The sequence below is a fragment of the Paenarthrobacter sp. DKR-5 genome (assembly GCF_018531425.1).
In the GTDB taxonomy this organism is placed as follows: Bacteria; Actinomycetota; Actinomycetes; order Actinomycetales; family Micrococcaceae; genus DKR-5.
Genome location: NZ_JAHBOI010000001.1, coordinates 223,901 through 281,170 on the forward strand (window position 1 = coordinate 223,901; position 57,270 = coordinate 281,170).

51 protein-coding genes (1 of these 51 running past the window's edge) are annotated in these 57,270 nt (G+C 69.1%); 21 read left to right on the plus strand and 30 right to left on the minus strand.

The window, feature by feature from the left end:
- From htpX to KIH31_RS01155, 5 genes are all read right to left on the minus strand, one after another.
- A protein-coding gene (gene htpX, locus KIH31_RS01135) for a zinc metalloprotease HtpX (RefSeq protein WP_214425227.1) crosses the window boundary here: on the minus strand, positions 1-452 show its 5' portion. 427 nt of this gene lie to the left of the window's left edge; only the first 452 of its 879 coding nucleotides appear in the window; the start codon lies at positions 450-452; its stop codon lies off the left edge, out of view.
- 99 nt (positions 453-551) lie between these two features.
- The gene (locus tag KIH31_RS01140) at positions 552-1,823 is read right to left on the minus strand and encodes an MFS transporter (protein ID WP_214425228.1); all 1,272 of its coding nucleotides are present in this window, start codon (positions 1,821-1,823) and stop codon (positions 552-554) included.
- Positions 1,820-2,416: a CDP-alcohol phosphatidyltransferase family protein gene (locus KIH31_RS01145; protein ID WP_214425229.1), complete on the minus strand. Its 597-nt coding sequence runs from the start codon at positions 2,414-2,416 to the stop codon at positions 1,820-1,822. The genes KIH31_RS01140 and KIH31_RS01145 overlap by 4 nt, the downstream gene beginning before the upstream one ends.
- Position 2,417: 1 nt before the next feature.
- Positions 2,418-3,164, minus strand: coding sequence for a triacylglycerol lipase (locus tag KIH31_RS18365; protein WP_214425230.1), 747 nt, complete (start codon positions 3,162-3,164; stop codon positions 2,418-2,420).
- Entirely contained in the window at positions 3,161-3,910 is a 750-nt protein-coding gene (locus KIH31_RS01155) for an alpha/beta fold hydrolase (protein WP_214425231.1), read from the minus strand. Before KIH31_RS01155 ends, KIH31_RS18365 begins: the two co-directional genes overlap by 4 nt.
- Before the next feature lie 92 nt (positions 3,911-4,002).
- On the opposite strand from KIH31_RS01155, the gene KIH31_RS01160 reads away from it, so the two are divergent.
- From KIH31_RS01160 to KIH31_RS01175, 4 genes are all read left to right on the plus strand, one after another.
- Positions 4,003-4,479: a Fur family transcriptional regulator gene (locus KIH31_RS01160; RefSeq protein WP_214425232.1), complete on the plus strand. Its 477-nt coding sequence runs from the start codon at positions 4,003-4,005 to the stop codon at positions 4,477-4,479.
- Between the two features lie 27 nt (positions 4,480-4,506).
- Positions 4,507-5,988, plus strand: a complete 1,482-nt coding sequence (locus KIH31_RS01165; protein WP_214425233.1) for a catalase — start codon at positions 4,507-4,509, stop codon at positions 5,986-5,988.
- Between the two features lie 181 nt (positions 5,989-6,169).
- Positions 6,170-7,630: an aldehyde dehydrogenase (NADP(+)) gene (locus KIH31_RS01170; protein ID WP_214425234.1), complete on the plus strand. Its 1,461-nt coding sequence runs from the start codon at positions 6,170-6,172 to the stop codon at positions 7,628-7,630.
- Positions 7,603-8,802: a fumarylacetoacetate hydrolase family protein gene (locus KIH31_RS01175; protein WP_214425235.1), complete on the plus strand. Its 1,200-nt coding sequence runs from the start codon at positions 7,603-7,605 to the stop codon at positions 8,800-8,802. The genes KIH31_RS01170 and KIH31_RS01175 overlap by 28 nt, the downstream gene beginning before the upstream one ends.
- A 110-nt stretch (positions 8,803-8,912) precedes the next feature.
- On the opposite strand, the gene KIH31_RS01180 is transcribed toward KIH31_RS01175, so the two are convergent.
- Both KIH31_RS01180 and KIH31_RS01185 read right to left on the minus strand, forming a co-directional pair.
- Entirely contained in the window at positions 8,913-10,439 is a 1,527-nt protein-coding gene (locus KIH31_RS01180; protein WP_214425236.1) for an APC family permease, read from the minus strand.
- Positions 10,440-10,549: 110 nt separating this feature from the next.
- Positions 10,550-12,382 (minus strand): sigma-70 family RNA polymerase sigma factor, encoded by a 1,833-nt coding sequence (locus KIH31_RS01185; RefSeq protein WP_214425237.1) that lies wholly within the window; start codon positions 12,380-12,382, stop codon positions 10,550-10,552.
- 140 nt (positions 12,383-12,522) lie between these two features.
- Between KIH31_RS01185 and KIH31_RS01190 the strand changes: the two genes are divergently transcribed.
- The gene (locus KIH31_RS01190) at positions 12,523-13,275 is read left to right on the plus strand and encodes a hypothetical protein (RefSeq protein ID WP_214425238.1); all 753 of its coding nucleotides are present in this window, start codon (positions 12,523-12,525) and stop codon (positions 13,273-13,275) included.
- Between the two features lie 6 nt (positions 13,276-13,281).
- Here the strand turns inward: KIH31_RS01190 and KIH31_RS01195 are convergent, their stop codons facing one another.
- Together KIH31_RS01195 and KIH31_RS01200 are read right to left on the minus strand one after the other, a co-directional pair.
- Positions 13,282-14,655, minus strand: coding sequence for an FAD-dependent oxidoreductase (locus KIH31_RS01195; RefSeq protein WP_214425239.1), 1,374 nt, complete (start codon positions 14,653-14,655; stop codon positions 13,282-13,284).
- A gap of 85 nt (positions 14,656-14,740) precedes the next feature.
- Complete coding sequence (locus KIH31_RS01200; protein ID WP_214425240.1) at positions 14,741-16,054, minus strand: acyltransferase; 1,314 nt, start codon at positions 16,052-16,054, stop codon at positions 14,741-14,743.
- Between the two features lie 120 nt (positions 16,055-16,174).
- Between KIH31_RS01200 and rarD the strand changes: the two genes are divergently transcribed.
- The 4 genes from rarD (at position 16,175) to KIH31_RS01220 (ending at position 21,021) form a co-directional block, all read left to right on the plus strand.
- Positions 16,175-17,170 carry an EamA family transporter RarD gene (gene rarD / locus KIH31_RS01205; protein ID WP_214425630.1) on the plus strand — a complete coding sequence of 332 codons (996 nt, stop codon included), beginning with the start codon at positions 16,175-16,177 and terminating at the stop codon, positions 17,168-17,170.
- 184 nt (positions 17,171-17,354) lie between these two features.
- On the plus strand, positions 17,355-18,368 hold the full coding sequence (locus KIH31_RS01210) for a nitrilase-related carbon-nitrogen hydrolase (RefSeq protein ID WP_214425241.1): 1,014 nt from the start codon (positions 17,355-17,357) through the stop codon (positions 18,366-18,368).
- Positions 18,368-19,411, plus strand: coding sequence for an agmatine/peptidylarginine deiminase (locus KIH31_RS01215; RefSeq protein WP_250545332.1), 1,044 nt, complete (start codon positions 18,368-18,370; stop codon positions 19,409-19,411). Before KIH31_RS01210 ends, KIH31_RS01215 begins: the two co-directional genes overlap by 1 nt.
- Before the next feature lie 116 nt (positions 19,412-19,527).
- The gene (locus KIH31_RS01220; protein WP_307857523.1) at positions 19,528-21,021 is read left to right on the plus strand and encodes an APC family permease; all 1,494 of its coding nucleotides are present in this window, start codon (positions 19,528-19,530) and stop codon (positions 21,019-21,021) included.
- Positions 21,022-21,132: 111 nt separating this feature from the next.
- Here KIH31_RS01220 and KIH31_RS01225 read toward each other — a convergent pair whose 3' ends face one another.
- On the minus strand, positions 21,133-21,504 hold the full coding sequence (locus KIH31_RS01225) for a hypothetical protein (protein ID WP_214425243.1): 372 nt from the start codon (positions 21,502-21,504) through the stop codon (positions 21,133-21,135).
- A gap of 254 nt (positions 21,505-21,758) precedes the next feature.
- Positions 21,759-23,141, minus strand: coding sequence for an NAD(P)/FAD-dependent oxidoreductase (locus tag KIH31_RS01230; protein ID WP_214425244.1), 1,383 nt, complete (start codon positions 23,139-23,141; stop codon positions 21,759-21,761).
- A gap of 152 nt (positions 23,142-23,293) precedes the next feature.
- Here KIH31_RS01230 and KIH31_RS01235 point away from each other — a divergent pair, with 152 nt between their 5' ends.
- Positions 23,294-23,959, plus strand: a complete 666-nt coding sequence (locus tag KIH31_RS01235) for a TetR/AcrR family transcriptional regulator (protein WP_214425245.1) — start codon at positions 23,294-23,296, stop codon at positions 23,957-23,959.
- Between the two features lie 104 nt (positions 23,960-24,063).
- On the opposite strand, the gene KIH31_RS01240 is transcribed toward KIH31_RS01235, so the two are convergent.
- Positions 24,064-24,285, minus strand: coding sequence for a hypothetical protein (locus KIH31_RS01240; protein ID WP_214425246.1), 222 nt, complete (start codon positions 24,283-24,285; stop codon positions 24,064-24,066).
- Between KIH31_RS01240 and KIH31_RS01245 the strand changes: the two genes are divergently transcribed.
- From KIH31_RS01245 to KIH31_RS01255, 3 genes are all read left to right on the plus strand, one after another.
- Positions 24,263-24,901 carry a hypothetical protein gene (locus KIH31_RS01245; RefSeq protein ID WP_214425247.1) on the plus strand — a complete coding sequence of 213 codons (639 nt, stop codon included), beginning with the start codon at positions 24,263-24,265 and terminating at the stop codon, positions 24,899-24,901. The genes KIH31_RS01240 and KIH31_RS01245 overlap by 23 nt on opposite strands.
- Before the next feature lie 110 nt (positions 24,902-25,011).
- The gene (locus tag KIH31_RS01250) at positions 25,012-26,343 is read left to right on the plus strand and encodes a phosphoribosyltransferase (protein WP_214425248.1); all 1,332 of its coding nucleotides are present in this window, start codon (positions 25,012-25,014) and stop codon (positions 26,341-26,343) included.
- Positions 26,344-26,345: 2 nt separating this feature from the next.
- A complete protein-coding gene (locus KIH31_RS01255) occupies positions 26,346-27,656 on the plus strand; it encodes an erythromycin esterase family protein (protein ID WP_214425632.1) in 1,311 nt (436 codons plus the stop codon).
- A gap of 5 nt (positions 27,657-27,661) precedes the next feature.
- Here the strand turns inward: KIH31_RS01255 and gabT are convergent, their stop codons facing one another.
- Positions 27,662-29,017 (minus strand): 4-aminobutyrate--2-oxoglutarate transaminase, encoded by a 1,356-nt coding sequence (gene gabT / locus KIH31_RS01260; RefSeq protein WP_214425249.1) that lies wholly within the window; start codon positions 29,015-29,017, stop codon positions 27,662-27,664.
- A 28-nt stretch (positions 29,018-29,045) separates the two neighbouring features.
- Positions 29,046-30,476 carry a gamma-aminobutyraldehyde dehydrogenase gene (locus tag KIH31_RS01265; protein WP_214425250.1) on the minus strand — a complete coding sequence of 477 codons (1,431 nt, stop codon included), beginning with the start codon at positions 30,474-30,476 and terminating at the stop codon, positions 29,046-29,048.
- A gap of 120 nt (positions 30,477-30,596) precedes the next feature.
- On the opposite strand from KIH31_RS01265, the gene KIH31_RS01270 reads away from it, so the two are divergent.
- Positions 30,597-32,024, plus strand: coding sequence for a PucR family transcriptional regulator (locus tag KIH31_RS01270; RefSeq protein WP_214425251.1), 1,428 nt, complete (start codon positions 30,597-30,599; stop codon positions 32,022-32,024).
- Positions 32,025-32,142: 118 nt separating this feature from the next.
- On the opposite strand, the gene KIH31_RS01275 is transcribed toward KIH31_RS01270, so the two are convergent.
- The 11 genes from KIH31_RS01275 to KIH31_RS01325 all read right to left on the minus strand — a co-directional run bounded on the left by KIH31_RS01275 (position 32,143) and on the right by KIH31_RS01325 (position 44,777).
- Positions 32,143-33,141 carry a DNA topoisomerase IB gene (locus KIH31_RS01275; protein ID WP_214425252.1) on the minus strand — a complete coding sequence of 333 codons (999 nt, stop codon included), beginning with the start codon at positions 33,139-33,141 and terminating at the stop codon, positions 32,143-32,145.
- Positions 33,142-33,221: 80 nt separating this feature from the next.
- The gene (locus KIH31_RS01280) at positions 33,222-34,637 is read right to left on the minus strand and encodes an FAD-dependent oxidoreductase (RefSeq protein ID WP_307857495.1); all 1,416 of its coding nucleotides are present in this window, start codon (positions 34,635-34,637) and stop codon (positions 33,222-33,224) included.
- Between the two features lie 53 nt (positions 34,638-34,690).
- The gene (gene cobA, locus KIH31_RS01285) at positions 34,691-35,881 is read right to left on the minus strand and encodes a uroporphyrinogen-III C-methyltransferase (RefSeq protein ID WP_214425253.1); all 1,191 of its coding nucleotides are present in this window, start codon (positions 35,879-35,881) and stop codon (positions 34,691-34,693) included.
- On the minus strand, positions 35,878-36,711 hold the full coding sequence (locus tag KIH31_RS01290; protein ID WP_374224832.1) for an ABC transporter permease: 834 nt from the start codon (positions 36,709-36,711) through the stop codon (positions 35,878-35,880). The genes cobA and KIH31_RS01290 overlap by 4 nt, the downstream gene beginning before the upstream one ends.
- 163 nt (positions 36,712-36,874) lie before the next feature.
- The gene (locus KIH31_RS01295) at positions 36,875-37,642 is read right to left on the minus strand and encodes an ABC transporter ATP-binding protein (RefSeq protein WP_214425255.1); all 768 of its coding nucleotides are present in this window, start codon (positions 37,640-37,642) and stop codon (positions 36,875-36,877) included.
- Positions 37,643-37,644: 2 nt separating this feature from the next.
- Positions 37,645-38,811: an ABC transporter substrate-binding protein gene (locus KIH31_RS01300; RefSeq protein WP_374224833.1), complete on the minus strand. Its 1,167-nt coding sequence runs from the start codon at positions 38,809-38,811 to the stop codon at positions 37,645-37,647.
- A gap of 115 nt (positions 38,812-38,926) precedes the next feature.
- Complete coding sequence (locus tag KIH31_RS01305; protein ID WP_214425256.1) at positions 38,927-40,276, minus strand: sulfate adenylyltransferase subunit 1; 1,350 nt, start codon at positions 40,274-40,276, stop codon at positions 38,927-38,929.
- Positions 40,277-41,308 (minus strand): sulfate adenylyltransferase subunit CysD, encoded by a 1,032-nt coding sequence (cysD, locus tag KIH31_RS01310; protein ID WP_214425257.1) that lies wholly within the window; start codon positions 41,306-41,308, stop codon positions 40,277-40,279.
- A complete protein-coding gene (locus tag KIH31_RS01315; protein ID WP_250545401.1) occupies positions 41,305-42,003 on the minus strand; it encodes a phosphoadenylyl-sulfate reductase in 699 nt (232 codons plus the stop codon). Before KIH31_RS01315 ends, cysD begins: the two co-directional genes overlap by 4 nt.
- 230 nt (positions 42,004-42,233) lie before the next feature.
- A complete protein-coding gene (locus tag KIH31_RS01320; RefSeq protein WP_214425258.1) occupies positions 42,234-43,970 on the minus strand; it encodes a nitrite/sulfite reductase in 1,737 nt (578 codons plus the stop codon).
- A gap of 105 nt (positions 43,971-44,075) precedes the next feature.
- Positions 44,076-44,777, minus strand: a complete 702-nt coding sequence (locus KIH31_RS01325; RefSeq protein WP_214425259.1) for a sirohydrochlorin chelatase — start codon at positions 44,775-44,777, stop codon at positions 44,076-44,078.
- 86 nt (positions 44,778-44,863) lie between these two features.
- Here KIH31_RS01325 and KIH31_RS01330 point away from each other — a divergent pair, with 86 nt between their 5' ends.
- The gene (locus KIH31_RS01330; RefSeq protein WP_214425260.1) at positions 44,864-45,514 is read left to right on the plus strand and encodes a trimeric intracellular cation channel family protein; all 651 of its coding nucleotides are present in this window, start codon (positions 44,864-44,866) and stop codon (positions 45,512-45,514) included.
- Positions 45,515-45,554: 40 nt separating this feature from the next.
- A complete protein-coding gene (locus KIH31_RS01335) occupies positions 45,555-45,980 on the plus strand; it encodes a hypothetical protein (RefSeq protein ID WP_214425261.1) in 426 nt (141 codons plus the stop codon).
- Between the two features lie 104 nt (positions 45,981-46,084).
- On the opposite strand, the gene KIH31_RS01340 is transcribed toward KIH31_RS01335, so the two are convergent.
- The 3 genes from KIH31_RS01340 to KIH31_RS01350 are packed head-to-tail and all read right to left on the minus strand — an operon-like array spanning position 46,085 to position 49,173.
- Positions 46,085-47,188 (minus strand): polyprenyl synthetase family protein, encoded by a 1,104-nt coding sequence (locus KIH31_RS01340; RefSeq protein WP_214425262.1) that lies wholly within the window; start codon positions 47,186-47,188, stop codon positions 46,085-46,087.
- A 10-nt stretch (positions 47,189-47,198) separates the two neighbouring features.
- Entirely contained in the window at positions 47,199-48,464 is a 1,266-nt protein-coding gene (locus KIH31_RS01345) for a geranylgeranyl reductase family protein (protein WP_214425263.1), read from the minus strand.
- A 7-nt stretch (positions 48,465-48,471) separates the two neighbouring features.
- Positions 48,472-49,173, minus strand: coding sequence for a demethylmenaquinone methyltransferase (locus tag KIH31_RS01350; RefSeq protein ID WP_214425264.1), 702 nt, complete (start codon positions 49,171-49,173; stop codon positions 48,472-48,474).
- A gap of 111 nt (positions 49,174-49,284) precedes the next feature.
- On the opposite strand from KIH31_RS01350, the gene KIH31_RS01355 reads away from it, so the two are divergent.
- The 4 genes from KIH31_RS01355 (at position 49,285) to KIH31_RS01370 (ending at position 53,412) form a co-directional block, all read left to right on the plus strand.
- On the plus strand, positions 49,285-50,607 hold the full coding sequence (locus tag KIH31_RS01355) for an isochorismate synthase MenF (protein ID WP_214425265.1): 1,323 nt from the start codon (positions 49,285-49,287) through the stop codon (positions 50,605-50,607).
- A gap of 143 nt (positions 50,608-50,750) precedes the next feature.
- The gene (locus KIH31_RS01360) at positions 50,751-51,689 is read left to right on the plus strand and encodes an ABC transporter substrate-binding protein (RefSeq protein WP_214425266.1); all 939 of its coding nucleotides are present in this window, start codon (positions 50,751-50,753) and stop codon (positions 51,687-51,689) included.
- Positions 51,686-52,639: an amino acid ABC transporter permease gene (locus KIH31_RS01365; RefSeq protein WP_214425267.1), complete on the plus strand. Its 954-nt coding sequence runs from the start codon at positions 51,686-51,688 to the stop codon at positions 52,637-52,639. The genes KIH31_RS01360 and KIH31_RS01365 overlap by 4 nt, the downstream gene beginning before the upstream one ends.
- Positions 52,636-53,412 carry an amino acid ABC transporter ATP-binding protein gene (locus KIH31_RS01370; RefSeq protein WP_250545335.1) on the plus strand — a complete coding sequence of 259 codons (777 nt, stop codon included), beginning with the start codon at positions 52,636-52,638 and terminating at the stop codon, positions 53,410-53,412. The genes KIH31_RS01365 and KIH31_RS01370 overlap by 4 nt, the downstream gene beginning before the upstream one ends.
- 97 nt (positions 53,413-53,509) lie before the next feature.
- Here KIH31_RS01370 and KIH31_RS01375 read toward each other — a convergent pair whose 3' ends face one another.
- Positions 53,510-54,466: a hypothetical protein gene (locus tag KIH31_RS01375; RefSeq protein ID WP_214425268.1), complete on the minus strand. Its 957-nt coding sequence runs from the start codon at positions 54,464-54,466 to the stop codon at positions 53,510-53,512.
- 183 nt (positions 54,467-54,649) lie between these two features.
- Positions 54,650-55,570 (minus strand): LysR substrate-binding domain-containing protein, encoded by a 921-nt coding sequence (locus KIH31_RS01380; protein ID WP_214425269.1) that lies wholly within the window; start codon positions 55,568-55,570, stop codon positions 54,650-54,652.
- A gap of 193 nt (positions 55,571-55,763) precedes the next feature.
- Here KIH31_RS01380 and KIH31_RS01385 point away from each other — a divergent pair, with 193 nt between their 5' ends.
- Complete coding sequence (locus KIH31_RS01385; RefSeq protein WP_214425270.1) at positions 55,764-57,215, plus strand: amino acid permease; 1,452 nt, start codon at positions 55,764-55,766, stop codon at positions 57,213-57,215.
- The last annotated feature ends 55 nt before the right edge of the window (positions 57,216-57,270 follow it).

Below are 57,270 nucleotides of genomic sequence, written 5' to 3' on the forward strand. Positions count from 1 at the left end.
GAGGTCAGGATGTCCCGGTTGTAGACGTGCATAAGTTCATGGCCGAGCACCCCGCGCAGTTCGCGTTCGTCGAGGATCCGCATGATGCCCTCGGTGCAGCAGACGGCCGCGTTCTGCGGGTTGCGGCCGGTCGCGAAGGCGTTCGGGGACTGCGTGGGCGAGACGAACAGCCGCGGCATGGGCTGGTTGGCGCGCATGGAGAGTTCGCGCACGATCCGGTAGAGGCCGGGAGCTTCCGCTTCGGACACGGGGTAGGCCTGCATGGAGCGGATGGCGATCTTGTCGCTGTTCCAGTAGCCGTACGCCGTCGTGGCCAGCCCGATCAGCATGAACACCCAGATGATGCTGGGGCTGCGCAGGCTGTTCGCGAGCAGCGCGCCGATGAGCAACAGCACCACCCACAGCACGCCGAACAGGGCCGCGGTCTTCAGGCCGTTGTGATGTTGGTGCACCGTTCTCATTCCCCTTCGTCGATCCCGCGATGCTTCCGGTGCGGGGTCATTGGATACAACGCCGCCGCCGGGAAATCCGTTCCCGGTTCCGGCCCCATGCTACGGCTGCGGGCGGCGCGCGTCGTAACGGGCAAAGCCAGGTTGCCAGCGGGAGAGCAGCCACACCCCCAGCACACAGAGCAGTCCTCCGGCGACGGCGGCCCAGCCCTCCCCCAACAGCTGGCCGTTGCCGCCGGCGACCAGGTCGCCCAGCCTCGGGCCGCCGGCGACGACGACGATGAAGACGCCCTGCAGCCGCCCCCGCATCGAGTCAGGGGTCGCTGCCTGCAGGATGGTGTTGCGGAACACCGAGCTGACGGAGTCAGCGGCGCCGGCGAGCACCAGGAACGTAGCCGCCGGCACGATCCACACCGACGGCACCGGCCCCTCGTGCCGGCCGGCGAGCAGCACGACCGCGCCGAACGCCGCGATCGACAGGCCCCACGCCGCGACACACCACAGCACCATCAGGCCTTGGCGGCGGACCGCCCCGAGCGGGCCGGAGAAGATGGCGGCGAGCGCGGAGCCGGCGGCGATGGCGGCCAGCAGGATGCCCACGGTGGCGGGGCCGCCGCCGAGCATCAGCGCCCCGATGGCCGGCAGCAGGCTCCGGGGCATCGCGAAGACCATGGCCGCAAGGTCCACCAGGAAGGTCATCCGGACGTTGGGCCTGGTGCCGAGGAAATGCAGCCCCTGGACCACCGAACGCAGCCCCGGCCGGTGCACCTCGCCCTCCGGCGGCATCGACGGCAGTTTCACGAGGGCCCAGAGCGCGGCAGTGAACGTCACGACGTCGACCGTGTACGTCCACGCGAACCCCGCCTGGCTGACCAGCACGCCGGCGAGCAGCGGCCCCACCGACATGCCGACGCTGAAGATGATCAGGCCCAGCGCGTTGGCCGCGGGCAGCAGCTCGGGCCGGACCAGGCGCGGAATGATGGCACTGCGGGCGGGCTGGTTGATCCCGGCCGCGGCGCTCTGCACGGCAACCAGCAGGTAGAGCAGCCAGACGTTCTCCAGCTGCAGCCACGCCTGCAGCGCGATGCCGGTGGTCACCAGCCACAGCACGAGGCCCGAGAGCAGGGCCACGGTGCGCCGGTCGTGCGCGTCGATCACCGAACCGCCGTAAAGGCCGGCGACGACCAGCGGCAGCAGCGAGAACACGCCGAGGAGCCCGACAGCGAAGGTGGAGCCCGTGAGCTGGTAGATCTGCAGGCTGACGGCCACCACCGTCAGCTGGGTGCCCACCGAGGACAGTGCCAGGCCGCCCCAGAGCCGGCGGTAGGCGGGGCTTTCCTTCAGCGGGGTGATGTCGGCGAGCAGGCTCCTCATCGCGGCCCCTCAGCCTGTCCCGTGGCGCGGCGGAGCCTGACCATCCGGGCGGTGTACTGCGCGGCGGCCAGCAGATGGCCGGCAATCCCTGCCAGCACCAGCAGCAGGCCCGCGCCGCTGACCGGGGTGTCCAGCAGGGGTGCCGTGTTCCCGAGCAGCACGGTGGGCAGGCCGGCCAGCAGGAAGGCGGTGCGCCATTTGCCCAGCCTGCTGACCTCCAGCGCGGGCGGCCCGCGAAAAAGCAGCGCCGCGGTCAGGGCCAGGACAACGTCCGGAACCAGGACCAGGAGCAGGACCCACCAGAAGAGGTATCCCGCGGCGCCGAGGCCGCCCAGCACGACGAGCACCGTCAGCCGGTCCGCCAGCGGGTCCACGGTGGCGCCGAACCGGGAAACGACGTGCCAGCGCCGGGCCAGGAAGCCGTCGGCCCAGTCGGACAGCCCGATGATTACCAGCGCGGCAAGCGCCCGCTCCGGGCTCCGCGCGCCAAGCAGCAGCCAGAGGAAGACCGGCAGCAGGATGATCCGCAGGACGGTCAGGGCATTGGGCAGCGCGCGCCGGAGCCGGGCGCCCGCCGGAACCGGGGCAGGCACGTCAGGACACCTTGGCGTGCGCGGTTCCACCCGGATCCTCGCCGGGTCCGCGGGCCTCGCCGCCCGCCGCGAGGAAGCCGTCCAGCTCGTCGCGCAGTGCGACGGTGCCGAGGATGCGGAAGTGGCCGACGACGTCGAGCTCCACGTTGCGCGCGCCCTCCAGCCTGCTGCCCCCGAGCACCTGGGGATCGAAGCGGCTGAAGACCGAGGTGATGTGCGCGTTGGCCTCGAGGTTCTCCTGCAGCGCGATGATCGTCGCGTGCCGGGGCGAGAAGGCGCGCAGCGTGGACACCGGAGCAAAGCGGGCGTAGCGGTTGCCGGCGAACGGCGTATTGATGGCCATCATGGCCGAGATCCGGCCGTCGTCGAAGGCCGTCATCAGGTACTTGCCGATCAGGCCGCCCTTGCTGTGGGCGACCACCAGCGCCTCGTGCACCTGCAGCCGCCGCAGCTCCTCCTGCACCAGGAGGGCGGAGTCCGCCACGGGCCGGTGGTTGCGGCCCAGCGCCGGGAAAACGAGCACGCGGAAGCCCCGGTGTTCCAGCCACGGAATGAGCGGCGCCATGAAGTGCCAGCGCTCGTAGACGCCGGGCAGCAGCACGACGGCGGGCCTGGCGGAGGCCTCCTGCTCCGCGAGCGGGAGGCGGCTGCGCAGCCCCAGCGCCTGGTACCGGGTCACGTAGGCCCAGTCGCGGGCCAGGTCCACCATCAGCGCGCGGCGGGCTGCCAGCGGGCCGGCAGCCTTCACGGCGCCACCGTCCGGAGCATGCCGGCCACCGCTTCCGGGTCGCGGTACATGAGCACGTGCGCTGCGCCGTCGACCTGCCGGACCTCCGCTTCCCGGGCAAGCGCGGCCAGCCGCTCCAGCCAGGGACGCGGCGCTATCGGATCGGCCGTGCCGGCGGCGATCAGTACCGGTGCCTCCACCAGGCCGATCCGCTCCTCCAGCCGGTGCTCCATCATCTTTCGCAGCGTCTTCACGTACCAGCGCGGGCCGCAGCGCAGGTAGTCGGAGAGCACCACCCGGTTCACGCCGGCAGGCTCTCGCAGCGTGTCCAGCAGCAGCCGACCGGCCTGGGCTCGGACGGTGCGCCGGGCATCGTCGACGGTGGGCCCGAGCAGCACGAGCCGTCGGGTGGCCGCAGGCCGCTGCAGTGCCATCTCGGTGACCACCTGGCTGCCCATCGAATGGCCCACCAGCACGGCTTGGTCCAGCCCCGCCGCGTCGAGGGCGGCCCAGAGCACCCGGGCGAAGTCCGCCATCGCCAGCGGCCGGTGGGGTTCGTCGGTCCGGCCGAAGCCAGGCATCTCGACCACATAGACGGTGTTTTTGAGGGCCAGTTCACGGGCCAGCGGCAGGAAATAGCGGGAGGAAACACCGATGCCGTGCACCAGCACGTAGACCTCGCCGCCGTCGCCCGCCTTCGTCACGAACACGTCGCGCTTGGCCAGGCCGGGCAGGTCGACGGGAAAATTTGAGAAACCCGATGCCATTGAACCTCCTGGCGATCACTGTAATACGCCGCCGCGCAAGCGCCGGCCAGGGCTTGTTTTGAATTACTCACAATAAGTGTTTGACTGGCGTCATGGAGACGGCACCCGCGGCGCACCAGCCACACTGGGACGCTGCCCTGCGCGCCGCCGGACGCCGCGTCACCCGGCAACGGCTGGCGGTCCTCGGCGTGCTCGAACGCACCCCGCACCTGGAAGCCGAGGCAGTGCTGCGCGAGGCCCGGCACGCGCTGCCGGACCTGACGCTGCAGTCGGTGTACGTGATCCTGACGGACCTGACCAACAGCGGCCTGCTGCGCCGGATTGAGCCCCCGCACTCGCCCGCCCGGTACGAGACGCGGGTGGGCGACAACCACCACCACGCGATCTGCACGTCCTGCGGCCGCGTCGAGGACGTCGACTGCGCGGTCGGCCACGCCCCCTGCCTGACACCGAGCTGGACCCCCGGTTCCCGGCCCATGACGATCCACGTGGCGGAGGTCCTCTACCAGGGCGTCTGCTCGGACTGCCTCGGCCTCGCCGAAGCGGCCGCCCCTGAACTTTCCTCCTGAAAAGTCAACAACCAACCAAGGAGCACGATGACTCAGCACATCTCCACCACCCAGTCCGGTGCGCCGGTCGCCTCGGACGCGCACTCGCAGAGCACCGGCGCCGACGGCGCGATCGCGCTGACCGACCACTACCTGGTCGAGAAGCTCGCCCAGTTCAACCGCGAGCGGGTTCCGGAGCGTGTGGTGCACGCCAAGGGCGGCGGCGCCTTCGGCACCTTCACGACCACCGGGGACGTCTCGGCCTACACCAAGGCGGCGCTCTTCCAGCCCGGCGTCGAGACCGAGATGCTGATCCGCTTCTCGTCCGTGGCCGGCGAGCAGGGCTCCCCGGACACCTGGCGCGACCCGCGCGGCTTCGCGGTGAAGTTCTACACCACCGAGGGCAACTACGATCTGGTCGGCAACAACACTCCGGTGTTCTTCATCCGCGACGGGATCAAGTTCCCCGACTTCATCCACTCGCAGAAGCGCCTGCCCGGATCGAACCTGCGCGACGCGGACATGCAGTGGGACTTCTGGACCCTCTCCCCCGAGTCCGCACACCAGGTCACCTGGCTGATGGGCGACCGCGGCCTGCCCGCGTCGTGGCGGGAAATGCAGGGCTACGGCTCGCACACTTACCAGTGGATCAACGCCGCCGGTGAGCGTTTCTGGGTCAAGTACCACTTCAAGTCCCACCAGGGTGTGAATGCCATGACTGCCGATGAGGCCGAGCAGCTCGCCGGCTCGGACGCGGACTACTACATCCGCGACCTCTACGAGAACATCGAGGCCGGCAACTTCCCGTCCTGGGACCTGCACGTGCAGGTCATGCCGTACGAGGACGCCAAGAACTACCGGTTCAACCCGTTCGACCTGACCAAGATCTGGCCCCACGCGGACTACCCGCTGGTGAAGGTCGGCACCATGACGCTGAACCGGAACCCGGAGAACTACTTCGCGCAGATCGAGCAGGCCGCTTTCTCGCCGTCGAACTTCGTGCCGGGCATCGCCGCCTCCCCGGACAAGATGCTGCAGGCACGCATCTTCTCCTACGCGGACGCGCACCGCTACCGGGTGGGCACCAACCACGCCCAGCTGCCGGTGAACGCGCCCAAGAACGAGGTGCACAACTACTCGCAGAACGGCGCCGCCCGCTACACCTTCAACTCCGCCTCCACCCCGGTCTACGCCCCGAATTCAAAGGGCGGCCCCGCCGCCGCGGAGCCGGCACAGGTCGGCGGCGGCTGGGAGAACGACGGCGAGCTGACGCTGTCCGCGCACTCGCTGCACGCGGCCGACGATGACTTCGGCCAGGCCGGCACACTGTACCGCGAGGTCTTCGACGACGCCGAGCGCGCCCGCTTCCTCGACACCATCACCGGAGGGGTCGCCGGTGTGCAGGACCCGGGCATCAAGGAACGCGCCATCGGCTACTGGACCAAGGTGGACGCCGACCTCGGCGCCAAGCTGCGCGCCAACCTTGGTACGGCCGCGGTGAGCGACGCCGAAGCCGCCAACAAGCTGTAGCCAACAAGCTCCAGCCACCCGGGCCAAGCCCGCGACTTTGCAGAAAAGGACCCCTCGCCATCGCGCGAGGGGTCCTTTTCTGCAAAGTCGCGATCCGCTGGGAGGGGGTAGTCGCGGCGGGAGCGTTTCCTATAGGATCTTTGAACCTGAGAATCCCCTTCACGGAAGAAGACCGATACCGATGAACACCACCGTCGAGGAACTCCGGGCAGCTGTCGAAGCAGCACACGCGGCGTTTGGGAAAGCCCGCGCAGCGGACCCCGAAACGCGCGCCGGCTGGCTTGAGGCGGTCGCCGCAGCACTGGAGCAGGACGCCGGGACACTGGTGCAGATCGCCGGCCGGGAAACACACTTGGGATCACCCCGGCTCGACGGTGAGCTGAAGCGGAGCGTTTTCCAGTTGCGGCTCTTCGCGGAGGAACTCCGCCGCGGCGAGCACCTCGATGCCACCATCGACCATGCGGACGCGGAGTGGGGCATGGGCCCGCGCCCCGACCTGCGCCGGTTCAACGTGCCGCTCGGCGTCGTCGGCGTCTTCGGCGCGTCAAACTTCCCCTTCGCCTTCAGCGTGATGGGCGGGGACAGCGCCTCGGCGCTGGCCGCGGGCTGCGCCGTCGTGCACAAGGCCCACGAAGGCCATCCCGACCTCGCGGAGCGCACCGCCGGGACCGTCATTGACGCCCTGGACGCTGCCGGGGCCCCGGCCGGCCTGTTCTCACTGGTCACTGGGCGCCCCGCCGCCGAAGCCCTCGTAGACCATCCGCTCGTCAAGGCCGTCGGCTTCACCGGGTCGACGGCGGTCGGCCGCGCACTGTTTGACCGCGCCGCCGCACGGCCGGAACCGATCCCGTTCTACGGCGAACTCGGCGGCATCAACGCCGTGTTCGTCACCGAGCACGCCTGGTCCGTGCGCCGGGACGAGATCCTCAGGGGGTACGCCGGCTCCTTCACGATGGGGATGGGGCAGTTCTGCACCAAGCCCGGCCTGCTGTTCGTGCCCGCCGGGCAGACCGAGGAGCTGCGCAAGGTGCTGTCCGAGGCACTGGCGGGCTTCGCGCCGTCGCGGCTGCTCACCGAGCGCCTGCACGAGGGGTTCCGAGACGCCGTCGGGCAGGTGGAAGAGCACACCGGAGTGGACGTGCTGCTCGAGGGCGACTTCGCGCCGATGCCCCGGCCGACCCTGCTGCGCACCACCGCCGACGCCGTCCGCAAGGATCCGGCGCTGCTCCGGCAGGAGATGTTCGGGCCGGCGAGCCTCGTCGTCGAATACGGCGACCAGTCGGAACTGGCCGGGCTGGCGGGCCTGCTCGAAGGGCAGCTGACGACGACGCTGCAGGCCGACCCGGAGGACGACGTCGCCGAACTCACTGCCCGGCTGGCCGACATCAGCGGCCGGGTGCTCTGGAACGGCTGGCCCACCGGTGTGACCGTCAGCTACGCGCAGCACCACGGCGGCCCCTACCCGGCGACGACGTCGAACACCACCTCGGTAGGCACCGCAGCCATCCGCCGGTTCCTCCGGCCGGTGGCGTACCAGTCCTTCCCGGCCGACCGGCTGCCCGAACCCGTCCAGGACGCCAACCCGTGGCGGATCCCGCAGCGGGTGGACGGCACATGGCGCCGCCCGGAGCAGGCATCGTGACAGCGGCCGACGCCCCCCGGCTGGAGGACATCCTGCCCGAGGACGCGGAGGACGCCCTGCTCATCGGCAGGCTCTGGGACCCGGAAACCTCCGGCCCGCGGGTCGTCGCCGTCCAGGGCGAGGACGTGTTCGACCTCCGGCACCTCGCCGGCACGGTCTCGGAACTCTTCGAGCACGCCGGCCTTCCCGACCGGGTTCAGGGAGCCCTCACGGCGCCGCGCTGGCGCACCGCCGACGTCGTCGAAGCTTCCCTCGACCGCGACACGGGGCGCCCGCACCTGCTGGCCCCGGTGGACCTGCAGGTCGTCAAGGCCTGCGGCGTGACATTCGTGGACAGCATGATCGAACGCGTCATCGAGGAACGCACCGGCGGCGACGCCGCACGGGCAGCCGGGGTGCGCGAGCTTGTCGGACGGGCCCTGGGCGGCAGCATTGCCTCCGTGCGACCCGGTTCGCCCGAGGCCGCCGAGGCGAAGCGCGTGCTGAGCGCCGAGGGGCTCTGGTCGCAGTACCTGGAGGTCGGCATCGGCCCGGACCCCGAGGTCTTCACAAAGGCTCCCGTCCTCTCCTCGGTGGGCAACGGCGCCCGGATCGGCATCCCGGGCTTCTCGTCCTGGAACAACCCGGAGCCGGAGCTGGTCCTCGTCGCCACGTCGCAAGGGCGCGTCGTCGGCGCCACGCTCGGCAACGACGTCAACCTCCGCGACGTCGAAGGCCGCAGCGCGTTGCTGCTGGGCAAAGCGAAGGACAACAACGCCTCCAGCGCCCTGGGACCCTTCATCCGGCTCTTCGACGAATCCTTCACCCTGGAGACGCTGCGGACGGAAGAGATCCTGCTGCGGGTCGACGGCGCTGACGGGTTCGTCCTGGAGGGGCGCAACACGTTGGCGAGGATCAGCCGGCCCTTCGAGGAGCTCGTGGCAGCCACCGCGGGCCGGCACCACCAGTACCCGGACGGCTTTGCCCTCTACACCGGCACCCTCTTTGCCCCCACGCAGGACCGCGACGAAGCCGGGCAGGGCTTCACCCACAAGGACGGCGACATCGTGGCGATCCGCAGCCGGCACCTCGGCACGCTGATCAACGAGGTCGGCGTCGCAGAGGAGCTGCCCGAGTGGTCCTTCGGGCTGCGCCAGCTCTTCACCTACCTGCAGCGCACCGCCGTCGCCTAAGCCGGCAAACTCCGCCAGTTTGCAAAAAATGACCCCTCACCGCGTGGTGAGGGGTCATTTTCTGTAGATTCGCGCGCAGGCGCTGGGCGCCAAACGGTCGCCGGGCGGGCCTAGACCGTGGCGTCCTCGGTGCTTTCCGAAGGGGACACCGCGGCGCGCGCCTCGGCGAACTTCTCGTTCAGCCGCGAGTGCCGCTGGCCGTAGGCGAAGTAGATGATGAAGCCGACCACGAGCCAGCCGACGAAGTAGATCCAGGTCTCAACGGCCAGGTTCGTCATCAGGTACAGGCACAGGACGGCCGAAACGATCGGCAGCACCTTCCCGAAGGGAACCCGGAACGAGGGCTTCAGGTCCGGGCGCTTGCGGCGCAGCACGATGATGCCGAGGCTGACGACGACGAACGCGGACAGCGTTCCGATGTTGATCATTTCCTCGAGGACGTCCACCTTCGTCAGGCCGGCCACCAGCGCCACCAGGGCGCCGCACAGAATCTGCAGCCGCACCGGCGTCGAGCGCTTGTCACTCGTCACGGAGAGCTTCCGCGGCAGCAGCCCGTCGCGGCTCATGGCCAGCACCACGCGGGCCAGGCCCATCAGCAGCACCATGATGACAGTTGTCAGGCCGATCAGCGACCCGAAGGCGATGACCTTGGCGGCGTCGGTGTTGCCCACCGCTTCGAAGGCCGTGGTCAGCGTCGGCGCCTTGGCCTCGGCCAGCTTCGTGTAGCTGACCATGCCGGTCAGCGCCAGCGACACCAGGATGTAGAGGACGGTGACGATGGCCAGGCCGCCGAAGATCCCGCGAGGCAGGGTCTTCTGCGGGTTCTTGACCTCCTCGGCCGAGGTGGCGACGACGTCGAACCCGATGAACGCGAAGAAGACCAGCGCGGCACCGGCGAAGATGCCGAGCGTGCCGTAGTGGGCCGGAGCGGCGCCGGTCAGGAAGGCGAAGAAGGACTGCTGCAGCACGCCGCCGGCGCCCTGGTCCGCCGCCGGCACGGACTGCGGGACGAACGGGGCGAAGTTCTCCGCCTTGATGTACGTGAACCCGACCACAATGACGAACAGCACGACGGCGATCTTGATAATCGTGAAGATGTTGCCCACCCGGGCCGACAGCTTGGTGCCGAGGGCGAGCAGGACGGTGAACACCGCCACGATCAGGAACGCCCCCCAGGTGACCTCCACCGGACCGACCTGGAAGCTGGGCGGAAGGTTGATGCCCGCCAGTTCGAAGACCTTGCTCAGGTAGATGCCCCAGTACTTGGCGATCACCGCACCGGCGGTGAACAGTTCCAGAATGAGGTTCCAGCCGATGATCCAGGCGACGACCTCGCCCATGGTGGCGTAGGTGAAGACGTAGGCGCTGCCGGCCACGGGGATCGCGGTCGCGAACTCGGCGTAGCACATGATCGCCAAGGCGCAGGTGATGGCGGCGATGACGAAAGAGATCGTGACGGCGGGGCCCGCGAAGTTGGCGGCAGCCTTGGCGCCAACCGAAAAGATCCCGGCGCCGACTGCGACGGCGACGCCGAGGACCATCAGGTCCCAGGTGCTCAGGGATCGCCTGAGCTTGCGGCCCGGTTCATTGGAGTCAGCGATGGACTGCTCAATGGCTTTTGTCCGGAAGAGATTCATGGATTGTTCGCTTACGTTTCGGGAAAACTGACCCAATAAGCGTATTGACCACCCTGTGGACATCCCCAGTCGTCTCGGATGTTGAGACGGGGGTCCGCAGGCGGGCCTGTTCAGTAGTAGGCTGCGGCCGCCGCGGGGGCCGCACCCTCCGCCGCCACGGTGGCGGTCAGGATCTGCGGCACGCGGGGCAGCGGCACCACGCGCACGATGAACGTGCGCGCTGCGTCCGCCGCATCCGCGGATGAACAGACCGTCGCGCCGGGCACATTGCCGCAGTTCCAGCCCGGCGGCGTCTCGACGGCGAGCACCTCGGAGACGGCGGGCACTCCCGGCGTCCCCTCGGCCACCCTCGTGCGGTCCACCCGCGCCGTGAAGCGGATGCTGGCGCTGCGCACCGCCGCCGGGACGGTGACGTCCACGCGCAGCCGGGCCGGGCCTTGGGGAGCGCTGATCCGGATACCCGTCCGTCTTACGTCCCCGGCGCGGTCGTCCCCTCCTTCGCCGGTCCCGGGCAGCGCCGGAGCAGTGGGCTGGACGGACGGAACCTCCAGCCCGGGGACGGGAACCGCTGCGTCAACGGGTGGCACCTGTCCCGGCAGGGTGATGGCCCCGGGCAGCGTCGGCAGCAACGGGCCCACGCCCGGAGTACCCGCCAGCCCCGAGGCCGGTGATGCGGTCGGAGCGGCCCCGGCGGGCACCTTAGCGGCGGGCACCTTAGCGGGTGCCTTCGCGGACGGGTCGGCAGCGGGCGCGGACGGCGTCGGACGCAGAGCCGCCGTGCCGCTGTGCGCGGAGGATTCCTGCCCGCCCCCGGAGAGGGCAGTTGCGGCAGGGGCCCCGGGCGGCCTTTCGGCCGCCGAGCTGGCCGGGGGCAGCAGCGCTCCGCCGACGAGGGCCCCGCCCACGACTGCCGCCGCCGCGGCTCCCGCAGCAGCCAACCCGGCCCCCGCCGGGTGGACGGCCGACCACTTCCAGGTTGATGCCGCCGCCGTCTTCAACCAGCCGCCGAAACCGCCGGCCGCACCAACGCCCGCACCCGCAGTCGTTCCGGCCGCCGCACCAACGCCCGCACCCGCAGTCGTCCCGGCCCCCGCACCAACGCCGGCACCGGCCACGGCGGCGGAGCCGGCGGCGGAGCCGGCGAAACCTGCGCCGGCGACCAGCGGGAAGATGACTGCGCGCATGCCGGCGCCGACGTCGCGCAGCTGCACAAGCATCGCCGTGCAGGCGCCGCACTCCTCGAGATGGCTTTGGACCTTGGCCCGGCTGCGCGCGCTGAGCCCGTTCCGCGCGTAGGCACCGAGTTTTCCGGCGTACGAGGCGCACTCCTTCCCCTGGCTGCGCGCCAGGTGCTCCTGCAAGTAGGCCTGCCGGAGACCCTCGCGGGCACGGAGGGCGAGCGCCGACACGCCGTTGGCGGACAGACCAAGGATCGGCGCCACGGCCGCGGGCTGCATGCCGTCGACCTCGGTGTACCACAGCACGGCCTGCCACCGCTCCGGAAGGCTGCGGTAGGCCTGAGCGACAGTGCGGGACTCGAATGACTCCAGCACCGGGTCAACGTACGCCGCCGGCACCTCGAAGGCGGCGATATCCTCGACGGGACGCTGCCGGATATCCCTGCTGTTTCGCCGCGCGGCCAGCCGGGCAAGCGCCGTGAAGAGGTACGCACGGAAGAAGCTCTCCGGTCCCGATCCGGCCTTGAGCGCGGTGAGGACGTTGGCGAAAGCCTCGGCGGCGAGGTCCTCCGCGTCCGAGGCGTTCCGGGCAAACCGCCGCGCCAGGCCGACGGCGGCCGCGTAATGGCGCTCGTACAGCTCGCCGTAGGCCCCGTCGTCGCCGCCCCGGACACGCGTCAGCAGCTCGGCGTCGCTGGGGGCGTCGCCGGCAGCATCGGTGCCGCGCAGGCCCGAGCCGGCATCCTGGACTGGGTGGCTGCTCACAAATCTCCCTCCCGGGCGTCGTTACCGGAGTGCTGAGCGGATTCGCGTCGAGGGTCCCCCCAGTCTAGGACCGGCCGCAGGCACCGGTCTTTAAAGTTGAGGGAATTTATCTGCCGCTCGTCGCGTCATGACCTGGGCAAGTGGCGCTCTCAACCTGTATGACCGTCGTCCGGCACAGGCCCGCGCCCGAGCGCCTGCCCTCCTCGCTGCTCGCTTCGTGGCGCGCACATACCGCCGCCAAAGGGTGGCGCGGAGGCTCCGACTGGCTATGCGCGGAAGTTCTGCAGCTGGCCGCGGCGTTTGCGGCCCGGGCCGACGTCGAGGCTGCTGCCCGGGCTCTGGGCCGCGTGCGGGCACATCAGGGGGTGGGCATCGCCGAGGCGCTGACGGATCTGCAGTGCCTCTACCTATGCCAGCGGTGCAGTCCCGACGAGGCGGTTGTGTCAGCCTTTGCGGAAGCGTGGGTTGAAGCGACCGAGCGCGCGCTGCCGTCCGTGTCCTGCCTCGATCCGGGAACGGGCCTTCCCACCGTCGAGCATTTCCGGTCCAGGGTGGCGGAGCTGTATGAGGGCGGCGCGGACCGTGACCGGGTGGCCGGGGTATTGAGGTTTCCCGGATCCGGCCTGAGCGGCGAGCCGGGATTCCGGCGCCGGGCGCTGCTGGGCGCCGCCGCCGGAGAGACCTTCGCGGGCACCGGGGCGCTCCTGACCCTCGGTCGGGCCACCCTGGCGGTGGTCGCCGAGGACGAGCCGGCTGCGGCGGACCGCCTCGAAGGCTGCGCAGTAGCTTTCCGTGCCGTACTGGGCAGGTCTCCGGACGACCCTGAGGTCGGCTACCGGCTGCTGCCGTTGCCGGACACCCTCGGCCGCTTTGAACGGTTCATGCGCGCCTGAGGCTCATCAGCCGCGCGAGATCTGCACCATTTCCTCGCGCGGGACCACCTTGATGCGCTCCCGCTGCACGGCTCCTTCGGCGGCACTGTAGGCCTCGCCGAGTTCCCTTTCATGGGCGTCGAGCTTCAGCCAGCCCTGCCAGGTCGTGTACTCGATGCCGCGGGACTCCAGCAGTTCGATCACGGCTTTCTCGTCCGGATTTTCCGCCGGCGGCAGTTCGGGCTGGTCTTCGAGCAGGCAGCCGATCGTCTCCAAGGCGTCGCCCTTAGTGTGCCCGATCAGGCCCACGGGCCCCCGCTTGATCCAGCCCGTGGCGTAGATCCCGGGAACCGGCTCGCCATGGGCGTCCAGCACCCGGCCGGCCTCGTTCGGGACGACGCCGCGGCGGGAGTCGAACTCCAGTTCGTCGAGCTCGGAACCGAAGTAGCCGACGGCGCGGTAAACGGCCTGGACCGGGTAGTCCAGGATCTCGCCGGTGCCAACCACCTGGCCGTCGCCGTCGAGCTTGGTGCGCTCGAACTTGATCCCCTCGACCTTGCCGTCCCCGTAAATCTCCACCGGGTTGTGCAGGAAGTGCAGGTGCAGCCGGCGCGAAGCCCCGGACGGCTCGTCATCCACCAGCCAGTTGGTCAGCGTCTTGACCATGGTCTTGGTCTGGTTGTTCGACTGGATCTGCCGGTCCGACTCCTCATCGAACTCGAAATCCTCCGGATACAGCACAATGTCCACATCCTTCGAATGCGACAACTCCCGCAGCTCCAGCGGCGTGAACTTCACCTGCGCCGGACCCCGCCGCCCAAACACATGCACATCCGTCACGGGAGAGCTCTTCAACCCCTGATACACGTTCTCCGGGATCTCCGTCACCAGCAGGTCATCGGCATGCTTCGACAACACCCGGGCAACATCCAGCGCCACGTTGCCGTTGCCGATCACCGCCACCTCCTTCGCCTCCAGCGGCCACTCCCGCGGCACATCCGGATGCCCGTCATACCAGGACACAAAATCAGCCGCGCCAAAGGAACCCTCCAGCTCGATCCCGGGGATGTTCAGGTCCGCGTCCTTGATCGCCCCTGTCGCGAAGATCACGGCGTCGTAGAACTTGCGGATATCGTGCAGCGTGATGTCCCGGCCGTAGGTGACATTGCCCAGGAAGCGGATGTCGCCGCGGTCCAGCACCTTGTGCAGCGCGTTCACGATCCCCTTGATCCGCGGGTGGTCCGGCGCCACCCCGTAGCGGATCAGCCCGTACGGCGCGGGGTACGCCTCGAACAGGTCGATGCTGACTTCGAAATCGCGCTCGGCTTTGGTGAGGATGTCGGCAGCGTAGACGCCTGCCGGGCCGGCACCGATGATGGCTACCCGGAGGGGACGGGGCATTGTTGGTCCTTCCAAGAACTCGCCGGGGACGGTTCCACTGGTGCGGGTCGCCGTCCGGGCGGCGCCGGGTCCGGCGCACAAGCACCTATTCTAGGTCACTGCCGTTTTCCGCTGCCTCGGTCGTGAGCGCGGTCACCACCGCGGCACCGGCCAGGCCGAGCGCGGCCACCGTCGCGGTCTCCGGCGTCACCCCTGCCTGCGCCAGCAGGACCGGCTGCCCGATGACGACGGCGAGCGCTCCGGCGATGACGGGCCACGGCTGGCGCTGCCGGCCCTGTTCCAAAGCCACCGGATGCAGCTCCAGCTTCCCGGCCAGCCACACGACGGGGATCAGCACCGGCAGCACCGCCAGTGCCAGCAGCGGCCGGGTCCACCACCACTGGGCACTGCCCAGCACCGGCGTCGGCACATGCAGCAGCAGCGAGACCACAATGATCAGGGCGAACAGCGGAAGGTGCCACAGGTACAGGGTCATGGCCCGGCGTCCGACCGCGCCGACCAGGAACTGCAGCCAGCGCCAGCTCATCGCGTGCTCGAGGGCCGGAAGGATCAGCTGCAGGGTGCAGATCTGCGCGATGCCCAGCAGGATCAGGCAGATGGTGGGCGGGTTGAGGTTGACCAGCATGTCCTTCGCGTACGGTCCGTCATAGGTGATCCACCAGAGCAGTCCGTAGCAGGCGAGCACCGCCCCGAGCAGTTCCCACCAGCGCCGCCGCTTGAACCAGCCGTCCGCATAGAAGAAGCCGAGCTGCTGGATGAACAGCCAGACGAAGAGCATGTTCCAGACCCCCACCCCGCTGAGCACGGTGGTGAAGCTGAGCATGTCGAGCACGAGGGCGAAGGTGAAGATGACGGCGATGCTCGAGAGCGGCCGTGCGGCGTGCAGCTTCGCCATGAAGGGGACCAGGCTCTGGCAGATGAGGTAGGCGGCCAGGAACCAGACCGGCATGGCCACGCCCCTGCTGCTGAGGTCCAGCAGGGCCGGCGGGGCGCCCAGCATTGCGGCGATCCAGAGGGCCGCCGCGATGAAGCCGAACGCGGCGGCCGCCGGCCTGACCATCCGCAGCATCCGTGCGCGCAGGAAGTCCCAGCCGTCGCCGCCCCGGGCTGAGAGGGACCGCCAGGCGGTCAGTCCGGTGAAGCCTCCCATGACGAAGAACAGCGGCATGATCTGCCCGAACCAGCTCCCCTGCGCGAACCAGGTCTGGTGCGAAAGGGTGTTCTCCACAACGACGCCGCCCGGCCCGGCGTAGACCCCGATCATGAGCAGGTGCACGGCGGGGACCATCAGCAGGCAGCCGGCGCGGACGAGGTCGACCACCAGGTCCCGCGGGCGGGCGGCTGAACCGTCCAGCGGGTGCGGCGTGGAGGTTCCGCGCTCCCCGGCTGTGCGCCTCATCCGCCCCTCCCGCCGTCGACCTTCGGCACTGCCACTGCATGGCGCCACTGCAAGGATTGTAGATCCGGGCCGGGGGAAGGAAAGAGGAATACGTCCCGGGCGTACGGTGTTGCTGTGAGAGTGCCTCAACCTGATGCTTCGGCCACCGATTCCCTGTCAGTTTCCCCGTCGACGACGGCGGAGCGCCCGACCGCCGCACCCGCCCGCAGCGAGTCCGCCACGGGCATCATCTTCGGCATTGGCGCGTACGGGTTGTGGGGCCTGCTCCCGCTGTACTTCCTGGTGCTCAAACCGGCCGGCGCCGTCGAAATCGTCGCCAACCGTGTGGTGTGGTCGCTGATCTTCTGCGCCCTGCTGATCACCGTCACCCGCGCCTGGTCGCCGCTGCTGAGCGTGCTGCGGGACCGCCGGATTTTCGCCACGCTGGCCGTCGCGGCCGCACTGATCGCCGTCAACTGGCTGACCTACACCTGGGGCGTGACGAACGGGCACGCCATCGAAACCTCCCTGGGCTACTTCATCAATCCCCTGGTCTCGGTCCTGCTCGGCGTCCTCGTCCTGAAGGAGCGGCTTCGCCCGCTGCAGTGGGCCGCCGTCGGCATCGGCTTCGTCGCGGTCATTGTCCTGACGGTCGCCTACGGCCAGCTGCCTTGGATCGCCCTGACCCTGGCGTTCAGTTTCGGTCTGTACGGGTTCGTCAAGAAGCGCGTGGGGCCGCGGGTGGATGCCGCCTCGAGCCTGACTGTCGAAACGATCGTGCTCACCCCGGCCGCCGTCGTCGTGATGGGAGTCCTGATGGCGCAGGGGCAGGCCACTGTGACGACCGCGGGCGCCGGCCACTTCTGGCTGATGGCCGCGTCCGGCGTCGTCACCGCCGTTCCCCTGCTCTTCTTCGGTGCCTCCGCGCGGCGGCTGCCGATGACCACCATCGGGCTGCTGCAGTATGTGGCCCCCCTGCTTCAGTTCACAATCGCCACCGTCATCCTGCACGAGCAGATGGGCCCCGAGCGCTGGGTAGGCTTCGGCATCGTCTGGCTGGCGCTGATCGTGCTCACCGCGGACATGCTCCTCGTCAGCCGCGACAGCGCGCGCCTGAGGCGTGCCGCCGCCCGCTAGCTGTACTTTCCGCGGGCCAAGGGCCCGGCTGCAGGTTCCCCCAGGGGACTGCAGCCGGGCCTTTTTGTCGTGCGGTCCGTAACTTCCCAACAAACTTTCGCCAAGCTCTTGCCAGCGCTGCACCCGGCACCCATACTAAATGAACGCCATTCATTTATGTGACTCATATCTCACCGGAGCAGCAATGATTGAACTGACCAACCTCGAGCCGCCGGCCTCCCCCGCCCGGGTCCGCGACGCCGGCCGCACTCCCCTGCGCGTCGGACTGGTCCAGCACCGCTGGACGCCGGACGCGGACACCCTCCGGGCCGAGCTGAACGACGGCATCGCCCGCGCGGCGCAACTGGGGGCCGCCGTCGTCTTCCTCCCCGAGCTCACACTCTCCCGTTATCCCGCTGACACCCTTCCGGAAGCCGCCCCGCCGGAACAGGCCGAGGACCTGCTCGCCGGCCCCACGTTTGCCTTCGCCGCCCGCGCGGCCCGCGACAACGGCGTCTGCGTGCATGCCTCGCTCTACCAGCGCGCCGACGGCGGGGACGGGCTCGGCCTCAACACGGCCATCCTCGTCTCGCCGGCGGGCGAACTGATCGCCCGCACCCACAAGCTGCACATCCCGGTCACGGCCGGATACTTCGAAGACAAGTACTTCCGCCAGGGACCCGCCACCGGGGACGCCTACCAAGTGCACGCCCCGGGCGAGCTCGGCGGCGCCCGGTTGGGCCTGCCGACCTGCTGGGACGAGTGGTTCCCCGAACTCGCGCGGCTCTACTCGCTCGGCGGCGCCGAGGTGCTGGTCTACCCCACCGCCATCGGCTCCGAGCCGTCCTTCCCCGACTTCGACACCCAGCCGCTGTGGCAGCAGGTGATCGTCGGCAACGGGATCGCCAACGGCCTCTTCATGGTGGTCCCGAACCGCTGGGGCGACGAAGGGAACGTGTCCTTCTACGGCTCATCCTTCATCTCCGACCCCTACGGGCGCATCCTCGTGCAGGCCCCGCGCCATGAGTCCGCGGTGCTTGTGGCGGATCTGGACCTGCAGCAGCGCACCGACTGGCTTGAGCTCTTTCCCTTCCTCACCACACGCCGGCCGGACACCTACGGCGCACTCACGGAACCGGTGCGCCGCGACGCACCCTTTGGCGCGCCGGCCGGCGCACCTGAGGCCCCCGCCCCGGCGATCCTGGACATGGCGCGCTGATGGGCTGGCGCATGCCGGCCGAGACCGCGCCGCAGGCCCGCGTGTGGATGGCCTTCCCGCCGGGCGGCTACACCCTCGGCGACACCGAGGAACAGGCGCACGCCGCCCGCATCACCTGGGCCGCCGTCGCCAACGCCGCCGTCGACTTCGAACCGGTGACCATGGTCCTCTCACCCGACGACGTCGAGCGGGCCCGAGCCTATCTGCGCCCGGAAGTGGACCTGCTCGTGGCACCGCTGGATGACGCGTGGATGCGCGACATCGGCCCGTCCTTCGTCCTCAGCGACGACGGGCCGCCGCGGCTGGGTGCCGTCGACTGGGTGTTCAACGGCTGGGGCCGGCAGGACTGGGCCCGCTGGGACAAGGATTCGAAGATCGGCGCCCGGGTCACCGCGTGGGCCGGGGCGAACCTCATCGGCTCCGGCATGGTCAACGAAGGCGGCGGCATCCAGGTCGACGGCGAAGGCACCGTGCTGGTGACGGAAACCGTGCAGCTGGATCCGCAGCGCAACCCGGGCCTGAGCCGGGACGACGTCGAGGCCGAACTGCGGCGGACCATTGGCGCAGCGAAGGTGATCTGGCTGCCGCGCGGCCTGACCCGCGATTCCGGGCGGTACGGCACCCGCGGGCACGTGGATATCGTCGCCGCCATTCCCAGCCCCGGGACCCTGCTGGTCCACCGCCAGACCAATCCGGCGCACCCGGACTACGCCGTGTGCGCCGACATCATCGATTTCCTGGCGGGGACCAGGGACGCCGCCGGCCGGACCTGGAACATCCTCGAGGTCCCGGCGCCGGAAACCATCACCGACGACGAGGGGTTCGTGGACTACAGCTACATCAACCACCTTGTCGTCAACGGGGGAGTCATCGCCTGCAGTTTCGCGGATCCGATGGATGACAAAGCACTCGCTATTCTCGCCGAAGCCTACCCGGGCCGCCGCGTCGTCAGCATTGACGCGCGCGAGCTTTTCGCCCGCGGCGGAGGCATCCACTGCATCACCCAGCAGGAACCCCTGCTCGCCCAGAAAGGCCTAGTATGAGCCAAGTGACCAGCCAGGATTCGGCGTCGGGGACGCCGGTCACAAACAGCCCCCTCCCCGCGGGAGACAGTCACCACCCTGACGAGTTCCATGATGCGCCGGGCACACGGCACGGCATCACCGGCAAGGGCCTCAAGGGCGGCCAACTCGGCCTGCTCGCCGTCGTTGTGCTGGGCATCTCCTCCGTGGCCCCCGCCTACAGCCTGACGAGTTCGCTGGGGCCGACCGTCAACGCCGTGGGGCTCCAGCTTCCGGCCATCTTCATCATCGCGTTCATCCCGATGATCCTCGTCGCGTTCGCCTACCGCGAGCTGAACGCGGACTCCCCCGACAGCGGCACCACCTTCACCTGGGCCACCAAGGCCTTCGGCCCGTTCGTGGGCTGGATGGGCGGCTGGGGGCTGCTCGCCGCGAACATCATCGTGCTCTCCAACCTTGCAGGCGTCGCGGTGGACTTCTTCTACCTCTTCCTTGCGCAGCTCTTCGGGGATCCATCGCTGGCAGACCTGACGGGCAACAAGCCACTGAACATCGCGACGTGCCTGGCGTTCGTCGCCCTGGCCGTCTGGGTGAGCTACCGGGGCCTGCACACCACCAAGCTCGTCCAGTACAGCATGGTGGGCTTCCAGGTCCTCGTGCTGGGCATCTTCATTGTCATGGCTCTCACGCACGCCGCATCCGGGGACACCCCGACGGCCATCGGGTTCAGCTGGGACTGGTTCAACCCCGCCAAGATCCAAAGCTTCGACCAGTTCGCGGCCGGCATGTCCCTCGCAGTGTTCGTGTACTGGGGCTGGGATGTCTGCCTGACCGTGAACGAGGAGACCAAGGGCGGCAAAGGCACCGCGGGCAAGGCGGGGACGACGACGGCGGTTGCCGTCCTGGGCCTGTACATCGCGGTGATCGTGGCCACGATGATGGTCGCAGGCATCGGCAGCGACGGGATCGGCCTGAGCAATGCCGACAACCAGTCCAACATCTTCGCCGCCCTGGCTTCCCCCGTGATGGGCCCGCTGGCCATCCTGATGTCGCTGGCCGTGCTTTCCGGCACTGCCTCCTCGCTGCAGTCCACCATGGCCTCCCCGGCGCGCAGCCTGCTCGCGATGAGCCACTACGGCGCGCTGCCGCCCAAGTTCTCGAGTGTGAGCAAGCGCTTCGGCTCCCCCGGCTACGCCACCATCGTGGCCGGGCTCATCTCCGGCGGGTTCTACGCGGTCATGAAGGTCGTGAGCGAGAACGTCCTCAACGACACCATCCTCGCCCTGGGCCTGATGATCTGCTTCTACTACGGCCTGACTGCGTTCGCCTGCACCTGGTACTTCCGGCACAGCCTCTTCACGAGCGTGCGCAACTTCTTCATGCGCCTGCTCTTCCCGGTGATCGGCGGCGTGGTGCTGGCCGTGGTCTTCGCCCAGACGGCCGTCGACAGCTGGAGCCCCGGCTTCGGCAGCGGGTCCGAGCTGTTCGGCGTGGGCCTGGTGTTCCTCATCGGCGTTGGGCTGCTGGCCCTGGGCTTTGTGGTCATGGCCATCACGTTCTGGCGCCGGCCCGGCTTCTTCCGGGGTGAGACCCTGCGCAAGGACACACCGGCCCTGGTGATCCCCGAGTAGGCCGGTCCGGCTCTCAAGGCCGGGCTCTCAAAGCCGGTTCGAAACGCCTCCGGTGCTGCGGCTCATGCCGCGGCACCGGAGGCGTTCGCGTGCCCGGAGGCGGGGCGCGGTTCAGGCGGCGCCGGCAGTCCGGCGGCCCGTTCCGCGGTTGAAGGCCAGATGGCCGCCCAGAAGTCCGGCTCCTGCGGCAACCGTGTTGCCGGCGAGGCCGAGCCGCACACCAACCCGGTGGCTGCCGCGAATCCGTGCGACCAGGGAACCGAGAAGCAGGAACACGGAAATGTCGGTCCCCAAGGCGTGCACGGCGCCGATCCGGCGCTCAGGATGCACCGAGTGGCCCAGGACTGCTTTATGGAGAGGGCTGCGCCGGGCCCAGGCGATGACCGGGCCGTGGACGAATTCCTGGGCTGCGGCCACCCGCTCCGAGAGGGCGCTCATGCCCACAGCCCGGAAGGCCCGTTGCGGCAGCGGCGCTTCGCTCATGCTCATTCACGGTACGCACCCGACTCGGCCGCATAGGGACCACCTGTCCCTCTGCATTGCGATAGCAACCCGGACCGCGGATAGGGAAATTTCCCTCACCTGGGTCCAAATTGCCCACGCCGGCGTCCAGGTTGCTCACGCCGGCGTCCCGGTTGCTACCGCCGGTGGCCTGCGGACGCCGTTAACGCCGCCGGCCCCGGTTCCCGACCATCACGATCGGGAACCGGGGCCGGCCCGGAAGGCTGTGTCCGCCGTTAGCGGATGACCGCCGCGGACTTCAGGATGGCCGCGGCGGTGCGCTGCCCCATTCGGACGGCGCCGTCCACGTGCTGGTATCCCTCGGCCGCCAGATCCGACGAAGACCAGTGGATCGGACCCACGGGCTGGTGCTGGTGGGGTCCGTAGCGATGCAGGCCGCCGAGGTCGTAGCTGGCCGCATAGGCTCCGCGGGTCCATTCCTCCGTTCCCCAGTCGGACTCGTAGTAGACAGCCGGTTCGAGGGCCTTCTCCCCCAGGAAGTCCGCAATCGAGCGCAGGATCGCGGCGCGGCGTTCCTCGGGGCTGAGGTCGAACATCGCATCGGCCTTCTCATCGGACACGAACCCGACAAGAGTCCCCCGGCTGTCGCCGTGGTTGGTGTTGTCGTACACCTCCTGGACGATCGCCCCGGAACTGAAGCCGGTGCCGGAAAGACCGTCCTCGCGCCAGAACGGGGTGTCGTAGACCGCGTGCACCTTGATCACGAGCCCGAGCGACTGATGCTGGTGCATCTGGTGCTGCCGGCGCGGCAGCGGCGGCTCGTAGGAGACGCGGGAGTAAAGGTTCGGCGGAACAGCCATGACGGCGAAGCGGGCATTGACACTCACGCCTTCGGCGACGGCGGTCACGGCGCCGGGCTCACCGTCTGCCGGGCCCTCCCAACGAAGCGTCCGCACCGGGCTTTGCAGGAAGACGTCCCCTTCAAGCCGTGCCGCCAGCCGCTCCGAAACCTGTTGCATGCCCCCGACGACGCGCTTGTCCAGGATGAAGTCCTCATCGACGAGGTTGCTGAACGAGCCGGCCGACGCCGCCATCAGCACTGCCTGCAGCGCCGAAAAGGCGTGGGCGGGCTTGGTGAGCATGCCGCCGGCAATGAAGAGGCCGATGTTGTTGCAGGCTTCCTCGTCCCGGGACTGCTGGCGCAGCCAGTGGTGGAAGGAGACGGTATCCAGTTCGCGGGCCCGCGGATGCTTCCAGGGCTCCTCCGGACCGGCCTCGGCGGCCAGGATGTCCAGCAGGCCGATCAGCCTCTCCATCTCCGCCTTCGTCGCGTCGCTGACCGGGAACATGTCGCCGGTGTAGAGGTGCCGGCCGCCCTGCGGGTCCAGGTACACGGACCGGCCCTCGCGGTAGCGTGAATAGGTCTGCAGCCCCAGCTCCTCCAGCACTCCGATGAGGGCCGTCTGGTCCGGGGAGACCCACTGGCCGCCGATCTCAAGAGTTGCGCCGTCGACGACGTCGGTCCAGGTCCGGCCACCCACCCGGTCCCGCGCTTCCAGCACGGCGACGCTCAGGCCGGCGCGGCGCAGCTCCCACGCGGCAGTCAGACCCGAGGGGCCGGCACCAATGACGACAACATCGCGTTCCAAGGTTTGCACTGTAGTTCCTCCACCAAGCATGTGAGCGAATCCATAAAATGAATGGGATTCATTTATTGCTCCACAGTAACATTGGCGAGGGAGCCTGCCTACGGGTCGGCCTGGATTTTTTCAATCGATGACGCCGACGGCGCCGCGCCCGAAGGGAACAGATGGCAACGAATGCAGCGCCGGCGGCACGGCGGTCCGCGGGCCGGCCGCCGCGGAAGGTGCTCTCCCAGTCGCTGATCACGAGCGCCGCCGTGAAGCTCATCAACGCCGAAGGCTATCCGGGGCTGACGATGGCCGCACTTGCCCGGAGCCTGAATGTGGCACCCTCGGCCCTCTACAACCACGTGGAGTCCAAACAGGACGTGCTCCAGTGGGTCGAGGACCACGTGATGACGATGGTGGACGTGAGCGGCTTCGCGGCGGAGCCCTGGGCAGAGGCGGTCCGGCGGTGGGCCTGGTCCTACCGGGACGTGTTTGCCCGGCATGCCCCGCTGATCCCGGTGATCGCTGTGCTCCCGGTTACCGGCGCTCCAGAGACCCTGAAGATGTACGAAGTGGTGACCGCCGGGTTCCGCGAATCCGGCTGGCCGGAGCCGCTGATCGTGCCGGCCATCATCGCCCTGGAATCCTTCATTTACGGCTCGGCTTTCGACGCCACCGCCCCCGCGGACATCTTCGACACCGGAGACCTGGCCGAGTCGACGCCTCTGTTCACCTCCGCCGTGCGCAACCAGCAGCTGGGGGACGGAGCGACGCCTGCCGACGTCGCCTTCGGCCTCGGCCTGGACGCGATGATCGCCGGGCTGGACCGGCTGCGGGAAGCCTGAGCGTCCCGCACGACGCCGCCTCCTCCCGGGCCTTTGGCCCCTGTCCGGCGTGCGGCCCCCTGCGTAGCCTGAGATGAAGCTGGGGCAGGTGAGGACCGAGAGGCTCAGGTGATCAAGATGGGCAGCCGTCGAGACGGAAGCGGACGGAAGCTGAGGCTGGCTGCGGCGGTGGTTCTCGCCGCCGCCCTGCCTGCCTGCACACCGCCGGCGTCGCCGCCAAGCGCCTCGCCGTCGGCGGGCTCGCCGACGGCATCGGCCACCGGCACCTCTTCCATGTCCTCGGAGCCGGGCGCCACCGCGACGGTGACGGCCACGGTAACCGCCACCGTCACCGCACCTCCGCCGGACTCGGACGAGACCGCTCCCCCGCACACCGGGGACAGGGTGATCTCCTCCCGGATCAGCCACGACTGGGGCTGGCCCGGCCCAGGGGCGGCGTTCCGCATCACGCATCAGTACAAGGTGCCCATCGCGCAGCCGCCGGAGCCGCCGCTGCCCTACCTGCGAACGATCGGCGTCGGAAGGCATCCGTCGGACTCGCCGCCGTACGACCAGATCAGCTTCCGGTTCAAGGGGGCCTTCCCCAGCTACGACGTCGAATATGTGCCGCAGCTGATCAGCGACGGCAGCGGGCTGCCCGTCCCCATGCCCGGCGCCGGCAGCATCCTGCGGATCGTTTTCCATAACGCCCAGGCCCATACCCTCGACGGCAAATCCAGCACCATCGTCTCGGCGCCGCCGCAGGCTGTTGGCTTCAAAGGCATCACCCGGTACGCGCCGGCCGGCGACTTCGAGGGCGTGGTCACCTACGGCGTTGGAGTCGGCAGGCCCGTGAGCAAGTTGCCGCACACCCCGGTGCGGATCTACGAAGTGGAGAAGATCGAGCAGGGCCAGCACTTGTACGTCGTCGCGGTCCAGGTGGACACCACCGCCTGGCGCTGACCCGGTCCGCCCGGGAACGGACAACGCCCAGGGACCGCACCGCCCGCCGGGACCAAAGGCACTGGCTCGGTCCGCCGCGCGGCGCCATGATCGACCCGTGGGTGAGGACAATGGCCGTATTCGCTGACCGCATCGACGCGGGCCGGCGTCTGGCCGCGCGGCTGGAGCCCCTGCGCAGTCGGAACGTGGTCGTCCTGGGCCTGCCGCGCGGCGGCGTGCCGGTGGCGTTCGAGGTCGCCGAGGCTCTCGACGCGCCGCTGGACGTCGTCGTCGTCCGCAAACTCGGCGTGCCCTTCCAGCCCGAACTGGCCATGGGAGCCATCGGCGAGGGCGGCGCCAGGGTCCTCAACACGGAGGTTCTCGCCCAGACCCGGGTGACCGCCTCGGAGGTGGCGGCCGTCGAGGCGCGGGAACGGGCAGAACTCGAGGCGCGGGTGGCACGGTTCCGCAAGGGCAGGGAGCGGGTGGACCTCAAAGGCCGCACCGTGGTGATTGTCGACGACGGCATCGCGACCGGGTCCACCGCCCGCGTCGCCTGCGAGGTGGTGCGCCATCTTGGCGCGGCCACCGTGATCCTGGCCGTCCCGGTGGCGCCGCCGGAAACCCTCGGAGACTTCCCGGAGGCTGACGAGGTCGTCTGCCTGGCCACGCCGGCGCAGTTCATGGCGGTCGGCTACCACTACCGCGACTTCACCCCCACCAGCGACGACGAGGTCACGGCGCTGCTGGACGCCGCCGCACGGCGGATGCGCCACGGCGGCGCCGTTCCGGCGGGCGCGGATGCCGACGTCGACGTCACCATTCCGGCCGGCCGCGTGCTGCTGGCCGGCCACCTGCATCTGCCCGCCGGCGCACCCGGCGTCGTGCTGTTCGCACACGGCAGCGGCAGCAGCCGGCACAGCCCCCGGAACCGGTTCGTCGCGTCCGTGCTCTACGAAGCGGGCCTCGGCACGCTGCTGCTGGACCTGCTCACCCCGGACGAGGAACTGGACCGGGTCAACGTCTTCGACATCGAACTGCTCGCGGCCCGGCTGGACGCCGCCACCCGCTGGCTGGGGACCCGGGCGGACACGGCACAGAGCGCGATCGGCTACTTCGGGGCGAGCACCGGAGCCGGCGCTGCACTGTGGGCCGCCGGGGATCCGGAGTCGCCGGTGGCGGCGGTGGTCTCCCGGGGCGGAAGGCCGGACCTGGCCGGCCCGCACCTTGCCGCCGTCCGCGCGCCGACGCTGCTGATCGTCGGCAGCCGCGACCACACCGTACTGGAGCTGAACCGGCTCGCGCAGGACCAGCTGCACTGCACGAGCCGCCTCTCGGTGGTCGAGGGGGCGACGCACCTGTTCGAGGAGCCCGGAACGCTGGCCGAGGCGGCCCTGCTGGCCCGCGACTGGTTCGTCCGTTACCTCGGCGCCGGCACGGGAGCTGAGGGGACGGCGCCGTGAGCATGCAGCGGTCCGGCGGCAGCGGCGCGGCCATCGTCTCCGAAATCAGGTCCCTGGCCCGGCCGCTTGCCACCGACGCGGATCTGGACGGGCTCGCGGAGCGCCTTGGCGGGGAACGGTTCGTCTGCATCGGTGAGGCCTCGCACGGCACGCACGAGTACTACCGCTGGCGCGCACGGCTCAGCCGCCGGCTGATCGAAGAGCACGGCTTCAGCTGGATCGGCGTCGAGGGTGACTGGCCGGACTGCTGGCGCATCAACCGCTGGGTGCGCGGCCAGGCGGACCAGGATCTTGACGTGTATGCGCTGCTCGCCCGGTTCGAGCGCTGGCCGACCTGGATGTGGGCCAACCGCGACGTCGCCGACTTCCTTGCCTGGCTGAGGGAGCGGAACCTGTCGCTGCCCGAGCAGGAGCGGACGGGCTTCTACGGCCTGGACGTCTATTCGCTCTGGGATTCCCTGCGGGAGGTCCTCGCCTGGCTGGAGGCCAACGTGCCGGAGGCAGTGCCGGCGGCCATGCAGGCCTGGCGCTGCTTCATCCCCTACCGGGAGGACCCGCACCAGTACGCCTGGGGAACGCGCCTGGTCCCGGCGTCCTGCGAGGCCGATGTGGTGGGCCTGCTGGTGGAGGTGCGCCGGCACACCATCGACCGGACCGGCGACGCCGTCTTCGACGCCGTGCAGAACGCCGAAGTGGCGGCGGGCGCCGAGCACTACTACCGGATCATGGTCCGCGGCGACCGCGAGTCATGGAACATCCGGGACCGGCACATGGCGGACACGATCGACCGGCTGGCCCTGCACCACGGCCCGGAGTCCAAGGGCCTGATCTGGGAACACAACACGCACGTCGGGGACGCCCGGGCCACGGACATGGCCCGGGACCGGATGCTCAACGTCGGCCAGCTGGTGCGCGAGCGGCACGCGAACGACGGCGTCGGGCTGGTCGGGTTCGCTGGCCACCGCGGGAGCGTGCTGGCCGCCGCGGCCTGGGGCACTCCGGAACGGGTGCTGCAGGTGCCGACGGCCCGCGCCGGCAGCCACGAAGACCTGCTGCACCATGCGCTGGGCAGGGATGCCGTGCTCATCTTCGGCCCGGACCGCAGCGGCCCGTGGCTCTCCGCATGGCTGGGCCACCGCGCGATCGGCGTCGTTTACCAGCCCCAGCATGAGGCCGGAAACTACGTGCCCACCCGGATGGGCGGGCGCTATGACGCCCTGCTGTGGCTCGAACACACCACGGCACTGCGGCCGCTGCACCATGAGCAGCGGCCGCAGGAACCGGAGCTGGAAACCGAACCCACCGGGTTCTGAACCGGCTACGCGGCAGCGCGGATGGCGGCTTCGAGCACGTCCAGCGCGTCGTTGAGCAGCTCGTCGCCAATCACCAGCGGCGGCAGCAGCCGGATCACGTTCCCGTAGGTGCCGCAGGTGAGGATGATGACCCCGTCCTTGAGGCACTGCGCGGCAATGGCCTTGGTCGCGTCAGCGTGCGGGTCCTTGGTGCCGTCCTTGACGAATTCGATCGCCAGCATGGCACCGCGCCCGCGGACGTCGCCGATGATCCCGACCTCGGACTGGAGGCGGCGCAGCCGGCCGAGCACCAGCTCCTCGATGTGCCGGGCGCGGCGGTTCAGGTCGTATTCCTCCATCGACCCGATCGCGGCGACGGCGGCCGCGCAGGCGACCGGGTTGCCGCCGTAGGTGCCGCCAAGACCGCCCGGGTGGACGGCGTCGAGCAGGTCCGCGCGGCCGGTGATGGCGGAGAGCGGCATGCCCCCGGCGATTCCCTTGGCCATCGTGATGATGTCCGGAACGACGCCCTCGTGGTTGACGGCAAACCATTCACCCGTGCGGCAGAAGCCGGACTGGACTTCGTCGGCGATGAAGACGATGCCCTTCTCCTTCGCCCAGGCAGCCAGGGCCGGCAGGAAACCCTTGGCCGGGACGATGAACCCGCCCTCGCCCTGGATCGGCTCGATGATGATCGCGGCGACCTGCTCTCCGCCGATCTGCTTTTCGATCATGGTGATCGCCCGCTTGGCGGCCTCGGCGCCCGTGATCTCCGGGTTTTCCTCGCGGAACGGGTAGCTCATCGGCATCCGGTACACCTCGGGCGCGAACGGGCCGAAGTTGGTCTTGTACGGCATGGCCTTGGCGGTGAGCGCCATGGTGAGGTTGGTGCGGCCGTGGTAGGCGTGGTCGAAGGCGACGACGGCGTCGCGGCCGGTGGCCAGGCGCGCCACCTTCACGGCGTTCTCCACGGCTTCGGCGCCGGAGTTGAAGAGCACGGTGCGCTTCTCGTGGTCGCCGGGGGTGAGCCGGTTCAGCTGCTCGGCGACGGCGATGTAGCCCTCGTAGGGGGTCACCATGAAGCAGGTGTGCGTGAAGTGCTCCACCGCTTCCTTCACGGCGCCGACCACCGCCGGGTCGGAGGCCCCCACGCTGGTCACGGCGATGCCCGCGCCGAGGTCGATGAACGAGTTCCCGTCCACGTCCTGGATGATTCCGCCGTCGGCGTCCGCCGCGTAAACGGGGACGCTGGAAGCGACGCCGCCGGCTACGACGGCCTTGCGGCGCTCGGTGAGCGCGACGGACTTGGGGCCCGGGAAGTCGGCCTGCACTTTGCGCTTCTGTTCCAAGCGGTAGGTGATCTCGTTGGCAGTGGTGGTCATAGGGGTGCCTTTCTGGTGAAAATCGCGGTCAGGCGTCCAGGGCGGACATGACGTGCTTGATCCGGGTGTAGTCCTCGAGTCCGTACATTGACAGGTCCTTGCCGTAGCCGGAGTGCTTGAAGCCGCCGTGGGGCATTTCGGCGGTGAGGAGGATGTGGGTGTTGATCCATACGGCGCCGAAGTCCAGGTCCCGGGACATCCGCATGGCGGTGCCGTGGTCGCTGGTCCAGACGCTGGAGGCGAGGGCGTACTCGACGTCGTTGGCCATCTCCACGGCTTCGGCTTCGGTGCTGAACTTCTGCACCGTGATGACCGGGCCGAAGGCTTCCTTCTGCACGATCTCGTCCTGCTGCCGGGCACCGGTGATGATGGTGGCCTCGTAGAAGAAGCCCTTCTCCCCGGCGCGGTGTCCTCCGGTTTCAATGCGGCAGTGCTCCGGCAGGCGTTCGACCATCGAATTCACGGCATTGAAGTGGTTGATGTTGTTCAGCGGGCCGAAGTAGTTGTCCTCGTCGTTCGCGCTGCCGGTGCCCAGCGTCTTGGTGTGCTCCACCATCAGCCGGACGAGTTCGTCGTGCACGGAGTCCTGGACCAGTACCCGGGCGACGGCGGTGCAGTCCTGGCCGGCGTTGAAGAACGCGAACTCGGCGATGGCCGCGGCGGTCTTCTTCAGGTCGGCGTCGGCGAAGACCACGGCGGGCGCCTTGCCGCCGAGCTCCAGGTGCGAACGCTTGAGTCCCTTCGCGGCGCCGGAGGCGACAGCCATCCCGGCGCGGACGGACCCGGTGATGGAGACCAGTCCGGGCACCGGGTGCTCCACCATAGCGGCCCCGGTTTCGCCGGTTCCCAGGATGACGTTGAGCACGCCGGCCGGGAAGATGTCCTTGGCCAGCCGCGCCAGGACGAGGGTGGATTCGGGGGTGGTGTCGCTGGGCTTGAGCACCACGGTGTTGCCGGCAGCCAGGGCCGGACCGATCTTCCAGATGGCCATCAGGAAGGGGTAGTTCCACGGGGCGACCTGGGCTACGACGCCGATCGGCTCGCGCCGCACGAAGGAGGTGTGGCCCTCGAAGTATTCGCCGGCGCTCTTGCCTTCCAGCACGCGGGCGGCCCCGGCGAAGAATCGCAGTTGGTCGGCGCCGGCAGCCACCTCCTCGGAGGCGATGAGGGACCGGACCTGCCCCGTGTTGCGGTGCTGGGCCTCGACGAGTTCGTCGCTGTTCGCTTCGACGGCGTCGGCGAGCTTGAGCAGCATCAGCTGGCGCTGACCGGGGGTGGTGTGCTTCCAGGTGGTGAACGCCGCGGCCGCGGCCGCCATGGCGGCGTCCACGTCGGCGGCGGAGGAGACGGGTGCCTTGGCGACGACTTCGCCGTTGGTCGGGTTGACGACATCGAGGACCTCGGTGCCGGCCGGATCGACGAATTCGCCGTTGATGAAGTTCTGCAAGGTTTGGACCACGGTGTTCAACCTCTTCTTCTGAGCTGCTTTGCTACGAGGGTATGCCCGCACCGGCGGGGCGGAGTATGGCCACCTGCACACCGTTCGCGGGGACCGTTAGTGCGTTCGTATAATGATGGAATGGCTCTTACCCTGGCGGACCTGATCGCCATTGATTCCCTCGGTCTGCGTCCCGTCGGCTCGGCGTCCGGCCGGCCGGATGAGAGCATCCAGTGGGTGGCGGTCACCGAGCTGGCGAACCCGCAGCCCTTCCTCACCGGCGGCGAGGTCGTGCTCACCACCGGTGCCCGGCAGCGCACCGCCCCGGAGCAGCGTTCCTTCGTCCGCCAGGTCCAGCGGGCAGGGGCCCTGGCGATCGGTTTCGGCGTCGGCTTTGGCCACGACCAGGTGCCGCCGGCGCTGGTGGCCGAGGCCAACCGGTGGGGCCTGCCCGTGCTGAAGGTTCCCTATGAGACTCCGTTCATCGCGATCGGCAAGCTCGTGGCGGACGCGCTCTCGGCCGAACACTACGGCAAGCTCGAGCGGCTGCTGGCCGCCCACCAGGTGCTCGCCGGGTCGCTGCTCAAGTCCGGGGGCCTGCCGGCCCTGCTGTCGACGCTCGCGGAAATGCTCTCGGCGGATGTGGTGCTGACCCAGTTCAACAGCCAGCTTGCCGGGTCCAAGCCCGGGCTCAGCCCCGCAGCGGACGGGTGGACCCCCCACACGGTGGCCACCGGGCTGCGCGACAACTGCACGCTGTGGGTGCGGCGCCCGTTCGAGGACGGCGGGATCGTGCAGTACGCCACGAGCCTGGTCAGCGTGGAGCTCAGCAACCAGGTGCAGCGCCGGCGCTCCGAGCGTCGGCTGGCCGGTCAGGTGCTGCAGGACATCATTAGCGGATCGCTGACCGGCCAGGACGCGGCCGTGCGGCTCTCCGCCGTCGGAATCAACGCCGCGCACCGGCACACCGCCCTCATCGTTGAGGTGCCGGCAGGCCAGCTGCGGCTGCTCGGGATGCTCTCGGTGCCCGAAACACTGGCCGGCGCCGTGACCGCCGTCGTCGACAACCAGTTGGTGCTGATCCTGCGTGAGGAGGCAACGGCCGCCGCCGGGTTGGCGCGCGCGCTCTCGGCCCATCTGCGCGAGGCCGGCCTGACCGCCGCCGTCGGCGTGGGCGGCAGCTACCCGCAGGCCAAGGGACTGCGCTGGAGCTATTTCGAGGCGAAGGAAGCCGCCGCCCGCGGCCTGCCGGTGAACGAGCCGGAGCGGCTCTCGCTGACGTCGCTGCTGCTGGCCAGTGAGGACGTTTCGCTGGCGGACCTGGCGGCGGACTCGCTGCAGCCGCTGCTGAATTTCGATGCCGCGCACGGCGCCGAGCTGATGCAGACGCTGGAGGAGTACCTGAACCAGAACGGGTCCGTGGCCGCGGTAGCCGAGGCGATGAACCTGCACCGGAACACCGTCCGGTACCGGCTCTCGCAGATCGTGGAGATCACGGGCTACGACCCGGCCGTCACGGCGGACAGGGTACAGCTCTGGCTCGCCCTCGCCGTCCGCAAGCTCGGCTGACGCGCCCCGCGACCCGCTCGATGCTGCGCACGACGCTGCGCGCACCTGCGCGAACGGCCAGCAACGGCGGGCTCTTCCGCGCGGAGGCCGCCGCAACTGGCCGCTCGCCGGAACCGCGTCAGGCGGGTTTGCGGATGGAGACGATGTCGCCCTCCCGGTACAGCAGCGCCCGCAGCTCCGCTTCCGCCGAGTCCGGCCGCTTCGGGTCGATCGTCTCCCCCGCCGCGAAATGGTCCAGCAGCCGCGGGTCCACATAGCTCTTGCGCGCGATCGACGGCGTGTTGCCCAGCACCTCGGCCGCCTCCCGCATCGACTGGCTGATGGCCGCCTTGCGCGCTGACACCTTCTTCTGCGGGCCGCTGCGCGCCAGGCTCGATGCCGCTGCCACCGTGCCCCGCAGGGTCCGGAAGTCCTTGGCGGTGAAGTCCCCGCCGGTGCGCTCCTTGACATACTCGTTGATGTCCGCACTGGTCACCGGGTGCCAGCTGCGGCCTTCCTTGTAGGCGAGGAGCCGGGCGTTGCCCCCGCGGCGTTTGAGCGAGCGCACCAACGGCACGAGGTCCGCGTCCCGGATCACCGAATCCCAGGTCTTGCCGCTCTTGGCCGGGAAGCTGAGCTTGAGCACGTCCTTGTGGACCTTCACGTGCGCGCACAGCAGGGTCGCGAGGCCGTGGCTGCCGTTCTCGTTCGTATACCGCTCGGAGCCGACCCGCAGCGATCCGCTGTCCAGCATCCTGAACGCCGCCGCGAGGACCCTGTCACGGGAGAAACCGTCGCTGCGCAGGTCCATGGTCACGCGGCGCCGGGCAGCGGGAAGGGACTCGGCCAACTGCAGGGCGCGGTCAAACTTCACCCGGTCCTTCTGCTCCCGCCAGGTCGGGTGGTAGATGTACTGGCGGCGGCCGACGGCGTCGATCCCGGTGGCCTGGATGTGCCCGTTCTCGTAGGGCGCGATCCAGACGTCGGTCCACGCGGGCGGAATGCCGATGTGTTCAAGGCGCTCGCGCACCGGCCCCGGCGGCAGCGTGGACCCGTCCAGGTCGTTGTAGCTGAAGCCGGAGCCGGAAGGCACCCGCCGGTATCCGCGGCCCGAGGCGTTGCTGCGCCGAAGCCTCACGGAAGGATTCCTTGGTCCTGCTGCATTCCCATAACGGTAAGCCTACTGACTATCACGGGAATTTGCGCTCCCCCGGAGGATCAGACTTCGACGACGGCGCCCCGGGAAACGGCGACCATGTCCTCGCGCGGGACCACCTTCACTCGTTCGCGCGCCACCGGACCGGCCGCCGTCGCCGCCGCCCCGAGTTCTTTTTCGTGCGCGTCCAGTTCCAGCCAGCCCTCCCACGAGGTGTACTCGACCCCGCGGGACTCCAGCAGTTCGACGACGGCGCCCTCCTCGGGTGCGGCGGCCTGCGGCAGTCCCCCACGGTCCGCGAGCAGGTAGGTGACCGTTTCGAGGGCGTCGCCCTTGGTGTGCCCGATCAGGCCCACGGGCCCCCGCTTGATCCAGCCCGTGGCGTAGATCCCGGGAACCGGAGTGCCTGCGGCATCCAGCACGCGGCCGCCGGCGTTGGGGACGACGCCGCGCCGGTGGTCAAACTCGACGTCGGGCAGCGCCGAGCCGAAGTAGCCGACGGCCCGGTAGACGGCCTGCACCGGGTAGTCCAGGAAGTCGCCGGTGCCGCGGACATTGCCGGTGCCGTCCAGTTCGGTGCGCTCGAAGCGGATGCCGCTGACGCGTCCGTCCTCGCCGAGCACCTCGACGGGGTTGTGCAGGAAGTGCAGGTGCAGCCGGCGCGAAGCCCCGGTGGGCTCGTCGTCGGCGATCCAGTTGGTGAGGGTGCCCACCATGGTCTTGGTCTGGTTGTTCGACTGGATCTGCCGGTCCGACTCCTCATCGAACTCGAAATCCTCCGGATACAGCACAATGTCCACATCCTTCGAATGCGACAACTCCCGCAGCTCCAGCGGCGTGAACTTCACCTGCGCCGGACCCCGCCGCCCAAACACATGCACATCCGTCACGGGAGAGCTCTTCAACCCCTGATACACGTTCTCCGGGATCTCCGTCACCAGCAGGTCATCGGCATGCTTCGACAACACCCGGGCAACATCCAGCGCCACGTTGCCGTTGCCGATCACCGCCACCTCCTTCGCCTCCAGCGGCCACTCCCGCGGCACATCCGGATGCCCGTCATACCAGGACACGAAATCAGCCGCGCCAAAGGAACCCTCCAGCTCGATCCCGGGGATGTTCAGGTCCGCGTCCTTGATCGCCCCTGTCGCGAAGATCACGGCGTCGTAGTGGCGGCGCAGATCCCCGAGGGTCAGGTCCGTGCCGTAGTCGACGTTGCCGAAGAAGCGGATGTCGCCGCGGTCCAGCACCTTGTGCAGCGCGTTCACGATCCCCTTGATCCGCGGGTGGTCCGGCGCCACCCCGTAGCGGATCAGCCCGTACGGCGCCGGATAGCGGTCAAAGAGGTCGATGCTGACCTTCACGGCGCCGGAAGCGACCTCGTCGCTCTTGGTCAGGAGGTCGGCGGCATAGACGCCGGCGGGACCGGCTCCGATGACGGCGACCCGCAAGGCGCGGGCGTCGGCAGAATGTGACACGGCTGTGTTCCTTTCAAGGGTGTTCAAGTGCAGGTAGTGCTTGCTCACATGAGCTATTCGTAGTGCGGACTGAGCCGGACGACGTCGCCGACCACAATCACCGCAGGGGATTTCACGCCCACGGCCTCGGCTTTGGCGGCAATGGTGACCAGCGTTCCGGTGGTGACCCGCTGCCCCGGGCCGTAGCCGTCTTCGACGATACCGACCGGGCAGTCGGCGGGGCGACCGGCGGCCAGCAGCGCCGCGGCGGTGTCCCTGAGCCGGGAGACTCCCATCAGCAGGACCACCGTGTGGTCGGTCCCGGGCGGGACGGTGCCGATCTCCTCATGGCCGGTCAGCACGCTGAAACTCTTGGCGACTCCGCGGTGGGTGACGGGAATGCCTGCCGCGGCCGGGACGGAGACCGCTGAGGTCACGCCCGGCACGATCTCGACTGGCACCCCATGCGCCCGGCAGTGATCTGCTTCCTCGCCGCCGCGGCCGAGCACGTAGGGGTCGCCGCCCTTGAGCCGGACCACCCGGTTGCCGAGCAGGGCCTGCTCGACCAGGATCCGGTTGATCTCGTGCTGGGGCACCGGATGATGGCCGGGTGTCTTGCCGACCTCGATGATCTGCACCTCCGGCGCCAGCTCGTCGAGCAGGCCGCGCGGACCGAGCCGGTCGGCGACGACGACGTCCGCCTGGGCAAGCAGGCGGCGGCCGCGGGTGGTGATCAGTCCGGCGTCACCCGGCCCGCCGCCCACCAAGGCCACCGACCCGGGCTGGCCCGAACGGCGGTGCCGCCGGAGCGGAAGCTCACCGGAGTCCAGCTGGCTGGCGACGGCGTTGCGGATCGCGACCGCGCGGCGCGGGTCTCCTCCGGCGTTGACCGAAATCTGCACGCCGTCCGCCTCCGCAACGGCCGGGGTCCACACGCGCGAATTGCGGGAGTCCCCGCCCTTGGCGCACCAGACCCGGGCGGCATCGGCGTCGGCCGCAACCCGGGCGTCCACCTGCGGGCTGCCGGTCGCCGAGAAAGCAAGCCAGGCGTCCTCGAGGTCTCCGGCCGCGTAGTCGCGCACCAGCCAGGTGAGGCGCGCCGCCGCAGCAGCGTCCGCGATGTCTTCGCAGGCGAACGGTGCGACGACGACGACCTCGGCACCTGCCGCGAGCAGGGCGGCCACGCGCCGGGCGGCGACCGGTCCCCCGCCGACCACGACGGCGCGGCGGCCTTGAATGTTCAGGCCCAGGGGCAGCAGATTCACCGGGTACCTCCTGCCAGCAGGCCGCGGCCGGCGAGCAGCCGCCGCTCGACCGGGCCGAAAACGAGCAGTTCCACAAGGATGCCGACGGCGAGGATCAGCAGGATCGCCGACATGACGATGCCCATGTCCGCCAGTTCGCGGCCCTGCTGCAGCAGGGAACCGAGACCGAAGCCGAGCGATCCTCCCATCGCGATGATTTCCGCGGCCATCAGCGAGCGCCAGGAGAAGGCCCAGCCCTGCTTGAGGCCCGCGACATAGCCGGGAAGCGCGGCCGGCAGCACGATCCGGGTGGCCTGCTCCCAGCGGCTGGCGCCCAGGACCAGCCCCACGCGCCGGTACTGCGGCGGGATCTGGTCCACGCCGGCCACCAGGCCGTTCACAATCGACGGGATCGCGCCCATGAGCACGACGAAGTACACGGTCGCGTCGGTGAGGCCGAACCAGATGATGGCGGCGGGAACCCACGCGACCGAGGGCAGCACCTGAAGGCCGGAAATCAGCGGCCCGACGGCGGTGCGGACCGCCTTGACCTGGGCCAGCAGCAGCCCCACGGGGGTGCCGACGACGGCGGCGACGAGGAAGCCGAGCACGCCCCGCTGCAGGCTCGTCCACACGGCGGTCTGCACGGTCGCGTCGGCCCACAGTCCGCCCAAGGAAGCGAGGACATCCAGCGGGCCGGGCACCAGGTCCGCCCGCTTATGCCCCAGCGCCACATAGAACTGCCAAACAGCCAGCAGCACCACAACCATCAGCAGCGGCGGCACCGCCCGCCCCGCCAGCGCACGCAGGCCGGAACGGTGGGCTGAGGTGCTGGACTGGAGCGAATCCAATCCAGCTTCCAGCGAGCGTAAATCGGTGTCACTCGCCGTCGAAGCGGCGCCCGGGAAAGGCGGCTTTATTATTCCAAGGCCGTCCGCGGCCGCAGGAATATCGTTGCCGCCGGCCGGGCCCCGCGCAGCGGCACCGGGTTCAGCCGCGGTTGAAAGATTGGGTTTACGCTGCATGGCGCCGGATCTCCTCGCGCAGATGTTCCGTGATCTCGGCCGCCAGGTTCGCGACCTCGGGTGACTCGATGCGGCGCGGCCCGTCCACCACAACGGGCCACTCCGCCGCCACCCGCCCGGGACGGGAACTCAGCAGCACCACACGCTGCCCGAGCCTGACCGCTTCGCGCACGTTGTGGGTGATGAAGATGATGGTGCGGCCGGTTTCGCGCCACACCCGCTCGAGCTCATCGTGCAGCAGGTCGCGGGTAATGGCGTCCAACGCGGCGAACGGCTCATCCATCAGGAGTACCTCCTTGTCCTGGGCGAGGGCCCGCGCCAGCGCCACCCGCTGGCGCATGCCGCCGGACAGTTCGTGCGGGCGCTTCTCCGCGGCCTCGGCCAGGTGCACGAGGTCGAGCAGCTCCAGGGCCTTGGCGCGGCGCCGGGGACGGGCGACGCCACGGAGTTCCAGCGCGAGTTCCACATTGCCCCGGGCGCTCAACCACGGGAACAGGGCCGCGTCCTGGAACATCAGGGCGCTGCCGTCCGCGGGAACCGTCAGGAACCCGGCCGACGGCGCTTCCAGGCCCGCAATGATGTTCAGCAGCGTGGACTTGCCGCACCCGGAGGCACCCAGCACGCTCACGAACTCGCCTCTGGCGACCTTGAGGTTCAGGTCCTCGAGCACCACCGGTGCATCGTCCGCGAAGCGCTTGCCCAGGTGCTCGATCTCGACCGAGTACCGCACGGCGGGAAGGCCTGTCTGTGTATCCATGATCAGTCCTTACCGAGGCCGGAGGCGCTGACAGCGCTTTTCCCGGCGTCCTCAAGCACGGCGTTCAGGCTGGCCAGATCGAAGATGCCGGCCAGGTCAGCCTGCTGGGTGAGTCCCGCATCAACGCCGTCCTGGAGCAGCTTCTTCCAGGAACCGGCGAGCGGGTCGGAGGTGAAGGTGAGGTTTTTCAGGGCGCGGCGCAGCACATCCCCGGGCAGCGGCGTGCCGGCCGCCTTCTCGAGGGCGGCGTTGATCACCGAAGTTTCCTTTGCGACGTCGGCAGCGTTGTCGGTGAGCCAGGAAACGGCGGCCACATGGCCCTTCAAGAGCGCCTTGACCGTGTCGGGGTACTTGGCCAGGAAGTCTTTGTTGACGATCAGGATCGTCGTCGTGAACTGGCCCTTGTCCCACAGGCTCTTCTCATCGACAAGCACCTTGGCCCCGGCCTGGAGCACCAGCCGCGAGGCCCACGGCTCGGGCAGCCAGGCGCCGTCGAGCTTGCCGTCCTGGAAGAGCTTGAGCGTCTGGGCGTTCCCGGTCGGGTTGACCGTCACGTCCCCGCCGCCGGTGGTGGCAGCCTTCAGACCCTGTTTGGCCAGCCAGCTGCGCAGCGCGACGTCCTGGGTTCCGCCGAGCTGCGGGCTCGCGAGAACCTTTCCCTTGAGGTCCGCTGCAGTGTTGATGCCCGGTTTGACCACCAGCTGTGCACCGCCGGAGGCCGCCCCGGCGATCACCCGGATCGAGTTGCCCTTGCTTTTCACGAACGAGTTGATGGCCGGGTTCGGCCCGAGATAGGCGGCATCGATCGCACCCGCGTTGAGGGCCTCCACTGCCGCCGGGCCGGCGTTGAACACCTGGGTGCTCAGTCTGGTGCTGCCAAGTTCTTTGGCGAAGAGGCCCTGCTGCAGCCCGACCAGGGCGGGAGCGTGCGTCACGTTCCCGAAGTAACCCAGGCGCAGCTCGGGTGCCGCACCTGCCGGGGCGGCCGCCTGTGCTTCGGAGCCGTGGCTGGCGGAGTTGAGCGCTACGGCACCTCCGCCGATGAGTGCCCCGGCGACAGCGACGGCAGCGCCGGCAATGAACGCGCGCCGCCGCGGGAACGCGGGGCTGCCGACGGGGGCGTGAATGGTCTTGCGTCCCGGCTGGGCGGGAGGAATGTGGTCTGGCACGATGAGCGTCCTTGTCAGTGCGTCGGAAGGTGGCGGGTATGACGCGCGGGCGTCAGGACCGCCGACATCGCCGCTGCTGCGGGGCCTCTGTCCACGTCATGGGAACCATGCCTCGTCAGCGCACCAGACCGGCCGCGAGGGTGTTCCCGTCGGCCGCGTCGACCACCAGGAAGGCACCGGTGCGGCGGTGCGAGGCGTAGGCCTCGGCGGGCAGCTCCGCGGCCAGGCGGATCTCGACGTCGCCAATATCGTTCAGCTCCAGGCCGGGCGCGGCCTGCAGCGTGAAGCTGTCCAGGTCCAGCTTGCCCGTGACGGAACGCACGAGGCCTTGCACGGTCCGGGTGCCGTGCTTGATCAGCACCTTGGCGCCCTCACGCAACGGCTTCGGCGAGAGCCAGCACAGGGACGCGGCCAGGTCCCGGGTGGGCTCGCCGGCAGTGCCCGCCGCCGCGATGAGGTCGCCGCGGGCGATGTCGATCTCGTCAGCAAGCCGCAGCGCAACCGACTGCGGCGCGAAGGCCTCGTGCAGCTGGGTGCCGGCGAAGTCGATGCCGGTGACCGTCGTCGAGCGGCCCGACGGCAGCACGACGACCTCGTCCCCCACCCTGACGGTTCCTGAAGCGAGCTGGCCGGCGTAGGCCCGGTAGTCGCGGAACGCGCCGGCGTCGACGCCCGGAGCGAGCGCGCCCTGCGGCCGCAGCACCAGCTGGACCGGCAGCCGGAACGGTTCAAGGCCCGTTTCGATCTCGTCGGTAGCGGGCAGGGTTTCGAGGACCTCGAGCAGCGCCGGGCCGTAGTACCACGGGGTGCGCGCGGAGCGGTCCACCACATTGTCGCCGTCGAGGGCGGACACGGGCACGACCGTGACGTCCCCGACCCCAAGTTCCAAGGCGGCCCGCAGCACGTCGGTTTCCACCGCGCGGAAGACGTCCTCGCTGAAGCCGACCAGGTCGATCTTGTTCACGGCGACGACGACGTGCGGCACGCGCAGCAGGTGCGCCACCGAGAGGTGCCGCCGGGTCTGCTCGAGCACACCCTTGCGGGCGTCGATCAGCAGCACGACCGCGTCCGCGGTGGAGGCACCGGTGACGGTGTTCTTCGTGTACTGCACGTGGCCGGGGCAGTCCGCCAGGATGAAGGACCGGCGGTCGGTGGCGAAGTAGCGGTAGGCGACGTCAATGGTGATGCCCTGCTCCCGCTCGGCGCGAAGACCGTCCGTCAAAAGCGCGAGGTCGATTTTCGTCGTTCCGTCGGAGGCGCCGCCGAAGCCGCGTTCCTGCGAGGTGCGGGTGACGGCGTCGAGCTGGTCGGCAAGGATGGCCTTGGAGTCGTGCAGCAGGCGGCCGACCAGGGTGGATTTGCCGTCGTCGACGGATCCGGCGGTGGCGAAGCGGAACAGGGTTCCCTCCTCGAGGAGGGGAACGGCCTGGACGGCCGGGGTTGCGGGGGCTGTGGTCGTTGTCATTTAGAAGTAGCCGTCTTTCTTTCGGTCTTCCATGGCAGCTTCGGAAATCCGGTCATCGGCCCGGGTGGCGCCGCGTTCGGTCAGCGTGGAGGCGGCAACTTCCCGGACGACGTCCTGGACCGTTGCTGCGTCGGAGAGGACCGCCCCGGTGCAGGACATGTCCCCCACGGTGCGGTAGCGGACGGTCCTGACGGTCACGCGCTCGGTGTCCCGCGGCTGCGAGTGCTCCCCGATGGCCCGCCACATGCCGTCGCGCTGGAAGACTTCGCGTTGGTGGGCATAGTAGATGCCGGGCAGCTCGATTCGCTCGCGTTCGATGTAGCGCCAGATATCCAGCTCGGTCCAGTTGCTGATCGGGAAGGCGCGCACGTGCTGGCCAACGGTATGGCGGCCGTTGTAGAGGTTCCACAGCTCCGGGCGCTGGTTGCGGGGGTCCCACTGGCCGAACTCGTCGCGCAGGGACAGGATGCGTTCCTTGGCGCGCGCCTTGTCCTCGTCCCGCCGGCCTCCGCCGAACACGGCGTCAAACCTGTTGTCCGCGATGGCGTCCAGCAGCGGCAGGGTCTGCAGCGGGTTCCGGGTGCCGTCGGCCCGCTCGTGCAGGCGGCCGTCGTCGAGGTAGTCCTGGACGCTGGCGACGACGAGGCGCACACCGAGGCGTTCCACGGTGCGGTCCCGGAAGGCGAGGACCTCCGGGAAATTGTGCCCGGTGTCCACGTGCAGCACAGGGAACGGGACCTTGCCCGGCCAGAAGGCCTTGGTGGCCAGGTGCAGCATCACGACGGAGTCCTTGCCGCCGGAGAAGAGCAACGCAGGGCGCTCGAACTCGGCGGCTACCTCGCGGATGATATGGATGGCTTCGGATTCAAGGGTGTCCAGCTGGGCAAGGCGCTGCGTTGCGCCTTGCCGGCGCTCCGCTACCTCCTCACGGCGCTTAGACACGCCCGAAAAAAGCGCTCGGGCGCGATGCGCGCCTTCCGAGGAGGCAGCTTCGCGCGCAGTCTGCGCTTCCGCTTGTGCTTCGGTGCTCATGTGTGGATTCCGCATTCTGTCTTGGTGAGCCCGGCCCAGCGGCCGGAACGGGGGTCTTCGCCGGGGGCGACGGGTTTGGTGCAGGGCGCGCAGCCGATGGACGGGTAGCCCTGGGACATGAGCGGGTTGACCGGGATCAGGTGCTCGTCCGCGTAATCGACGAGCTGGTCCAGGGTCCAGGCCGCGAGCGGGTTGACCTTGACCAGGCGGTGCGCATGATCCCAGCTGACCAACGGGGTATTGGTGCGGGTGGGCGCCTCCTCGCGGCGCACCCCTGTGAACCAGACCTCGTACCCGGACAGGGCCTTCTTCAGCGGGTCCATCTTCCTCAGCGCGCAGCACCGGGCCGGGTCACGGCCGAAGAGGTTTTCGCCAAAGGCGGCATCCTGCTCGGCGACGGTCTGCTCCGGGAGCACGTCGACAATGTTCACCCGCAGGTTCTCCGCGACCTCGCGCCTGGTGTCGTGCGTTTGAGCGAAGTGGTAGCCGGTCTCCAGGAACAGCACGTCGACGCCGGGCAGCTGGGCCGCGACCAGGGCCGGCAGCACCGCGTCGGCCATCGAGCAGGCCACGGCAACCTGGGACAGGTCGAAGTTCCGAGCCACCCACCCGATCACCGCCTCCGCATCGGCCTCGCCGGCAGTGGGGGTGGAGCCCACAATCGAGCCCAGCTCCCCAACCCCCGCAGCCACCAGCGCCTTGAGTTCCTCCTCGGACCGCCGGTCGAGGGTGACCCCTTCGAAAGGCGCGCATCCCGGCCGAGCGCTTTTGTCGGCCGTGTCTAAGCGCCGTGAAGGGATCCCCTCGGCCGCGCCAGCGGCATCGGGAACGGAGACGGTGCCGGCTTCCGGGGGTCGGTGGGCATCTATGGGCGGGAAGCCGGCACCGGCTCCGGCGGTCGCACGGACGCCGACCTCCGGCGCGCTCACTGCAGCACTCCCTCGTCGGCCCGGTGCGCCCACTCCGCGAACGACTCCTCGCCGTTGCGGTCCGCCAGGAACTGCCGCACCACGCGCTCGACGTAGTCCGGCAGGTCCTCGGCCGTGACCTTCAGGCCGCGGACGGTCCGGCCGGTGCCTGCCTCGGAGCGGGTGTCCGAGGCCAGACCGCCGCCGAGGTGGACCTGGAAGCCGGGGGTCTGGCCGCCGTTGCCGTCGGGCAGCAGCTGGCCCTTGAGGCCGATGTCGGCGGTCTGGATGCGGGCGCAGGAGTTCGGGCAGCCGTTGATGTGCAGCGAGATCGGCTGCGGCAGGTCGATGCCGTCCAGCCGCTTCTCCAGCGCGTCGATGGCCCGCTCTGCGGTGTCCTTGGTGTCCACGATGGCGAGCTTGCAGTACTCGAGGCCCGTGCAGGCGATGGTGGAGCGGCGGAAGGGGCTCGGCTTGGCAGAGAGACCCAGCCCGTCGAGGGCGGCGACCAGGCTGTCCACCCGGTCCTGCTCGACGTCGAGCACCACGAATTTCTGGTGCGGAGTTGTCCGCACCCGCTGCGAACCGTGCGCCTCGACGACGTCGGCGAACTTCAGCAGCCGCTCGCCCGACATCCGGCCCACCGTCGGGGCGACGCCGACGAAGAACCTGCCGTCCTTCTGCCGGTGGATGCCCACGTGGTCCCCGGGCGTCGTCGGCTTCGGGGCGGCCGGCCCGTCCGGCAAGGGCGACTGCAGGTATTCGGTCTCAAGGATTTCGCGGAACTTTTCCGCACCCCAGTCAGCGACCAGGTACTTCAACCGGGCGCGGTTGCGCAGCCGGCGGTAGCCGTAGTCGCGGAAGATGCTGGTCACGCCGGCCCAGACCTCGGCGGCCCGGGAGGGCTCAACGAAGGCGCCCAGGCGGACCGCCAGGTGCGCGGAGGTGGAGAGGCCGCCTCCCACCCACAGGTCGTAGCCGGCCCCGAGTTCGGGGTGGACGACGCCCACGAGGGCGATGTCGTTGATCTCGTGGACCACGTCCTGGCTGGGGTGGCCGGTGATGGCCGTCTTGTACTTGCGCGGAAGGTTGGCGAACTCCGGGTCGCCGATGTAACGGTCGGCGATCTCGCGCACGGCCGGCGTGGGGTCGATGATCTCGTCGGCGGCGATTCCGGCTACCGGGGAACCGAGGATGACGCGCGGCACGTCGCCGCAGGCCTCGGTGGTGTGCAGCCCGACGGCCTCCAGACGCCGCCAGATTTCCGGCACGTTCTCGATCTGAACCCAGTGCAGCTGGATGTTCTGCCGGTCGGTGACGTCCGCGCTGCCCCGCGCGAAGTCCCGGGAGATGCCGCCAATGACACGCAGCTGTTCGGTGGTCAGGGCGCCGCCGTCGATGCGGACGCGCATCATGAAGTAGCGGTCTTCAAGCTCGTGAGGTTCGAGGGTGGCGGTCTTCCCGCCGTCGATTCCGGGTTTGCGCTGCGTGTAGAGGCCCCACCAGCGGAAGCGTCCGTGCAGGTCGGTCCCGTCGATGCTGTCGAAGCCGCCCTTGGCGTAGATGGTTTCGATTCGCTCGCGGACGCTGAGCCCGCCGTCCTCCTGCTTCCACGCCTCGTTCGCGTTCAGCGGGGTGGTTCCGTCCACCTTCCACTGGCCGTTGGGCTTGGTCGACGGGCGTGCGGGACGGGCGGCTTTGGTGCCTGCGGCACCGCCGGCTCCGGTCGCTCCGGCTAGAGCAGTCTGAGTCATGCACTCGACTGTAGGGGCGGCCTCAGGGCGTCATCAAAGGTTCTGACACATCAGTTCACCGGGGGAAATATTTCGTCACGGCGGGTCAAAACCGCGGAAAAGCGGCTACCCGGCGGCCTTCGCCAGCGCCTCGTCGAAGCGGTCCAGCGCGATCCTGGCCAGCGATTCGTCCGGCAGCAGCGGCTGTGTCACGAGGTCGGCTCCGGCCTTGAGGAGCTGGCTGTGGAAGTACCCTGGCGCCAGCAGGTAGGAAGCGATCACAACGCGCGGTGCGCCCTCTTTCCGGAGCACTGCCACCGCCGAGGGGACGTCGGGCTCGGCACTGGCGCCGTAGGCCGCAAGGATGCGGTTGGCGCGCAGCTCCGCGAGCATCCCGGCCAGCTGCTGCACATCGCGCGCGGCGTGCGGGTCCGACGATCCTGCCGCCGCGAGCACGACGGCGTCCTCCGGCGCAGCGCCGGCCTCGGCGAGCCGGCGGTCCAGCAGGGCTGCCAGGCGCCGGTCCGGGCCCAGCGGCGCGGCGGCCGTGATGCCTTCCCGGGACCGCACGGCCCGCGCAATGTCCACCCGCACGTGGTACCCGACGGACAGCAGCAGGGGAACGACGACGGCATGCCGGCCCTGTTCCACCCCGGCCACCACCTCGGGCACCTGGGGGTGCTGGACGTCAACGAAGGTCTCGCGCACGTCCAGGCCCGGCCGCAGCTGCCGGATTTGTTCGGCGAGTGCGCTGACGGCGGCCTGCCCTGCCCGGTCGGCGGTCCCGTGTGAACAGGCGATCAGGACGGGTGAGTCTGAGGTGGCCATGGCCAGAGCGTACACGCCGCCCGGGCGGGGCCGTAACGTTGGTGGGGCGACAGCAGCGGACAGCGCCCCCGGCACGAGGACGGAACATGGACACCTACAACCACATCTCATTGGCGCTTGACCTGCTCGGCACATTCTTCTTTGCCGTCTCCGGTTGCCTGCTCGCCGCGCGCAAGGGCTTCGACATCGTCGGATCGCTGCTTTTGGGGTCGCTGGTGGGCCTGGGCGGCGGGGTGGTGCGGGACCTGATCATCAACAACGGCGTGCCGAATGCCTTCAGCAACCCGGCCTACCTGCTGCCGCCCCTGCTGGCGGCGGCGCTGGTGTTCTTCCTCTCCAGCTCGGTGGCGCGGTTCAGCCGGCTGCTGCTGGTCTTTGACGCCGGCGGACTGGCCCTGTTCTGCCTCACCGGAACGCAGAAAGCCCTCGGCGCCGGTTTGAACCCCGTCGCGGCCGCGCTGCTCGGCGTCACGACGGCGGTTGGCGGCGGCCTGCTCCGCGACGTCACCGCCAACGAGGTCCCCCGGCTGTTCGACCCGCGCGACGTCTACGCGGTGCCGGCCTTCGCCGGGGCGGCGCTGACGGCCCTGCTCTGGCAGGCGGGACTGCTGAGCCTTGTCACCGGCGTCGGCGTCGCCGTCGTCGTCTTCGCGTTCCGCCTTGCGGCCCTTAAGTTCGGCTGGCACGTTCCCCTGGCCGTGCGCGGGCGGCACCGGGACCGGCTCGGGCCCAACTAGGATTTCCTTCGGGACCCGTTTTCGTCGACCAGGAGCCGCAATGACCGAGATCTATCTGGAAAAATTCCGCGCCCTGGTGCCCAAGTACCTGGACCGGCCGTGGCGGGAAGAAGACGGGCTGGCGGCAGGCGACCTGGACCGCATGCTCGCGGAGCACGACTTCACGATCCCGCTGGTGATGCGGGAGTTCTATCTCGCCGTGGGCGGCTGCGCGGACCTGATGGAGGCATACAACTACTTCTGGGATCCGGACGAGCTGGAAGTGGAAGACGGCTACCTGATGTTCCTCGAGGACGGCGACGAGTCGGTGACCTGGGGCCTCGATGCCGCCCAGCTGGAGCTGCCGGACCCTATCGTGTTCTCCCGCGACAACGAGGACGGCGAATGGGAGAGCGAGGAGGGGACCTTCAGCGAGTTCGTGCTCGACATGTTCCAGTGGGTCTTCTACGGCGAGGACGAGGAATAGTCCCCTTCCCCGGCGCGAGCCCGGCGCGAAAGGCCAGTTGCGGCGGCTTCCACGCAGGATAAGCCGCCGCAACTGGCCGTTCGCGCATCAGTTTTCGCGCGGGTCTACGCCTCGCGGCTGACGACCGCCTGAGCGAAGCTGGTCAGCGCCTGCTTGACGACGCCTTCGGGCAGCGGTTCGAGCGCAGCGATGGCTTCGTCTGCCCATTGCCGGGCGACGGCCCACGCCTCGGCCGTTGCCGGGTGCGCCCGCAGCGCGGCCACGGCCTCGGCCAGCGCGGCGTCGCTGGAAAGGTCCCCGTCCACCAGCCGGAGCACCTCAGCCGCGGAGGCATCGCCCGCGGCGGCCTTGCGGCGCAGCAGCAGCACAGGCAGGGTCGGCACACCCTCGCGCAGGTCCGTCCCGGGCGATTTGCCGGAAACCTTCTTCAGGCCGGTGACGTCGATGACGTCGTCGGCGAGCTGGAAGGCCACACCCACCTTCTCCCCGTACACAACCATCGTCTGCTGCAGCGCGCGGTCCGCCCCGGCGAAGATTGCACCGAGCTGCCCGGACGCGGCGACCAGCGAGCCCGTCTTGTCCGCGATCACGGACAGGTAGTGCTCCAGCGGGTCCTCGTCCTCGCGGGGACCGACCGTCTCGTGCAGCTGACCGAGGCAGAGCCGTTCGAAGGTGCGGGCCTGGATGCCGAGGGCCTCGCCGCCGAGCTCCGAGGTCAGCAGCGACGCGCGGGCAAAGAGCAGGTCGCCGGTCAGGATCGCCACGCTGTTGCCCCACACCTCGTGGGCGGTGGGGGCTCCCCGTCGGAAGGGCGCCGAGTCCATCACGTCGTCGTGGTAGAGCGTGGCCAGGTGGGTGAGTTCGACGACGACGGCGGCCTGGACGACCTCGGAGCGGCCCGGGTCCCCCAGGTGGGAGGCGAGAATGGTCAGCAGCGGCCGGATCCTCTTGCCGCCGGCCTCGACCAGATGCCGGCTGGTGGCGTCGGCGAGCGGGTCCGAGTTGGAGATGGCTTCGCGCAGCTGCTTTTCCACCCGGGCCAGCGAGGTCGAGACGGCCGGGCCGAGCTCGGCGTCCGCCGCGATCAGGGCGAACCCGGCAGGCAGCCGCATTCCGGTGGCGATGGCGCTGGTCGACGTGTCCGTGAAGCCGGACTCGGGGTTGCCATGGCCGGCGTTCGTCCAGCCGGGCGTTGCGGGATTAGTCACTTGAGTAACACTAACGTTCGAGGGCGCGTGTGCGCCCGGGTCCGGAATTGGAAGTAGCGGGGGCAAGCTTTTCCAACAGCGCAATCACTCTATCCTCAAAGCCCTTCTCCTGTTGATCCGTCAGGTTGGCGAGCATCCGCACCACGAAGCGCATCAGCGGCGGCACGGGCATCCCGGTGCGCAGCGCCAGCTTCATCACCTGCGGTCTGCCGATGAGCTGCGCGAACACCCGGCCCAGCGTGAAGTGGCTCCCCCACTGCTCCCGGATGTGCCCCGCGTAGTCGCCCGGACGCCCCGCTTCGATGAGTTCGGCAGCGTAGCGGGCGGACTCCATGGCGTAGGAGATGCCCTCGCCGTTGAACGGGCTGACCATGCCGCCGGCGTCGCCGAGCAGGAGCAGTCCCGGGGAGTAATGCGGCGTGCGGTTGAAGCCCATCGGCAGGGCGGCCCCGCGGATTTCCCCCACCTGGTTCTCCGGCACGTAACCCCACTCCGGGGGCATGGCCGCAGTCCAGTCACGCAGCACCTGCTTGTAGTCCAGCTTCCCGAACGCCTTGGAGGAGTTCAGGATGCCCAGGCCCACGTTGGAAGTGCCGTCGCCGACGCCGAAGATCCAGCCGTAGCCCGGCAGCGGGCGGCCGCTGGCATCGGGCAGCTCCAGCCAGCCCTCCATCCAGTCGTCCTCGTGGCGCGGGCTGGTGAAGTAGGTGCGCACGGCCACGCCGAGGGGACGGTCGTCGCGCTTCTGGAATCCCCGCGACACCGCCGTCCGGGTGGAGTTGCCGTCCGCGGCGAGCACCAGGTCGGCGCTGAAGTCTTTCGTTTCGCCGGTCCTGCGGCCGGCCTCGTCCAGCAGGTTGGCGCGCACTCCGGTCACCGTTCCGGCGTCGTCCGTGATCGCCGTCGTGACTGCGTGGCCCTCGAGCAGTTCAGCGCCCGCTGCCGCAGCATGCCGGGCGAGTGCCTCGTCAAAGCCCAGCCGGGTGCGGACCAGGCCGTAGTCGGGGAACGTCGACAGCTCCGGCCACGGGACCTCGACAGTCCGGCCGCCGGCGATCAGGCGCAGGCCCTTATTGCGGCGCCAGCCCTCGGCCTCCTCGTGCGGCAGGCCCAGCAGCTGCATTTCGCGCACCGCGCGGGGCGTCAGCCCGTCACCGCACACCTTCTCGCGGGGGAACCTCGTCTTCTCGAGGACGGTGACCTCGGCGCCCGACCGGGCCAGGTAATACGCGGCGGTGGACCCGGCGGGCCCGGCGCCGACTATCAGGACCTTCATCACACCGTCACGGGGCGGAGGGCTTGTAGGCGCGGTGCACGGCCACGATGCCGCCATTGAGGTTCCGGTAGGCCACGTCCTGCCAGCCGGCATCCTTGATCCAGGTGGCGAGCTCGTCCTGGTCCGGCCAGGCGCGGATGGATTCGGCCAGGTAGACGTAGGCATCCGGGTTCGAGGACACCTTGGTCGCGATGGCGGGCAGCGCCCGCATCAGGTACTCCGTGTACATGGTCCGCCACAACGGGATGGTCGGCTGGGAGAATTCGGCGATGACGATCCGGCCGCCGGGCTTGGCCACGCGGAACATCTCCTCAAGGGCCTTGCGCGGTTCATGCACGTTGCGCAGCCCGAAGGAGATGGTGACGGCGTCGAAGGACTCGTCCGCGAAGGGCAGGTTGGTGGCATCCCCTGCAATGAAATCGATGTCCGGGCGGCGGCGCTTGCCTACCTTGAGCATCCCCAGCGAGAAATCACAGGCGACGACGTCGATCCCGGCGTCTGCGTACGGCTCACTGGAAGTGCCGGTGCCGGCAGCCAGGTCGAGCACGCGCTGACCGGGGCGGGCGGCCACCGCATCCACGACGATCCGCCGCCAGCGGCGGGTCTGGCCCATGGAGAGAACATCGTTGACGACGTCGTACTTCGGTGCGACATCGTCAAACATCGTGGCTACTTCGTCGGGACGCTTATCCAAGGATGCTCGGTTCACCCGTTCATTCTCTCAAACATTGCGGCCGGCCCGTCACCGCCGCTTGCGCACCGGCCCCGGCGGCGCCCGGATGCGGGCCCCTGGATGGCAGAGAGTAATCTGGTAAGCACCATGACCCCGCAGCTCCGCACCCTCACCGTGCCCTTTGACGAAGCCTCCACCCTGACGGGGCTGCTGGATTACCTGGTCCGCGACGACGTGCTGTGCTGGACCCGCCGGGAGGCCGGGCTGATCGGTTTCGGGGAGCTCGAGAGGTTCACCACGTCGGGGCCGGAGCGGTTTGCCGAGGCCGAAGCCTGGTGGAACTCCGTCGCCGCGGCCGCCGTCGTCGACGACCGGGTGCAGCGCCCGGGCACCGGTCCGATGGCCTTCGGCTCGTTCGCCTTCTCGAAGGTCTCCGAGCACCTCTCGCGCCTGATCATCCCCGAGATTGTCGTCGGCTCGCACGCGGGCCAGGGTTTCCTCACCCAGCTGACTCTGGACCCCGAAGCCGAGCTCACCGCCGAGAGTGCGGAGATCCGCCTGGCGGCGTGGATCGAGGACGCGGCGGAACAATCCCGCACGGTTGGCGCTGAGCCGCAGGGCGCGCCCCGTGGCGCCACCACTCTGAGCACCGGTGCCCTGACCGAGGAACAGTGGATGGACGCGGTCGCCGAGGGGGTCCGCGCGATCGGGCGCGGCCAGCTGGACAAGCTGGTGCTCGCCCGGGATGTCATCGCCGAGCTCGCCGAACCGGTGCGCATCTCGGACATCCTGCGTGAACTGGCCGTGCGCTACCGCGAGTGCTGGACCTACGCCGTGGATGGTCTGGTCGGGTCCACCCCGGAAATGCTGATCAAGGTCGAGGGCGGCACCGCCCAGGCCCGCGTCCTGGCCGGCACACTGGACCGCTCCGGCGCGCCCGAGGACGGCGAGGCCTACGCCCGCCAGCTGCTGGGCGGCTCGGACAAACAGCGCCTGGAGCACGAGATCGCCGTGCAGTCGCTGACCCGTCAGCTGCGCTCCTTCACGGAGGAAATGACGTCCCCGAGTGAGCCGTTCATCCTGGAGCTGCCCAATGTGTGGCACCTGGCCTCGGACGTGAAGGCCGAGCTCACCCCGCAGGACGGCAAGTTTCCCACCTCGCTCTCGCTGGTGGAGGCCCTGCATCCCACGGCAGCAGTCTGCGGGACCCCGCGCGAGGTGGCCGGGGCGCTGATCCGCGGGCTGGAACGGATGGACCGCGGTCCGTACGCGGGGCCCGTCGGCTGGCTCGATGCTGCCGGCAACGGCGAATGGGGCATCGCGCTGCGCGGCGCCGTCGTCGAAGATCCACAGCGGGTGCGCCTCTTCGCGGGCTGCGGCATCGTGGAGGCTTCCCAGCCCAAGGCCGAGCTGGCCGAGACCTGGGCGAAGTTCCGCCCCATGCTTGAGGCCCTCGGGATCCGGGGTTAGAGACAAAGCTCCGAATAAGGCCTTGATTTCCGTCCGACGAGGTTGTCTACTAGGAAAACATTGTGTCCTGTGATGCAAGTCTCAGCCGACGCTAGAATTAACCCCGGGTATTTTCCTGTTCGCCGCTAACAAAAGGTAACAACATGCACTTGTCAGCAAGATTGTCCGCCAAGGCTGCCGCAGTTCTGGCCGTCGGGGCCCTCGCCCTCACCGGCTGCACGAACGCTTCCAGCACGGCTGGTGCACCAGCGGGCGGACCTTCCGGCGGCGCCAGCTTCGACCCGGGTTCGGTCTCCAAGGACGACGCGCTGGCCGCGATGGTCCCCGCAGCCATCAAGTCCAAGGGAACCCTCACCGTCGGCGCGGACACCAGCTACGCCCCGGCGGAGTTCCTCGGCGGTTCTGACGGGCAGACCCCCGTGGGCTACGACGTCGACCTTGCCAAGGCGATCGGCGCGACCCTGGGCCTGAAGGTGGAGGTCAAGACCGCCGAGTTCACCGGCATCCTCCCGGCGCTCGGCCCGAAGTACGACCTGGGCATCTCCTCCTTCACGATCAACCCGGAACGCCTGAAGGCCGTGAACATGGTGAGCTACTTCAACGCCGGCACCGCGTGGGCCGTGCAGAAGGGCAACCCGAAGAAGATCAGCATCGACGACATCTGCGGCAAGAACATCGGCGTGCAGACCGGCACGGTCCAGGAGGACCCGGACCTGTCCGGCCGCAACAAGAAGTGCGTCGCCGCCGGCAAGCCCGCGATCAACGTGGTGTCGCTGAAGAACCAGACCGACGTCACCACCCGCCTGGTCAACGGCAGCATCGACGCCATGGCGGCGGATTCGCCCATCATCGGCTACGCGCTCAAGCAGACCAACGGCCAGCTCGAGAAGCTCGGCGCCGTGTACGACGCCGCGCCCGAGGGCATCGCCGTCGCCAAGAGCGACACGGCACTGGCTGACCTGATGCAGAAGGTGATCACCAAGCTGATCTCCGACGGCAGCTACAAGAAGATCCTTGAGTCCTGGAACAACGCCGACGGCGCGATCGAGAAGTCCGAGGTCAACCCGAAGGTGACGAGTTGAGCAGCGCCACCACCGGCCGCACCACCACTTCCGAGGCCGGCAACAACCGGCCCGAACTGATCAAGGCCGTTCCGGTCCGCCACCCCGGGCGCTGGGTGAGCGGCGTCATCATCGTCCTGATCGCGGTCGCCGTGCTGCAGAGCATGTTCACCAACCCGAACTTCCGGTGGGACATCGTGGCCACCTACATCATGGACACCCTCGTGGTGCAGGGTGTGGGCTGGACGCTGCTGCTCACGGTGCTGTCCATGGTGCTGGCGATCGTGCTCGCCGTCCTGCTGGCGTTCATGCGCCAGTCGGACAACCCGATCCTGCGCTGGTCAAGCTGGTTCTGGGTGTGGATCTTCCGCGGCACCCCGGTGTACACGCAGCTGATCTTCTGGGGCCTGATCTCCGTGCTGTACCCGAAGATCGCGGCCGGCATCCCGGCAGGGCCCGAGCTGTTCAGCTTTGACACCAAGGACCTGATCAACGCCGGCGTGGCGGCCGTCCTGGGCCTGGGCCTGAACGAGTCCGCCTACCTGGCGGAAATCTTCCGCGCCGGGCTGAAGTCCGTGGACAAAGGCCAGGTCGAGGCGGCCGAGGCACTCGGGATGCGCAAGTCCAAGATCATGTGGCGGATCGTGCTGCCCCAGGCCATGCGCGTGATCGTGCCGCCGACGGGCAACGAGACGATCGGCATGCTCAAGACCACCTCGCTGGTGCTTGCGGTCCCCTTCACCCTGGACCTGACCTTCGTGACCAACAGCCTGGCGAACCGGACCTACCTGCCGATCCCGCTGCTGCTGGTGGCCGCGATCTGGTACCTGGTCATCACCTCGGTCCTGATGGTCGGCCAGCACTACATCGAGAAGTACTACGGCAAGGGCGTGGACAACCTCTCCCCCGCCCCGGTCAAGGCCCCCACACTCAAGGCCCCGGCCCGACTCCAAGGGGAGGATGCAGAATGAGCGTCGAAACCGCAGAACCCCTGGTCCGTTTCGAGGGCGTGCACAAGTTCTTTGGCGAGAACCATGTGCTGCGCGGCATCGACATGACGGTCCGCCGCGGCGAAGTCTCGGTCGTCATCGGCCCGTCGGGGTCCGGAAAGTCGACCCTGCTGCGCTGCGTGAACCTGCTGGAGACGATCAGTGCCGGCCGGATCTACGTCGGCGACGAGCTGATCGGCTACCGCGAGGTGAACGGCCGCCTGCACGACCTGAACGTCAAGCAGATCGCGGCCCAGCGGCGGGAGATCGGGATGGTCTTCCAGAAGTTCAACCTGTTCGGGCACAAGACGGCCCTGCAGAACGTGATGGAAGCCCCGGTCCAGGTCAAGGGCAAGTCCAAGGCGGAGGCCAAGGCCCGCGCCCTGGAGCTGCTGGACCGGGTCGGCCTCGCCGACCGCGCGGACTTCTATCCCGCCCAGCTCTCCGGCGGCCAGCAGCAGCGCGTCGCCATTGCCCGCGCGCTGGCCATGGACCCCGAGCTGATGCTCTTCGATGAGCCGACGTCGGCGCTCGACCCGGAACTGGTCGGTGACGTGCTCAACGTCATGAAGGACCTGGCCAAGACCGGCATGACGATGATCGTCGTGACCCACGAGATCGGCTTCGCCCGCGAGGTCGGTGACACGCTGACGTTCATGGACGCCGGCGTCGTCGTCGAAAGCGGCGACCCCCGCGAGGTCATCGCCAACCCGCAGCACGGTCGCACGAAGGAGTTCCTCTCCAAGGTGCTCTGATCCTGCGCCAGGCACTCTTGATCAAGCGCCGGCACACCTATGACGCGGTTTCCCGTCTGCGACACGCTTTATCGCGCGTCATGGACGGGAAACCGCGTCATTTCTGCTTCCGGGACTGAATCCGGGTCGGCCGCAGACCAGCTGCCGCCAGCACCTCCGCCAGCGCGGCCGGACTGCGGACATCCGACCAGGTCCACCGCACGACCCGCAGACCCAAGGCGCGGATCCGGTCTTCCCGGACCTTCTCGGCAAGGACAACCTGCTCGACGCTCCGGCCGGAGCGCAGGGTGTCCTGCGTGTACTTGGCCGCGCCGTCGAACTCTCCGACCAGCCCCTGCTCTTTCCAGAAGAAGTCGAGGCGCGCCGTTGTTCCGCCGCGCAACAGGAGCTGATGCTGCAGCTCCGGCGCGGGGAATCCCGCCAGATAGGCGTACGCCCGGCTCACCGATTCGCCTGCGGATTCGGCCAGAGGGCTGCTGAACTCGAAGACGGCGAGAGCACGACGGATCTTGGCCGCGCTTGGCAGGGTCCGCGCAGCGGAAAGCAGCTCTTCCAGCTCCAGGGGCTCCCCCTGAACGGCCGCATCCTCACGCCTCGCCGCGTCGGCCACGGCCACCGCCCAAGCGAAGGGCAGCGTAACAGCGAGGTCGAGCACCGTCTGGAGCTTACTGGTGACGGCACAACCCTCAAGCTCCGCCGCTCCCCCCAAATCTTCACGCAGCAGGTGGCGCCGGATGCCGCCCCGGGAGCGGCCGCCGGCCTCGAAAGTTGTGACGGCATGGATGGCGCGCGGCAGACGGTACCGAGGCAGTCCCCAGAGGACTGCCGCCGACTCGCGGCAGAAGGTCGGCCGCGACGTCGCGGACCGCGCGGTCGCGATGAGTCGCCACCGGTGCTGCTCCCAGGATTCCAGCCGGTTCCACGCGTCGCTGGGCGCGTAGGCTCCCCTGGTCACACGGACCAGCCGGCCCGCCGCCGCTTCGCGGGCCAGCTTCCGTGAATCCTGGCCGGCCGCCTCCAGGTCGCGGTTCAAAATGAGCTGCATGGCTATCACTGGGGGATCATCTCGGGTCTTCGGCGCGGAAGGCGAGTCAAGAGAACCGGGTGTGGACAAGCCTGTGCAGCCCCGGCCCACTTAGGACGCGGTTTCCCGTCTGCGACACGCCTTATCGCGCGTCATGGACGGGAAACCGCGTCATTTCTGTTTGGGCCCGAACCGCGGCCCGCGCGAGCCCGCTCAGCCTCGCACTGTGACTCCGGGGGCCACATGCTCCGCCGCCGAGGCCAGGACCTTGCGCAGGGCCACGAGCGCTGGCCGGTTGGCGTTGGCGCCGCGTACGGAGGTGAAGACCGTCCGGTGCGGGTCCCCGGGCAGCGCCAGCAGGTCCACCGAAACGGCGCGGTTGGTCCACACCAGGTCCGGCAGCAGCGCCACGGCGTTGCCGGATTCGATCAGGCTGATCTGCGCCTGCAGGTCCGCTGTCTCGTACCGGACGTCCGGCTCAAAACCGGCGCTTCTGCAGGCCTGCTCAGCCCAATGACGTGAAGCAGTGCCGTGCGGCTCCATGACCCAGGAGGATCCGGCGGTCTGCTCGATGGAGCTGATGGTGCGGGTCGCGGTCGCCCGCGGAGGAACGGCCAGGCGAACGGCGTCAGAGGTCAGCTCCACCCTGTCCAGCTCGGGAAAACGGGGCGCCGCATGCCCCGGGTACTGTTCGGCCACCACGAGATCGAAATCCCTGGTCCACGTTTCACGCAGGGCCGTTTCCGGCTCCCGCTGGACCATCTCGATCCGCACCTCCGGGTACTCACGGTTCATCAGCGTCAGCGCCTCCGGCATCAAGGCCAGCGCCGCGGACTGGAAGATGGCGATCCGCACCGTTCCCGCAACCGTGGTGAGCGAGCCGGCCAGCTCAGCTTCTGCCCGCTCAAGGGTCTCCAGCAGCTCCCCGGCGTGCAGTACCAGGAGCTCCGCCTGCGGGGTAAGCGCCACCCGGCGCCCGGTTTTGCGCAGCAGTTCCACGCCCGCTTCCTTTTCCAGCAGGGCCAGTTGCTGGGAGACGGAGGACGGGCTGTACTTCAGGGCATCGGCGACTTCAGCCAGGGTCCCCCGAAGCTTGAGTTCGCGCAGGAGCAGAAGCCGGCGTACATCCAGCATGGCGTTCCTTGTCGTGGCCGGAGAGCATTCATCGGTTATTCCGATGATTATGCATCGGGAAAAGTCACTTTACCTTACGGAATTTGGCTTCCATACTATTGAGGACCTGTGTAACCGGTATCACATTTCACGCGGCCACCGGCACAGGCATCAGACCCGCAGAGCGGGTTCGGATCCAGGCAGGAGTTCTGCGATGAGCACACAAGACCCCCGGTCCATCTGGCGGCGCAAGCCCGTGGACGAAATGGAAGACGAGACCGTCAAGAGCGGACTGTTCAAGAGCCTCGGGCTCTGGCAGCTGACCGCCATCGGGGTGGGCGGAATCATCGGCGTCGGCATCTTTTCGCTCGCCGGACTCGTCGCGCACGGAGACAGCGCCAACCCCGGAGTGGGGCCCGCGGTGCTCATTTCCTTCCTGATCGCAGGCCTGGCTTCGGCAGCCGCGGCCCTCTCCTACGCCGAATTCGCCGGGATGATCCCGCGGGCCGGGTCGGCCTACACCTACGGCTACGTGGCGCTCGGCGAAATCACCGGATGGTTCATCGGCTGGGACCTGCTGCTCGAATACATCGCCATTGTCGCCGTCGTCGCGATCGGCATTTCCGGCTACCTGGATGCCTTCCTCGGCGGCTTCGGCATCCACCTTCCCGCCTGGATGGCCTCGACCGTCGACGAGGGCAAGGGCGGCCTCATCAACCTGCCGGCCATCCTGATCTGCCTGCTGGTCACGTTCATCCTCAGCCGCGGCACCAAGACGTTCGGGCGTTTCGAACTGGCCGTGGTGGCCATCAAAGTCGTCCTGATTCTGTTCATCGTGGGACTCGGGATTTTCTACATCAACACCAACAACTACAACCCGTTCATGCCCAGCGGCTTCGGACCGGTGGTCGCCGGCGCCGCCACCGTCTTCTTCGCCGTCTTCGGCTACGACGCGATGAGCACCGCCGCCGAGGAGGCAACCGACGGCAAGAAGCACATGCCCAAGGCAATCATCCTCTCGCTGATCGTCGCGATGCTGCTGTACGTGGCCGCCACACTTGTGCTGACCGGGATGCAGAACTACAAGGACATCGACCCCAAGGCCGGCTTCGCGTCCGCCTTCAGCAGCGTCGGGCTGCCGGTGATTGCCAGCATCATTTCAGTCTTTGCCGTGCTCTCGATCCTGACCGTCATGCTGACCTTCCTCCTCGGCGTCACCCGCGTGTGGTTCTCAATGAGCCGCGACGGGCTGCTTCCGGGCTGGTTCTCGAAGGTGGACCGGCACGGCACCCCGCAGCGCGTCACCTGGATCGCGGGCGTCGCATCCGCCTTCCTGGCGGGCATCTTCCCGATCCGGGCGGTGGCGGACCTGACCAACATCGGCATCCTCGCGGCCTTCGTGGTCGTCTGCCTTTCCGTCATCGTGTTCCGGTACACCAAACCGCACGAGCCCCGTACCTTCCGCCTGCCGCTGATGCCGGTGGTCCCTGCCTTCGGCGTCCTGGCCTCCCTGTTCCTGATCACCCAGCTTCACTGGGAGACCTGGGTCCGCTTCGTCGTCTGGCTGATCATCGGCCTGGCCATCTACTTCGGGTACGGACGTCGGCATTCCCTGATGAACCCGGACAGCCCGCGCCACGAGCGTGAACAGAGCCTTCACGCCTGAGCGCCGGCAGCCCCTGCAGCACCCAGCACCCATACCCCAAGCCATAACAAGAAGG

Coding starts and splice junctions, on each gene's coding strand:
- KIH31_RS01140 (WP_214425228.1), bottom strand. CDS start 1,823: ATGAGGAGCCTGCTCGCCGACATCACCCCGCTGAAGGAAAGCCCCGCC.
- KIH31_RS01155 (WP_214425231.1), bottom strand. CDS start 3,910: ATGGCATCGGGTTTCTCAAATTTTCCCGTCGACCTGCCCGGCCTGGCC.
- KIH31_RS01160 (WP_214425232.1), top strand. CDS start 4,003: ATGGAGACGGCACCCGCGGCGCACCAGCCACACTGGGACGCTGCCCTG.
- KIH31_RS01165 (WP_214425233.1), top strand. CDS start 4,507: ATGACTCAGCACATCTCCACCACCCAGTCCGGTGCGCCGGTCGCCTCG.
- KIH31_RS01170 (WP_214425234.1), top strand. CDS start 6,170: ATGAACACCACCGTCGAGGAACTCCGGGCAGCTGTCGAAGCAGCACAC.
- KIH31_RS01175 (WP_214425235.1), top strand. CDS start 7,603: ATGGCGCCGCCCGGAGCAGGCATCGTGACAGCGGCCGACGCCCCCCGG.
- KIH31_RS01180 (WP_214425236.1), bottom strand. CDS start 10,439: ATGAATCTCTTCCGGACAAAAGCCATTGAGCAGTCCATCGCTGACTCC.
- KIH31_RS01195 (WP_214425239.1), bottom strand. CDS start 14,655: ATGCCCCGTCCCCTCCGGGTAGCCATCATCGGTGCCGGCCCGGCAGGC.
- KIH31_RS01200 (WP_214425240.1), bottom strand. CDS start 16,054: ATGAGGCGCACAGCCGGGGAGCGCGGAACCTCCACGCCGCACCCGCTG.
- KIH31_RS01210 (WP_214425241.1), top strand. CDS start 17,355: ATGATTGAACTGACCAACCTCGAGCCGCCGGCCTCCCCCGCCCGGGTC.
- KIH31_RS01215 (WP_250545332.1), top strand. CDS start 18,368: ATGGGCTGGCGCATGCCGGCCGAGACCGCGCCGCAGGCCCGCGTGTGG.
- KIH31_RS01225 (WP_214425243.1), bottom strand. CDS start 21,504: ATGAGCGAAGCGCCGCTGCCGCAACGGGCCTTCCGGGCTGTGGGCATG.
- KIH31_RS01235 (WP_214425245.1), top strand. CDS start 23,294: ATGGCAACGAATGCAGCGCCGGCGGCACGGCGGTCCGCGGGCCGGCCG.
- KIH31_RS01250 (WP_214425248.1), top strand. CDS start 25,012: ATGGCCGTATTCGCTGACCGCATCGACGCGGGCCGGCGTCTGGCCGCG.
- KIH31_RS01255 (WP_214425632.1), top strand. CDS start 26,346: ATGCAGCGGTCCGGCGGCAGCGGCGCGGCCATCGTCTCCGAAATCAGG.
- gabT (WP_214425249.1), bottom strand. CDS start 29,017: ATGACCACCACTGCCAACGAGATCACCTACCGCTTGGAACAGAAGCGC.
- KIH31_RS01270 (WP_214425251.1), top strand. CDS start 30,597: ATGGCTCTTACCCTGGCGGACCTGATCGCCATTGATTCCCTCGGTCTG.
- KIH31_RS01295 (WP_214425255.1), bottom strand. CDS start 37,642: ATGGATACACAGACAGGCCTTCCCGCCGTGCGGTACTCGGTCGAGATC.
- KIH31_RS01305 (WP_214425256.1), bottom strand. CDS start 40,276: ATGACAACGACCACAGCCCCCGCAACCCCGGCCGTCCAGGCCGTTCCC.
- cysD (WP_214425257.1), bottom strand. CDS start 41,308: ATGAGCACCGAAGCACAAGCGGAAGCGCAGACTGCGCGCGAAGCTGCC.
- KIH31_RS01320 (WP_214425258.1), bottom strand. CDS start 43,970: ATGACTCAGACTGCTCTAGCCGGAGCGACCGGAGCCGGCGGTGCCGCA.
- KIH31_RS01325 (WP_214425259.1), bottom strand. CDS start 44,777: ATGGCCACCTCAGACTCACCCGTCCTGATCGCCTGTTCACACGGGACC.
- KIH31_RS01330 (WP_214425260.1), top strand. CDS start 44,864: ATGGACACCTACAACCACATCTCATTGGCGCTTGACCTGCTCGGCACA.
- KIH31_RS01335 (WP_214425261.1), top strand. CDS start 45,555: ATGACCGAGATCTATCTGGAAAAATTCCGCGCCCTGGTGCCCAAGTAC.
- KIH31_RS01345 (WP_214425263.1), bottom strand. CDS start 48,464: ATGAAGGTCCTGATAGTCGGCGCCGGGCCCGCCGGGTCCACCGCCGCG.
- KIH31_RS01355 (WP_214425265.1), top strand. CDS start 49,285: ATGACCCCGCAGCTCCGCACCCTCACCGTGCCCTTTGACGAAGCCTCC.
- KIH31_RS01360 (WP_214425266.1), top strand. CDS start 50,751: ATGCACTTGTCAGCAAGATTGTCCGCCAAGGCTGCCGCAGTTCTGGCC.
- KIH31_RS01370 (WP_250545335.1), top strand. CDS start 52,636: ATGAGCGTCGAAACCGCAGAACCCCTGGTCCGTTTCGAGGGCGTGCAC.
- KIH31_RS01380 (WP_214425269.1), bottom strand. CDS start 55,570: ATGCTGGATGTACGCCGGCTTCTGCTCCTGCGCGAACTCAAGCTTCGG.
- KIH31_RS01385 (WP_214425270.1), top strand. CDS start 55,764: ATGAGCACACAAGACCCCCGGTCCATCTGGCGGCGCAAGCCCGTGGAC.